General features: G+C 70.5%; 56 protein-coding genes, 3 tRNA genes and 1 pseudogene (2 of these 60 running past the window's edge). 27 read left to right on the top strand and 33 right to left on the bottom strand.

The annotated features are described in order from the left end of the window. Together AC6F7H_RS16455 and AC6F7H_RS16450 are read right to left on the bottom strand one after the other, a co-directional pair. Window positions 1–215, bottom strand: partial view of an SDR family oxidoreductase gene (locus AC6F7H_RS16455; RefSeq protein WP_500757713.1) — the 5' end (the start) only. 670 nt of this gene lie to the left of the window's left edge; 215 of the gene's 885 nt are visible here — the first part of the coding sequence; it begins with the start codon at window positions 213–215; the stop codon falls past the left edge of the window. Next, on the bottom strand, window positions 212–1,729 hold the full coding sequence (locus AC6F7H_RS16450) for a flavin-containing monooxygenase (RefSeq protein ID WP_500757712.1): 1,518 nt from the start codon (window positions 1,727–1,729) through the stop codon (window positions 212–214). Before AC6F7H_RS16450 ends, AC6F7H_RS16455 begins: the two co-directional genes overlap by 4 nt. A 184-nt stretch (window positions 1,730–1,913) precedes the next feature. On the opposite strand from AC6F7H_RS16450, the gene AC6F7H_RS16445 reads away from it, so the two are divergent. Further along, a complete protein-coding gene (locus AC6F7H_RS16445) occupies window positions 1,914–2,534 on the top strand; it encodes a MerR family transcriptional regulator (RefSeq protein WP_500761868.1) in 621 nt (206 codons plus the stop codon). 10 nt (window positions 2,535–2,544) lie between these two features. Here the strand turns inward: AC6F7H_RS16445 and AC6F7H_RS16440 are convergent, their stop codons facing one another. Then, window positions 2,545–3,348 carry an exodeoxyribonuclease III gene (locus tag AC6F7H_RS16440; RefSeq protein WP_500757711.1) on the bottom strand — a complete coding sequence of 268 codons (804 nt, stop codon included), beginning with the start codon at window positions 3,346–3,348 and terminating at the stop codon, window positions 2,545–2,547. A gap of 89 nt (window positions 3,349–3,437) precedes the next feature. Here AC6F7H_RS16440 and AC6F7H_RS16435 point away from each other — a divergent pair, with 89 nt between their 5' ends. Then, entirely contained in the window at window positions 3,438–3,914 is a 477-nt protein-coding gene (locus AC6F7H_RS16435) for a GNAT family N-acetyltransferase (protein WP_363039338.1), read from the top strand. A gap of 26 nt (window positions 3,915–3,940) precedes the next feature. Here AC6F7H_RS16435 and AC6F7H_RS16430 read toward each other — a convergent pair whose 3' ends face one another. Next, on the bottom strand, window positions 3,941–4,279 hold the full coding sequence (locus AC6F7H_RS16430) for a hypothetical protein (protein ID WP_500757710.1): 339 nt from the start codon (window positions 4,277–4,279) through the stop codon (window positions 3,941–3,943). Beyond that, on the bottom strand, window positions 4,276–4,596 hold the full coding sequence (locus AC6F7H_RS16425; protein WP_500757709.1) for a hypothetical protein: 321 nt from the start codon (window positions 4,594–4,596) through the stop codon (window positions 4,276–4,278). The genes AC6F7H_RS16430 and AC6F7H_RS16425 overlap by 4 nt, the downstream gene beginning before the upstream one ends. A gap of 183 nt (window positions 4,597–4,779) precedes the next feature. Between AC6F7H_RS16425 and AC6F7H_RS16420 the strand changes: the two genes are divergently transcribed. After that, the gene (locus tag AC6F7H_RS16420; protein ID WP_500757708.1) at window positions 4,780–5,055 is read left to right on the top strand and encodes a winged helix-turn-helix domain-containing protein; all 276 of its coding nucleotides are present in this window, start codon (window positions 4,780–4,782) and stop codon (window positions 5,053–5,055) included. Window positions 5,056–5,290: 235 nt separating this feature from the next. Here the strand turns inward: AC6F7H_RS16420 and AC6F7H_RS16415 are convergent, their stop codons facing one another. After that, window positions 5,291–6,250 (bottom strand): D-2-hydroxyacid dehydrogenase family protein, encoded by a 960-nt coding sequence (locus AC6F7H_RS16415; RefSeq protein ID WP_500757707.1) that lies wholly within the window; start codon window positions 6,248–6,250, stop codon window positions 5,291–5,293. A 477-nt stretch (window positions 6,251–6,727) separates the two neighbouring features. Between AC6F7H_RS16415 and AC6F7H_RS16410 the strand changes: the two genes are divergently transcribed. The 3 genes from AC6F7H_RS16410 to AC6F7H_RS16400 all read left to right on the top strand — a co-directional run bounded on the left by AC6F7H_RS16410 (window position 6,728) and on the right by AC6F7H_RS16400 (window position 8,010). Further along, window positions 6,728–7,075 (top strand): DUF1330 domain-containing protein, encoded by a 348-nt coding sequence (locus AC6F7H_RS16410; protein ID WP_500757706.1) that lies wholly within the window; start codon window positions 6,728–6,730, stop codon window positions 7,073–7,075. A 102-nt stretch (window positions 7,076–7,177) separates the two neighbouring features. Further along, complete coding sequence (locus AC6F7H_RS16405; RefSeq protein WP_500757705.1) at window positions 7,178–7,657, top strand: hypothetical protein; 480 nt, start codon at window positions 7,178–7,180, stop codon at window positions 7,655–7,657. Then, on the top strand, window positions 7,654–8,010 hold the full coding sequence (locus AC6F7H_RS16400) for a hypothetical protein (RefSeq protein ID WP_500757704.1): 357 nt from the start codon (window positions 7,654–7,656) through the stop codon (window positions 8,008–8,010). The genes AC6F7H_RS16405 and AC6F7H_RS16400 overlap by 4 nt, the downstream gene beginning before the upstream one ends. Before the next feature lie 90 nt (window positions 8,011–8,100). Here the strand turns inward: AC6F7H_RS16400 and AC6F7H_RS16395 are convergent. From AC6F7H_RS16395 to galU, 7 genes are all read right to left on the bottom strand, one after another. After that, window positions 8,101–8,174: transfer RNA gene (locus tag AC6F7H_RS16395), tRNA-Ala, on the bottom strand. An 84-nt stretch (window positions 8,175–8,258) separates the two neighbouring features. Further along, window positions 8,259–9,593 (bottom strand): divisome protein SepX/GlpR, encoded by a 1,335-nt coding sequence (gene sepX / locus AC6F7H_RS16390; RefSeq protein ID WP_500757703.1) that lies wholly within the window; start codon window positions 9,591–9,593, stop codon window positions 8,259–8,261. A 173-nt stretch (window positions 9,594–9,766) separates the two neighbouring features. Beyond that, window positions 9,767–10,441, bottom strand: coding sequence for a GNAT family N-acetyltransferase (locus AC6F7H_RS16385; RefSeq protein ID WP_500761866.1), 675 nt, complete (start codon window positions 10,439–10,441; stop codon window positions 9,767–9,769). A 26-nt stretch (window positions 10,442–10,467) separates the two neighbouring features. Continuing rightward, on the bottom strand, window positions 10,468–10,974 hold the full coding sequence (locus AC6F7H_RS16380; RefSeq protein ID WP_500757702.1) for a MogA/MoaB family molybdenum cofactor biosynthesis protein: 507 nt from the start codon (window positions 10,972–10,974) through the stop codon (window positions 10,468–10,470). Next, entirely contained in the window at window positions 10,971–11,483 is a 513-nt protein-coding gene (gene moaC / locus AC6F7H_RS16375) for a cyclic pyranopterin monophosphate synthase MoaC (protein WP_500757701.1), read from the bottom strand. The genes AC6F7H_RS16380 and moaC overlap by 4 nt, the downstream gene beginning before the upstream one ends. Before the next feature lie 86 nt (window positions 11,484–11,569). Then, window positions 11,570–12,892 carry a molybdotransferase-like divisome protein Glp gene (gene glp / locus AC6F7H_RS16370; RefSeq protein ID WP_500757700.1) on the bottom strand — a complete coding sequence of 441 codons (1,323 nt, stop codon included), beginning with the start codon at window positions 12,890–12,892 and terminating at the stop codon, window positions 11,570–11,572. Further along, window positions 12,889–13,800, bottom strand: coding sequence for a UTP--glucose-1-phosphate uridylyltransferase GalU (galU, locus tag AC6F7H_RS16365; RefSeq protein WP_500757699.1), 912 nt, complete (start codon window positions 13,798–13,800; stop codon window positions 12,889–12,891). The genes glp and galU overlap by 4 nt, the downstream gene beginning before the upstream one ends. Before the next feature lie 92 nt (window positions 13,801–13,892). Between galU and AC6F7H_RS16360 the strand changes: the two genes are divergently transcribed. Then, complete coding sequence (locus tag AC6F7H_RS16360; protein WP_500757698.1) at window positions 13,893–14,507, top strand: 5-formyltetrahydrofolate cyclo-ligase; 615 nt, start codon at window positions 13,893–13,895, stop codon at window positions 14,505–14,507. A 116-nt stretch (window positions 14,508–14,623) separates the two neighbouring features. Here the strand turns inward: AC6F7H_RS16360 and AC6F7H_RS16355 are convergent, their stop codons facing one another. Continuing rightward, the gene (locus AC6F7H_RS16355; RefSeq protein WP_500757697.1) at window positions 14,624–17,443 is read right to left on the bottom strand and encodes a penicillin acylase family protein; all 2,820 of its coding nucleotides are present in this window, start codon (window positions 17,441–17,443) and stop codon (window positions 14,624–14,626) included. Window positions 17,444–17,687: 244 nt separating this feature from the next. On the opposite strand from AC6F7H_RS16355, the gene AC6F7H_RS16350 reads away from it, so the two are divergent. The 6 genes from AC6F7H_RS16350 (at window position 17,688) to mscL (ending at window position 23,506) form a co-directional block, all read left to right on the top strand. Further along, the gene (locus tag AC6F7H_RS16350) at window positions 17,688–19,217 is read left to right on the top strand and encodes a potassium/proton antiporter (RefSeq protein WP_500757696.1); all 1,530 of its coding nucleotides are present in this window, start codon (window positions 17,688–17,690) and stop codon (window positions 19,215–19,217) included. A 294-nt stretch (window positions 19,218–19,511) separates the two neighbouring features. Continuing rightward, window positions 19,512–20,798, top strand: a complete 1,287-nt coding sequence (locus AC6F7H_RS16345; RefSeq protein ID WP_500757695.1) for an MFS transporter — start codon at window positions 19,512–19,514, stop codon at window positions 20,796–20,798. A gap of 68 nt (window positions 20,799–20,866) precedes the next feature. After that, the gene (locus AC6F7H_RS16340; protein ID WP_109380315.1) at window positions 20,867–21,178 is read left to right on the top strand and encodes an FmdB family zinc ribbon protein; all 312 of its coding nucleotides are present in this window, start codon (window positions 20,867–20,869) and stop codon (window positions 21,176–21,178) included. 109 nt (window positions 21,179–21,287) lie between these two features. Next, window positions 21,288–22,130 (top strand): S-methyl-5'-thioadenosine phosphorylase, encoded by an 843-nt coding sequence (locus AC6F7H_RS16335; RefSeq protein ID WP_500761864.1) that lies wholly within the window; start codon window positions 21,288–21,290, stop codon window positions 22,128–22,130. 231 nt (window positions 22,131–22,361) lie between these two features. Next, a complete protein-coding gene (locus AC6F7H_RS16330; RefSeq protein ID WP_500757694.1) occupies window positions 22,362–22,898 on the top strand; it encodes a hypothetical protein in 537 nt (178 codons plus the stop codon). A 137-nt stretch (window positions 22,899–23,035) separates the two neighbouring features. Beyond that, window positions 23,036–23,506 (top strand): large conductance mechanosensitive channel protein MscL, encoded by a 471-nt coding sequence (gene mscL, locus AC6F7H_RS16325; RefSeq protein WP_500757693.1) that lies wholly within the window; start codon window positions 23,036–23,038, stop codon window positions 23,504–23,506. 48 nt (window positions 23,507–23,554) lie between these two features. Here mscL and AC6F7H_RS16320 read toward each other — a convergent pair whose 3' ends face one another. Beyond that, entirely contained in the window at window positions 23,555–23,731 is a 177-nt protein-coding gene (locus AC6F7H_RS16320) for a hypothetical protein (RefSeq protein WP_109380318.1), read from the bottom strand. A 79-nt stretch (window positions 23,732–23,810) separates the two neighbouring features. Between AC6F7H_RS16320 and AC6F7H_RS16315 the strand changes: the two genes are divergently transcribed. Further along, window positions 23,811–24,848 (top strand): P1 family peptidase, encoded by a 1,038-nt coding sequence (locus tag AC6F7H_RS16315; RefSeq protein ID WP_500757692.1) that lies wholly within the window; start codon window positions 23,811–23,813, stop codon window positions 24,846–24,848. Window positions 24,849–25,125: 277 nt separating this feature from the next. Next, a complete protein-coding gene (locus AC6F7H_RS16310) occupies window positions 25,126–25,881 on the top strand; it encodes a DUF6227 family protein (protein WP_500757691.1) in 756 nt (251 codons plus the stop codon). Window positions 25,882–25,919: 38 nt separating this feature from the next. Here the strand turns inward: AC6F7H_RS16310 and AC6F7H_RS16305 are convergent, their stop codons facing one another. The 4 genes from AC6F7H_RS16305 to AC6F7H_RS16290 form a co-directional block, all read right to left on the bottom strand. After that, on the bottom strand, window positions 25,920–26,273 hold the full coding sequence (locus AC6F7H_RS16305; protein WP_500757690.1) for a hypothetical protein: 354 nt from the start codon (window positions 26,271–26,273) through the stop codon (window positions 25,920–25,922). A gap of 171 nt (window positions 26,274–26,444) precedes the next feature. Next, window positions 26,445–28,604 (bottom strand): PTS fructose transporter subunit IIABC, encoded by a 2,160-nt coding sequence (locus tag AC6F7H_RS16300; protein ID WP_500757689.1) that lies wholly within the window; start codon window positions 28,602–28,604, stop codon window positions 26,445–26,447. A gap of 160 nt (window positions 28,605–28,764) precedes the next feature. Beyond that, window positions 28,765–29,712 carry a 1-phosphofructokinase gene (gene pfkB / locus AC6F7H_RS16295; RefSeq protein ID WP_500757688.1) on the bottom strand — a complete coding sequence of 316 codons (948 nt, stop codon included), beginning with the start codon at window positions 29,710–29,712 and terminating at the stop codon, window positions 28,765–28,767. Beyond that, the gene (locus AC6F7H_RS16290; RefSeq protein ID WP_500757686.1) at window positions 29,709–30,470 is read right to left on the bottom strand and encodes a DeoR/GlpR family DNA-binding transcription regulator; all 762 of its coding nucleotides are present in this window, start codon (window positions 30,468–30,470) and stop codon (window positions 29,709–29,711) included. Before AC6F7H_RS16290 ends, pfkB begins: the two co-directional genes overlap by 4 nt. Window positions 30,471–30,696: 226 nt before the next feature. Here AC6F7H_RS16290 and AC6F7H_RS16285 point away from each other — a divergent pair, with 226 nt between their 5' ends. Continuing rightward, window positions 30,697–31,665, top strand: coding sequence for a helix-turn-helix transcriptional regulator (locus AC6F7H_RS16285; RefSeq protein ID WP_500761862.1), 969 nt, complete (start codon window positions 30,697–30,699; stop codon window positions 31,663–31,665). Window positions 31,666–31,746: 81 nt separating this feature from the next. Here the strand turns inward: AC6F7H_RS16285 and AC6F7H_RS16280 are convergent, their stop codons facing one another. The 3 genes from AC6F7H_RS16280 to AC6F7H_RS16270 all read right to left on the bottom strand — a co-directional run bounded on the left by AC6F7H_RS16280 (window position 31,747) and on the right by AC6F7H_RS16270 (window position 35,174). After that, window positions 31,747–32,385 carry a TetR/AcrR family transcriptional regulator gene (locus tag AC6F7H_RS16280; protein WP_500761860.1) on the bottom strand — a complete coding sequence of 213 codons (639 nt, stop codon included), beginning with the start codon at window positions 32,383–32,385 and terminating at the stop codon, window positions 31,747–31,749. Between the two features lie 466 nt (window positions 32,386–32,851). Beyond that, the gene (locus tag AC6F7H_RS16275) at window positions 32,852–33,850 is read right to left on the bottom strand and encodes a sigma-70 family RNA polymerase sigma factor (protein WP_500757685.1); all 999 of its coding nucleotides are present in this window, start codon (window positions 33,848–33,850) and stop codon (window positions 32,852–32,854) included. Window positions 33,851–34,388: 538 nt separating this feature from the next. Then, window positions 34,389–35,174: a dioxygenase family protein gene (locus tag AC6F7H_RS16270; RefSeq protein ID WP_500757684.1), complete on the bottom strand. Its 786-nt coding sequence runs from the start codon at window positions 35,172–35,174 to the stop codon at window positions 34,389–34,391. Window positions 35,175–35,320: 146 nt separating this feature from the next. On the opposite strand from AC6F7H_RS16270, the gene AC6F7H_RS16265 reads away from it, so the two are divergent. Then, a complete protein-coding gene (locus AC6F7H_RS16265) occupies window positions 35,321–35,866 on the top strand; it encodes a MarR family winged helix-turn-helix transcriptional regulator (protein ID WP_363043364.1) in 546 nt (181 codons plus the stop codon). An 84-nt stretch (window positions 35,867–35,950) separates the two neighbouring features. Here the strand turns inward: AC6F7H_RS16265 and AC6F7H_RS16260 are convergent, their stop codons facing one another. Beyond that, window positions 35,951–37,561 carry an MFS transporter gene (locus tag AC6F7H_RS16260; protein WP_500757683.1) on the bottom strand — a complete coding sequence of 537 codons (1,611 nt, stop codon included), beginning with the start codon at window positions 37,559–37,561 and terminating at the stop codon, window positions 35,951–35,953. A gap of 191 nt (window positions 37,562–37,752) precedes the next feature. Continuing rightward, complete coding sequence (locus AC6F7H_RS16255; protein WP_500757682.1) at window positions 37,753–38,397, bottom strand: TetR/AcrR family transcriptional regulator; 645 nt, start codon at window positions 38,395–38,397, stop codon at window positions 37,753–37,755. Between the two features lie 341 nt (window positions 38,398–38,738). Between AC6F7H_RS16255 and AC6F7H_RS16250 the strand changes: the two genes are divergently transcribed. From AC6F7H_RS16250 to AC6F7H_RS16215, 8 genes are all read left to right on the top strand, one after another. Further along, window positions 38,739–40,097: a M6 family metalloprotease domain-containing protein gene (locus tag AC6F7H_RS16250; protein ID WP_500757681.1), complete on the top strand. Its 1,359-nt coding sequence runs from the start codon at window positions 38,739–38,741 to the stop codon at window positions 40,095–40,097. A gap of 356 nt (window positions 40,098–40,453) precedes the next feature. Further along, the gene (locus tag AC6F7H_RS16245) at window positions 40,454–41,215 is read left to right on the top strand and encodes a DeoR/GlpR family DNA-binding transcription regulator (RefSeq protein ID WP_500757680.1); all 762 of its coding nucleotides are present in this window, start codon (window positions 40,454–40,456) and stop codon (window positions 41,213–41,215) included. 148 nt (window positions 41,216–41,363) lie between these two features. Then, window positions 41,364–42,734: an ABC transporter substrate-binding protein gene (locus tag AC6F7H_RS16240; protein ID WP_500757678.1), complete on the top strand. Its 1,371-nt coding sequence runs from the start codon at window positions 41,364–41,366 to the stop codon at window positions 42,732–42,734. Between the two features lie 197 nt (window positions 42,735–42,931). Next, the gene (locus tag AC6F7H_RS16235) at window positions 42,932–43,897 is read left to right on the top strand and encodes a carbohydrate ABC transporter permease (protein ID WP_500757677.1); all 966 of its coding nucleotides are present in this window, start codon (window positions 42,932–42,934) and stop codon (window positions 43,895–43,897) included. A gap of 116 nt (window positions 43,898–44,013) precedes the next feature. Continuing rightward, window positions 44,014–44,814, top strand: coding sequence for a carbohydrate ABC transporter permease (locus tag AC6F7H_RS16230; protein WP_500761858.1), 801 nt, complete (start codon window positions 44,014–44,016; stop codon window positions 44,812–44,814). Further along, window positions 44,811–45,800 carry a zinc-dependent alcohol dehydrogenase family protein gene (locus AC6F7H_RS16225; RefSeq protein WP_500757676.1) on the top strand — a complete coding sequence of 330 codons (990 nt, stop codon included), beginning with the start codon at window positions 44,811–44,813 and terminating at the stop codon, window positions 45,798–45,800. Before AC6F7H_RS16230 ends, AC6F7H_RS16225 begins: the two co-directional genes overlap by 4 nt. Window positions 45,801–46,026: 226 nt before the next feature. Next, window positions 46,027–46,102 (top strand) — tRNA-Arg (locus AC6F7H_RS16220). 89 nt (window positions 46,103–46,191) lie between these two features. Beyond that, the gene (locus AC6F7H_RS16215) at window positions 46,192–46,866 is read left to right on the top strand and encodes a hypothetical protein (protein WP_500757675.1); all 675 of its coding nucleotides are present in this window, start codon (window positions 46,192–46,194) and stop codon (window positions 46,864–46,866) included. Window positions 46,867–47,337: 471 nt separating this feature from the next. Here the strand turns inward: AC6F7H_RS16215 and AC6F7H_RS16210 are convergent, their stop codons facing one another. The 8 genes and pseudogenes from AC6F7H_RS16210 to AC6F7H_RS16175 all read right to left on the bottom strand — a co-directional run bounded on the left by AC6F7H_RS16210 (window position 47,338) and on the right by AC6F7H_RS16175 (window position 52,850). After that, complete coding sequence (locus tag AC6F7H_RS16210) at window positions 47,338–47,652, bottom strand: hypothetical protein (protein WP_500757674.1); 315 nt, start codon at window positions 47,650–47,652, stop codon at window positions 47,338–47,340. Between the two features lie 269 nt (window positions 47,653–47,921). Next, on the bottom strand, window positions 47,922–48,206 hold the full coding sequence (locus AC6F7H_RS16205) for a hypothetical protein (protein WP_500757673.1): 285 nt from the start codon (window positions 48,204–48,206) through the stop codon (window positions 47,922–47,924). 40 nt (window positions 48,207–48,246) lie between these two features. Further along, window positions 48,247–48,396 (bottom strand): annotated as a pseudogene (locus AC6F7H_RS16200) (site-specific integrase); the annotation flags it as partial. A 377-nt stretch (window positions 48,397–48,773) separates the two neighbouring features. Next, on the bottom strand, window positions 48,774–49,778 hold the full coding sequence (locus AC6F7H_RS16195; protein ID WP_109382741.1) for an IS3 family transposase: 1,005 nt from the start codon (window positions 49,776–49,778) through the stop codon (window positions 48,774–48,776). A 20-nt stretch (window positions 49,779–49,798) separates the two neighbouring features. Further along, a complete protein-coding gene (locus AC6F7H_RS16190) occupies window positions 49,799–50,179 on the bottom strand; it encodes a transposase (protein ID WP_500754603.1) in 381 nt (126 codons plus the stop codon). 226 nt (window positions 50,180–50,405) lie between these two features. Then, on the bottom strand, window positions 50,406–50,672 hold the full coding sequence (locus AC6F7H_RS16185) for a hypothetical protein (protein WP_500757672.1): 267 nt from the start codon (window positions 50,670–50,672) through the stop codon (window positions 50,406–50,408). Window positions 50,673–51,104: 432 nt separating this feature from the next. Beyond that, entirely contained in the window at window positions 51,105–51,419 is a 315-nt protein-coding gene (locus AC6F7H_RS16180) for a hypothetical protein (protein WP_500757671.1), read from the bottom strand. 1,107 nt (window positions 51,420–52,526) lie between these two features. Beyond that, window positions 52,527–52,850, bottom strand: coding sequence for a helix-turn-helix domain-containing protein (locus AC6F7H_RS16175; RefSeq protein ID WP_500757670.1), 324 nt, complete (start codon window positions 52,848–52,850; stop codon window positions 52,527–52,529). Between the two features lie 283 nt (window positions 52,851–53,133). On the opposite strand from AC6F7H_RS16175, the gene AC6F7H_RS16170 reads away from it, so the two are divergent. After that, on the top strand, window positions 53,134–53,979 hold the full coding sequence (locus AC6F7H_RS16170) for an IS5 family transposase (RefSeq protein WP_500757669.1): 846 nt from the start codon (window positions 53,134–53,136) through the stop codon (window positions 53,977–53,979). Here the strand turns inward: AC6F7H_RS16170 and AC6F7H_RS16165 are convergent. Then, the gene (locus tag AC6F7H_RS16165; RefSeq protein ID WP_500761856.1) at window positions 53,936–54,478 is read right to left on the bottom strand and encodes a hypothetical protein; all 543 of its coding nucleotides are present in this window, start codon (window positions 54,476–54,478) and stop codon (window positions 53,936–53,938) included. The two genes, AC6F7H_RS16170 and AC6F7H_RS16165, sit on opposite strands and share 44 nt — an antisense overlap. Before the next feature lie 144 nt (window positions 54,479–54,622). On the opposite strand from AC6F7H_RS16165, the gene AC6F7H_RS16160 reads away from it, so the two are divergent. Then, window positions 54,623–54,672, top strand: a tRNA-OTHER gene (locus tag AC6F7H_RS16160) (it continues 31 nt past the right edge of the window).

The following is a 54,672-nucleotide window of genomic DNA, read 5'->3' as shown; positions in this document are numbered from 1 at the left end:
ACCCGGGCCATCGACTCGTGGTCGGTGACGTCCGCGTGCCAGTGACCGCTCTCGCCGTGCAGCCGCGCCGAGACCTGCTCGATCACGTCCGGCTCCAGTCCGACCAGCGCCACCTTCGCCCCGCGCGCGGAGAGCTTGCGTGCGAGCAACTCCCCCACCCCACGGGCCGCTCCGGTGACGACGGCGACCTTCCCTTCGAGACCGCCCCTGCTCATGCGGCCGCCTCGGCGTTCTCGTGGGGCGCGGCAGTCTTCTTCCCGGGTGCGCGCAGGACGGCGTACTCGGACAGGTCCACGCGCCGGGTCTCGCGCCGGAACTCACCGGTCGTGCCCGGCCAGACGGTGGTGTTGCGGCCGCCGGCGTCCAGGTACCAGCTGGTGCAGCCACCGGTGTTCCACACCGTGCGCTTCATCCGCTGCTGCACCCGGTGGTTCCAGACGCGGACGGCGCTCCTGCGGGCATCGAGGGCCACCCGGCCGCCCAGGAGGTCGAGTTGGCGGAGGTAGTCGGCGAGGTAGTTCAGCTGGGACTCGATCATGAGGATCATCGACGAGTTCCCGAGGCCGGTGTTCGGGCCGATGAGCGTCATCCAGTTGGGGAACCCGGCGGCCGAGGCGCCGCGCAGGGCCTCCATCCCGCCCGTCCACGTCTCGGCGAGGGTCCTGCCCTCCGCGCCGACGACCCGCTCGGCGATGGGCATGTCGGTCACGTGGAACCCGGTGCCGAACACGATCGCGTCGACCTCGGCCCCGGTCCCGTCGGCGGCGACGACGGTCGACCCGCGGACCTCGCTCAACCCACTGGCGACGACATCGACGTTGGGCCGCACGATCGCCGGATAGTACGTACTGGAGAGCAGGATCCGCTTGCATCCGATGCGGTAGTCGGGGACCAGTTTGGCGCGCAGGGCCGGGTCCTTGACGGCACGGGCCATGTTGCGCCTGGCCAACTGCTCGACGAGACCGAGCTCGCCCGGGTGCCTGGTGAACGCCTGCACCTGCAACTCCCTGACCCCCCACAGCAGTCCGCGGCGCAGCCGGGTGGTGAAGGGCAGCGCCCGGTGCAGGGCCCGTTCGGCGCCGCTGACGGCCCGGTCCAGGCGGGGCAGGACCCAGGGCGGGGTGCGCTGGAAGAGGGTGAGCCGGGAGACGAGCGGCTGGATCGACGGCACGATCTGGATCGCCGAGGCCCCCGTGCCGACCATGGCGACCCGCTTGCCGCGCAGGTCGTAGTCGTGGTCCCAGCGGGCGGAGTGGAAGACCTTGCCGGGGAAGGTGTCGAGCCCGGGAATGGCGGGGACCTTGGGGTCGGACAGCGGCCCGGTGGCGGAGACCACGACATCGGCGGTGAGGGTGCCGCTGCTGGTCTCGATCTCCCACCACAGCCGCTCCGTGTCCCACACCATCCGCTTCACCTCCGAGTCGAAGCGGAGGTGCGGGCGCAGGCCGAAGGTGTCGGTGACGTGCTCCAGGTAGGCGCGTATGTGCTCCTGCCCGGAGAAGGAGCGCGGCCAGTCGGGGTTGGGCGCGAAGGAGAACGAGTACAGATGGGACGGCACATCGCACGCGCACCCGGGATAGCTGTTGTCCCGCCAGGTGCCGCCGACACTGCCGGCCCGCTCCAGGACGACGAAGTCGGTGACCCCCTCGCGCCGCAGCCGCACGGCGGCCCCCAGCCCGCCGAACCCGGACCCCACCACCGCGACCCGTACATGCTCGTGCTCGGCCATCCCGAAGCCTCCAGCCCTCGCGCACCACCGAAAACCACGCCAGTGAACACTGGCGCAATGGGGAGAGTAGGGCAGGGTCGTACTGATGGGTAGGGGGCACGCAAGGAAAGTTACCGCTGGTACGCCCTAGGCTGCTGCCGTGGCAGAGGAGAACGCGGGATTCGGTGAGCGGCGCGAGTACCGCATGGAGGAGCTGGCCCGACGGGCCGGCATCACCGTGCGCACGCTGCGGTTCTACCGCGAACGCAAGCTGATCCCGCCGCCCCGCCGCGAGGGCCGCATCGCCTGGTACGACGACCACCACCTGGCCCGGCTGCGCACGATCACGGCGCTCCTGGAGCGCGGTCACACCCTGAACGGCATAGCGGAACTCGCCGAGGCCTTCGACCACGGCCGCGACGTCGGCGAACTCCTCGGCATGGACACCCCCACCGAGGAGACCCCGGTCCGCCTCACCCCCGAGGAGCTCGCCGACCATTTCACCGGCGAGGTCACCCCGGAGAACCTGGCCGCGGCGATGGACCTCGGCTACCTCGGCACCGACGGCGAGGAGATCGTCCACATCAGCCGCCGCCTGCTGGACGTCTCCTCAGCCCTGGTCCGCGAGGGCATCCCGCTCGCCGAGGTGCTGCGCGCGGGCCGGGAGGTCCGCGCGCACGCCGAGGCCATGGCCGACCTCTTCGCCGAGCTGATCCTCCGCCACGCCCCCGAGGACGCCGTCCACCGCCTGCGCCCCCTGGCCCGCAGCGTGGTCGACGCCGAACTCTCCCTGGCGATGGACCGCCGCCTGCGCGAGCGGGACTGACGCACGGCTCCTAGCGGTCGTAGACCACGGTCACCGGAGCATGGTCCGACCACCGCTCGGTGTGAGCGGCGGCCCGCTCGACGTACGCCTTGACCGCCCGCTCGGCGAGCCCGGGGGTCGCGTTGTGGTAGTCGATCCTCCACCCTGCGTCGTTGTCGAAAGCCCGCCCCCGGTACGACCACCACGAGTACGGCCCGTCGACATCGGGGTGCAGCGCCCGTACGACGTCCACGTACCCGCCCTCGGCAGGATCGAGAACGCGGGAGAGCCATTCCCGTTCCTCCGGCAGGAACCCGGAGTTCTTGGTGTTGCCGCGCCAGTTCTTCAGGTCGGCCTGCTGGTGCGCGATGTTCCAGTCCCCGCACACCACGACCTCCCTGCCGTCGGCGGCGGCCCGCTCCCGCAGGCCCTTCAGGTAGGCGAGGAACTCCCCCATGAAGCGGATCTTCTCGTCCTGCCGCTCGGTACCGACCTCGCCGGAAGGCAGGTAGAGCGAGGCGACGGTGATTCCGGGCAGGTCCGCCTCCACGTACCGCCCGCTGCCGTCGAACTCGGCCGACCCGAAGCCGACCTGAACCCGATCGGGCGCACGCCGCGTGTACAGCGAGACCCCCGCGCGCCCCTTCGCCGCGGCGGGCGCGTGCACCACATGCCACCCCTCGGGCTCCCGGACGTGCTCGGGCAGCTGCTGCGGCTCCGCGCGCACCTCCTGCAGACACACCACATCGGCGGAGGTCTGCTCCAGCCACTCCACGAAGCCCTTCTTCGCGGCGGCACGCAGTCCGTTGACGTTGACGGAGGTCACAGTGAACATCAGGGCACGATACCGGCACACTGGACGGGGCCCGTTCCCGGCCCGAAAACGGATCCCCACCCCACTCGGATTGATATACCTTACTGCGCATGAATATCCGCCGCGTCTCCTACGACCACCCCGACGCCGTCAAGCTGAACGACGAGGTCCAGGCCGAGTACCACGTCCGCTACGGCGACGGCGGCGACGCCACCCCCATGGACCCCGCGGACTTCCGCCCGCCGAACGGCATCTACCTGCTCGCCTATGACGAGAACGACACCCCCGTCGCCTCCGGCGGCTGGCGCGTCCAGAACACCAACGGCGAGGGCAACCGCGACGGGGACGCCGAGCTGAAGCGGATGTACGTGACCGAGGGGATGCGCGGCCGGGGCCTGGCCCGCCGCATACTGGCCGCCCTGGAGGACGACGCCCGCGCGGCCGGCCGCCTCCGCATGGTCCTGGAGACGGGCACCCAGCAGCCGGAGGCCGTCGCCCTCTACACCTCCAGCGGCTACGAGCCCTGCGAGAAGTTCGGCTACTACCGCTTCCACGAAAGCAGCCTCTGCTACGCCAAGCCGCTGTAGCGGCACTCGGCACCGCCGTTCACCGACTACTCGTCCGCCCCTCCGCCTTCCGGGCTTTCCGGGCTTTCCGGGCTTTCCGGCGAGGGCAGGCGTCGGCCTCGGGACTCCGCGACGCGCAGCGCGTCGGCGAGGCACTCGGTCAGCCGGAGCGCGGTGTAGCGGACCTCGACGTTCGGGGTCAGGGGGTCGTCCAAGACCCGGCGGGCGGCGCGGAGGACATCCAGCCCGTCCGCGAGTTGCCGACCCTCCGTCGCGTCGGCGAATCGGGACACGATCCCGCCCTCCTCGCCGGGGACGAGGAAGCAGGGCTTGCCTTCCGGCGACAGCCAGGGCAGCAGCCGGAGCGCGGTGAGCGAGTTCGTCATGCGGCCGCCCTCCGGGCGCCGCTGGTGTGCTGGTCGAGGTCGGCACCGAAGCCTGCGGCGAGCACGAGGACCCGGCGACGGTGCCGCCGACGCGCCTGCGCCTGCTCGTGAGCGGTGAGGTAGGGCCGGACGAGACGGGAGGCGGCGCCGTCGAGGGGGAGGTGACGGCAGTACGGGGAGCGGAGGAGGGGGAGGCGACCTCCGGAGGCAGGGAGGTGTGGGGCGTGGTCACGGGAGGTGCCTGCGCGGTGGGTTCCGGTGCCGGGGCCGAAGAGAAGGCTCAGCCAATGGGCGATGCGGTGGATAAGGTCTTGCATGTCGACGCTCCTGTTAAGCGTTGGCCGTGCCCCGGGAGGTCTGGCCACCTCGCCGGGGTTTCGTCGTTTCCGACCATACCCGCAACCGCGTCCCCCTACACCCTTCTTCGTCCCACCGCGTCCCGGCGCGGTGGGCAGCGTCCCAACTCTCCACGGCGCACAAGGGTGCATCACCGTGGAGGGATGACTGACCTCCCGCGCTACGAGTACGTGAAACTCGCGGACGCCATCGCTGCCGAAATCGCCTCGGGCAAGCTGCCGCAGGGAGCAGCGCTGCCCGGCGAGCGCGCCATGACAGACCTGTACGGCGTGAGCATCGGCACCGTGCGGCGCGCGATCGTCGAACTGCGGAAACGGGGCCTCGTCGCGACGCTGCCCGCGAAGGGGACATACGTCATCGGCCAACCCGGCACACCCGGGAACGAGGAGGGGACCTCCGAGGAGGAGGCCTCCGACTGACGGCTCCGCCCCGGCCCCTGCTCAGCCGACTCCGTGCTTCGTTGCCGGGCACCGTGTGATGACGCCGGGCGCGCAGGCGGCGACCGGAAACTCGCGAACCCGGAACCGAGAGGCCGGGGGCGGGTACCTTGCTGAAAACCGTGAGCAGTCGGCGAGCAAGTGTCCCTTTCGCGCTCAAACGAGCGGCATATGGACAGTGATGGCCGAAGTGCTCACGGATTTACGACCGCATGGCTCAGCCGAGGCGTCGTACGGGCTCGCCCGCCAGGAATGCCTCGATGTCCTCGACGGCCTGGCCGTAATAGGTGCGGTAGTTGTTCTGCGAGACGTAGCCGAGGTGGGGGGTGGCCAGGAGCCGGGGCGCGGTGCGCAGGGGGTGGTCGGCGGGCAGGGGCTCGACGTCGAACACGTCGACTCCGGCTCCGGCGATCCGTCCCTCCCGCAGCACGGTGAGGAGTGCGTCCTGGTCGACGAGGGCCGCCCGCGAGGTGTTCACCAGGTAGGCGGTCGGCTTGAGCAGGGCCAGTTCGGGCGCGCCGAGCAGCCCGCGGGTCCGGTCGCTCAGGACGAGGTGGAGCGAGACGAAGTCGCTGGTGGTGAGGAGTTCCTCCTTGGAGCCGGCCAGTTGGACGCCGACCTCGTCCGTGCGTTCCTCGGTGAGGTTCTGGCTCCACGCGACCACCTCCATACCGAAAGCGAGGCCCACCTGGGCCACCCGGCTGCCGATCTTCCCCAGGCCGAGCAGGCCGAGACGGCGGCCGTGCAGGTCGGCGCCGACCGTGGACTGCCAGGGGCCGTTCGCGCGCAGCGCGTCGTTCTCGGTGACGATGCCGCGGGCGAGGCCGAGCAGCAGCGCCCACGTCAGCTCGACCGGCGGGGTCGACGTGCTCTCCGTACCGCACACGGTCACCCCGTTGCGCTCGGCGGCCGTGTAGTCGATCACCGAGTTGCGCATGCCGGAGGCGATGAGCAGCTTGAGCCGGGGAAGCCGGTCGAGCAGGGAGGCGGGGAAGGGCACCCGCTCCCGAAGGGTCACCACGATGTCGAAGTCCTCAAGCGCGAGGGCCAGTTCGTCCTCGGTGGCGATGTGCTCGGTGAAGCTGACGACCTCCACACGTCCCTGGACGGGGCCCCAGTCGGCCACGGTGGTGGCGACGCCCTGGAAGTCGTCGAGCACGGCACAGCGAAGCCGCATGTCGGTCCTTTCCGTGGATCTCACAGTGCGAGCGCCCGTCGGCGGCGGCCCGACGAAGGCCGGGCCGGTCGGGGATGTACGCCCCGAGGACACGCCCAGCCGCGCCCCGGGCAACAGCAGGGGCAGGGTACCCATCGGGGCGGACCGGGTGTCCGTGAAGGCTCGTCCCCGGCGTGCACCGACGTACAGGCCGCGCGGCAGGTCGTCACGGTCCTCCCCGACCCCGCCGGTGCGGTGGTCGACGACGGACTCGCCGCGGACGAGGGGGCGCAGCCGCCGGGCAGCAGGTGCCCGACTGCTGAACTTGTTCGATGCGCCCTCGACTTGGGCGGGACGTAACCGCACCCGGGCAGCCGGGGCCTGTGCGCCACCGGTCCGCACTGCGCGCGGAGTTCGCTTACCTGTCAGGTCATCGTCCCCGGCGCCTCGGCGTGCCAAGCTCCCGGCGTACGGAGTTCGACCGACCGGAAGGACACCATGCCCGCCTACGTCATAGCCCACCTGCAAAAGGCCGCTCCGCACCCGGAGGTCGTCGAGTACATCGAGCGCACCCCCGCCACCTTCGAGCCGTACGGCGGACGCTTCCTCGTGCACGCCACGCAGCACGAGGTGAAGGAGGGCAGCTGGCCCGGGCACGTCGTGATGATCGGCTTCCCGGGGATCGCCGAGGCGCGGGCCTGGTGGGACTCGCCCGCATACCGGGAGATCGCCCCGCTGCGCTCGCGGCACATCGAGGGCGACATCATCCTGGTCGAAGGCGTACCCGAGGGCTACGAACCGACCGGCGTCACCAAGGCGATGCGGGAAGCCCTTCCCGCCGATTAGCCCCGCAAGCTTCAGACAGGGCGGGATCGTCCACTCGGACAGGCCGTGCGCCCCTCTTTCGGGTGATGGAACCAAGAGTAGTTTCGAAGTAATTTCAAAGTCATGGGTACCGAGAACGCCGCCGTGAACTTCTCCGAGCTGGTGAACAAGAACAAGCAGACACTTGCCCGGCTCCAGGAATCACCGAGACTGCTCCTGCACCGCAGAGACGGCGAGGATCTGGTCCTCACCACTGCGGTGCGGGCCGAGCAGGACCAGACCGTGGTGTCGGCGGCCACCCGGATGCTGGCCGCAATGGCGCGCCGGGAGCCCGGCAGCATGGAGCTGCTCCTGGACATACTGCCGGACGCCTTCCCCTGGGTCCATTTCCTTCCCGAGACCGACTTGCACGCTTTCGCCATCGAACTGGTCGACACCATGCGTGCCGCCGACTCGCTCGGCAACAGCGCGTCCGTCGCCCAACTGCTCACCGCCTGGCAGCACACCGCGGAAATCCACTCCGACCCTGAACTGCTGGCCGCGCTGACCGCAGACCACGGCGAGGACTACGGGCCCGTGCCCGACCCGAGGGATACCGCGTGACAGCGGGCCGCGGCGACCGAGCCGCCCCTCCGGCGCCGGAGGGACACTGGGAAGTCCGCTTCGCCGACGCCGCCTCGGCCAAGGGCTGGGAGAGCCTCACCCGGCAGGCCCGCGAGGACACTTACCGCGCCTGGATCACCATGCGTACCGCGCCCAAGCCGACCACAGAGACGCCCCGGCACCACCGACTCAAGGGCAGCCTGGCGCATGGCACCCACCGCGGGCAGACCTGCGAACAGTGGCAGATCGAAGTCACCGGTGGAGGCCGCATCTGGTACCTCGTCGACACCGCGCGGGCGACCTGCTGGATCACCTTCGCAAGCACTGGACATCCGCAGGCCACGGACCGCTGACGAGGGCGGCGTGATGCCGGAACAGGAGGGTTGCTCGCGTCGACACGAAGAAGCCCCCGCCGGTTTCCCGGCGAGGGCTTTCAGCTGCGGTGGACCTGTGGGGATTTGAACCCCAGACCCCCTCGATGCGAACGAGGTGCGCTACCAGACTGCGCCACAGGCCCTTGCAACGAGTGAAACCTTAGCACCCCGATCGGGGTGCTCGGAAATCCGTTGCCGGTGAGGGGTCAGCCGCGGGTTTTCCAAGGTCATTCGTTGACGGCCCGGGGGCGGTCGCCGTCCTCGTACTGGTCGAACAGCGGGGTGCGGCCGCGCTCGCGGGCGCGGCGGGCCGAGGCCGCGCGGAGGGCGTCGTTGCGCCCGTCGGCGTCGGCCTGCTCCTCCGTGCCGGCCCGGTCCCCTTCCGGAGCCGTGTCGTCGGCGGAGCCGGCCGTCTCCTCCGGAACCGGGGTCACGGCGCTCGAACGCGCCGAGCTCCAGGTGTCCGCGGCGCCGAGGTCCACGTCGCTGGTGGCGCGCGGGGCGACCGGGGCGGTCACGTACGTGGGCAGCGGCACCGGGACCGGGTCCCAGCTGTCGCCGCCCTGGCCGGGCCGTCGCCGGCGCTCCCGCTGCTGGTCGACCCACTCGGCGTGGTCGGTCTGCTCGACGAGCGCGCGCCGGTCGGCGGCGAGCGCCAGGAGGCCGGGGTCGGTCTCCGGGTCCGGCTCGAGGTCGGGGTCGAGACCCGGCTCGTGTCCCTCCGGTTCGTCGGGGTCCACCTCGTCGACGGACGGGCGGCGGCGCGGCTGGCGTTCCCGCAACCGCTGTGCCGCGGCCTCGGCCTGACGGCGGTCCATCTGGTACGCGAAACGGCGGCGTTCCTGGGAGCGCAGGTAGGCGATGTAGACGCTCAGCAGCACCGCGGGCACTCCGGGCGCCCACAGGAAGGCGAGCCCGCCGACCGCGGCGACGACCGCGCCGAGCGTGAAGGCGAGGAAGAGCATCGTGGTGGTGCGCCGGCGCCGGGCGAGCACCCGCGAGCGCCGGGCCCGCGCCGCGGCGGCCTGCTCCGCCGGAGACGGCTGAGACGGCTGGGGCGGCTGGGGCGGCTGGGGCGGCTGGGAGGACTCGACGGACTGCGACGGCGGGGCCTGCTGGGCCGGGAGCGCCGGCTGCGCCCTTCGAGGGGGTGCTCCGCGCCGGGCGGAGGGGACGCGCTCGCGCGGGGGGCGTCCGGTCGGCTCGTCGGGGGCCGCTTCGGGTACCGCCCGTTCCGGCCGCTGCGCGGGGTGCGGCCGTACGGGCGCCTGCACCTGCTGCGGACGGGTCTGGGACACGGCGAAGGCCCGGACGTCCACCGAATCGGTGACCGCGTCCGGGTCGTGGACGCCCTGCTCCTCCTCCTCGGCGGAGCGCGCCCGCAGGTCCTTGGCGTACCGGCGCTCCATTCCCGCCCGTCCGGACAACAATCGGATGGCGGTGCTGAAGCGTTCCGTCGGACGGGCCTCGTTCAGCTCGTCCTGCCTACGGAGCCACATCGGCACCAAGTAGGCGGCCCAGGCCCCGACGATGACTGCGTAGATGAGGCCGCTGCTGCTCACGCCTCACACGGTAGAGGGGTTCAGGTGAGGCCATCCGCCAATTGAGCCGGTGTGTCGCACGATCCGGCTGATATTTCGAACTTTTTTTGCGAACGATGCGATCAGCCGACCACTTAAGCCGGGAATTTTCCCACCTTCAGGCGGTCATCACGCGATCAAATTCGAACATTTATTCAATTACTCGGGCGGTGCGGGATTCCGGGATTACGCCGCTCGTCACCGGACCGCTCCTCACCGGACTGCCCGTCCCCGGCCGGCTGCTCGTTCCGGGAGCGTGCCCGCTGCCAGCGCCTGAGCAAACCCTCGGGCAGTTCCTCCGCCGTGAGCGCGAAGACGAGATGGTCGCGCCAGGCGCCGTCGATGTGCAGATACCGCGGGCGCAGCCCCTCCTCGCGGAATCCGAGTTTCTCCACCACCCGGCGGCTGGGCCCGTTCTCGGGGCGAATGCACACCTCGACACGGTGCAGTCCGACGGTACGGAAACAGTGGTCCACGGCCATCGCCACGGCCGTCGGCATCACCCCGCGGCCGGCCACCGCCTCGTCGACCCAGTAGCCGACGTGCCCTGAGCACATCGAGCCCCAGGTGATCCCGGCGACCGTCAACTGGCCGACCAGACGCCCCTGGTACTCGATGACGAAGGGCAGCATCCGCCCCGCGTGCGCCTCCGCCCTCAGATGACGGACCATCTGGCGGTAGGTCGGCCGGTGCACGATCGGACCGGACGGGGTGGGCGGCGGGACCGTCGCCTCCCAGGGGCGCAGCCAGTCGCGGTTGCGCCGGTTGACCTCGCGCCAGACCCGCTGGTCGCGCAGCTTTATCGGCCGGAGGACGACGTCGCCGGCCACCAGCTCCACGGGCCAGGATGAACCGTTCAGCTCGCACCCCCGCCACTGGTACCGGTTCTGGAGTGGTCACCGCCGCGCAGTTGGTCGACCGCGTGCTTCAGCAGCGGCTCCAGGACGGCCAGACCGTCCTTCACCCCGCCGCTGGACCCGGGGAGGTTGACGATCAGCGTCCGGCCCGCGACGCCCGCGACGCCCCGGGAGAGGGCCGCCGTCGGCACCTTGTCCCGGCCGTACGCCCGGATGGCCTCCGCGATGCCGGGCACCTCGTGGCCGATCACCGCGCGGGTCGCCTCGGGGGTGCGGTCGGTGGGCGAGACGCCGGTGCCGCCGGTGGTCACGATGACGTCGTACCCGGCCTCGGCGCCCGCGCGCAGCGCGGCCTCCACGGGGTCGCCGTCCGGGACCACCTGCGGGCCGTCGACGGCGAAGCCGAAGCGCCGCAGGCCCTCGGCGATCAGGGGTCCGCCCGTGTCCCGGTAGACGCCGGCGGCAGCCCGGTTGGAAGCGGTGACCACCAGTGCGCGGTAGCTCATGCCCTGCTCCAGTCGCCCGACTTGCCGCCCGTCTTCTCCTCCACCCGCACGTCCGTGATGACCGCCTTCTTGTCGACCGCCTTGACCATGTCGATCACGGTGAGCGCGGCGACGGAGACCGCGGTGAGCGCCTCCATCTCCACGCCCGTGCGGTCCGTCGTCTTCACCGTGGCCGTGATCTCCACGGCGTCGTCCGCGACCGACAGGTCCAGTTTCACACCGGACACCGCCAAGGGGTGACACAGCGGAATCAGGTCGGGGGTGCGTTTGGCGCCCATGATGCCCGCGATCCGCGCGGTGGCGAGGGCGTCGCCCTTGGGGACGCCCTCGCCGCGCAGCAGCTCGATCACGCGGGGCGAGACCAGGACACGGCCGGTGGCGCGGGCGGTGCGCGCGGTCACGTCCTTGCCGGACACGTCGACCATCCGGGCGGCGCCCGCCTCGTCGATGTGCGTCAGACGGCGCTGGTCAGGGTGTCCGGGGGTCTCCCCCCGGGAAGGCACGGTCATGATCGTGTGACGCTCCCGGTCCGGGCCCGCCGCGGTGCGGCGCACGGGCCTGCTGTGCGCGACACGGTACCGCCAACCGGTCGGGCTCAGCCGAGCAGGACCACCTCGAGCTCGGTACCGGGTGCGACGGACTCGACGTCCTCGGGGACGACGATCAGCGCGTTCGCCTGTGCGAGGGCGGCCACCAGGTGGGATCCGGCGCCGCCGACCGGGGTCACCTCGCCGTCGGCGTACCGGCCGCGCAGGAACTGGCGGCGGCCCTTCGGCGAGGTCAGCGGCCCGCCCGCGGTCAGGGTCGCGCGGGTTCTCGGCCGGTGGACGTCCGTGAGGCCCATCAGGGTGCGGATGGCAGGGCGCACGAACAGCTCGAAGGAGACGTACGAGGAGACCGGGTTGCCGGGGAGGGCCAGCAGCGGGGTGTGGTCGGGACCGATGGAGCCGAAGCCCTGGGGCTTGCCGGGCTGCATCGCGAGCTTGCGGAAGTCGATGCCGCTGCCCGGTTCGTCCTCGTCGCCCACGGACGACAGCGCCTCCCTGACCACGTCGTACGCCCCGACGCTCACCCCGCCGGTGGTGACCATCAGGTCGGCGCGCACCAGCTGGTCCTCGATGGTGTCGCGGAGGGTGTCGGCGTCGTCCGCGACGGCGCCCACACGGTAGGCGATGGCGCCGGCGTCCCGGGCGCAGGCGGTAAGGGAGAAACTGTTGGAGTCGTAGATCTGACCGGCGCTCAGCTCCTCGTCGGGCTGGACGAGTTCGCTGCCGGTGGACATCACCACCACGCGCGGGCGCGGGTGCACGCGGACCGTGCCGCGGCCGATCGCGGCCAGCAGGGAGATCTGCGGCGGGCCGAGGACGGTCCCGGCCGTCAGGGCGCGGTCGCCGGCCCGTACGTCGCTGCCCTCGGCGCGCACATGCGCGCGTGCCCGGACCGGGCGGTGGACGAGCACCTGCCCGGTGGCGCCCTCGGGGGCCAGGCTGCGGGCCCGCATCTCGGTGACCGGGCCCTCGCCGAGCCCGCCGTCGGTCCACTCGACGGGGACGACGGCCTCGGCGCCGGGCGGGAGCGGGGCGCCGGTCATGATGCGCACCGCCTGGCCGGGTCCGACCCGGAGCGGGTCGGACTGGCCGGCCGCGACGTCGCCGACGACCTCGAGGGCGGCCGGGTACTGCTCACTCGCGCCCGCGACGTCCGCGACCCGTACCGCGTACCCGTCCATGGAGCTGTTGTCGAACGGCGGCAGCGACACCGGCACCGTGACGTCCTCGACCAGGACGCAGCCCTGGGCGTCGAGGAGGTTCAGCTCGATGGGTTCCAGGGGGCGGACGGTGGCGAGGATGTCGTCCAGGTGCTCGTCCACCGACCAGAGGTGGTCCGGGCCTGCGGTGCGGGGCGCGGCGGTGCTCAACGTTCCTGCATCTCCTCGGTGACGTAACGGCGGAGCCAGGTCCGGAAGTCCGGGCCCAGGTCTTCACGTTCGCACGCGAGTCGGACAATGGCACGCAGGTAGTCGCCTCGGTCGCCGGTGTCATAGCGGCGGCCCTCGAAGACCACGCCGTGCACCGGGCCGCCGAGCTTCTCGTCCGCGGCCAGCTGCTGGAGGGCGTCGGTGAGCTGGATCTCGCCGCCGCGGCCCGGCTCGGTCTTGCGCAGTACGTCGAAGACGGCCGGGTCGAGGACGTAGCGGCCGATGATGGCGTAGTTGGAGGGCGCTTCGGCCGGTTCGGGCTTCTCGACCAGGCCGCCGACCCGGACCACGTCGGAGTCGGCGGTGGTCTCGACGGCGGCGGAGCCGTAGAGGTGGATCTGCTCCGGGGCGACCTCCATGAGCGCGATGACGCTGCCGCCGTGCTGCTCCTGGACCTCGATCATGCGCTGGAGCAGGCAGTCGCGCGGGTCGATCAGGTCGTCGCCGAGAAGGACGGCGAAGGCTTCGTCGCCGACGTGCGGGGCGGCGCACAGGACGGCGTGGCCGAGCCCTTTGGGGTCGCCCTGGCGGACGTAGTGCATGGTCGCGAGGTCGCTGGATTCCTGGACCTTGGCGAGGCGCGCGGCGTCACCCTTTCGGTTGAGGGCCGACTCCAGTTCGTAATTGCGGTCGAAATGGTCCTCCAGGGGGCGCTTGTTGCGGCCCGTCACCATGAGGACGTCGTCGAGACCGGCGGCTGCGGCCTCTTCGACCACGTACTGGATCGCCGGCTTGTCGACGACCGGCAGCATCTCCTTGGGAGTGGCCTTGGTGGCCGGCAGGAACCGGGTGCCGAGGCCTGCTGCGGGGATGACAGCCTTGCTGATCCGAGGGTGCGACTGAATCATGCCCGCAACCATATCCGGTGCCTTTGCGAGGAATCTCCGACTCCGGATATCTGATACTCATATGAGCACAATGAGACGGCGCAGGGACAGAATTGAGACACGACGACCGCGCGAACGATCCTGACAAGCGGGTATTGCGACGGGAAATCCTCCTGGCGAGGAACAGGTTGACGGCGGATGACGTGCGGGAGTCCGCGATCGCGTCGGCCGACCGCGCGCTCGGGCTGCCCGAACTGGCACACGCGCGCACGGTGGCGGCGTACGTCTCCGTCGGAAGCGAACCCGGCACGATCGTGCTGCTCGACGCGCTGCGCGCGCGGGGCGTACGCGTTCTGCTGCCGGCCCTGCTCCCCGACAACGATCTGGACTGGGGCGCGTACACCGGCGAGGGCTCGCTCGCGCGTGTGCGCCACGGCGGGCGGATGGCCCTGCTCGAGCCGGCCGGGGAGCGCCTCGGGCCGGACGCCGTGACCGGAGCGGACGCCGTGCTGCTGCCGGGCCTGGCCGTGGACGCCCGCGGGATGCGGCTGGGGCGCGGCGGCGGCTCGTACGACCGGGTGCTGGCCCGGCTGGAGCGCGCGGGCGCGCACCCGGCCCTGGTGGTGCTGCTGTACGACACCGAGGTGGTCGAGCGGGTTCCCGAGGAACCCCACGACCGGCCGGTGCACGCGGTGGTGACCCCGTCGGGGGTGCGGCGGTTCGGCTGAGCGACGACACCGTTCCGGTGGCCTCGGCGGTCCCGGCATGAGGAAGGCGGCCGCCACGCGCGCGTGGCGGCCGCCTTCCTCATGCCTCATGCCTCATGCGTCGGGGACCGGGCCTGTCAGGGCTTGAGCAGCAGCGTGTCGCTGGTGCTGCCCCCGACCGCCTTGTCCGAGTACGCCCACTCGAGCAGTTCGCCCTCGGCCCACTTGTCCGTCTGGTCGACGTAGTGGGAGCTGTAGGCGTGGCCGGAGGCGCCGGTGAGGTTGATCCACCGCGACTTGTCGAGGTCACCGAGGTTGACCACCATCCGCATCGACGGCACCCACACCACCCCGTAGCCGCCCGCGGCGTTCCAGCCGGTCGCGTTGACCGTGGCCTCACCGCCGCCGAGCTTCCAGGGGCCGCGGTTGAGGACGTGCTGCAGGAAGTCGGGGCCGGAGGTGCCCAGGGTCTGGTTCTTCAGGAACAGGCGGTGCAGCCGGCCCCAGCTCCAGGTGTCGATGTCCTTGCCGAGCTTGGCGGTGAGCTCCCAGCGGGCGTCGATCATGGCGCGCCCGAACAGCTCGTCGCGGTTCTCCGCGCCGGGGCGGGTGCCCGCCTTCGGAGTCGTCCACCAGTCGCCGTCCTCCTTCTCCATCAGCGTGCGGACCACCTCGAACCAGCGGTCGCCGCCGTCGGGCTGGGCCTGGTCGGCCTCGCGCATGCCGCACTCGCGCACCTTGTCGCTCTCGTCGGCGGGCCCGGTGGGATTGACCGGGTCGACCCACAGGCACTGACCCTTGACCCGCAGCTCCTTGGGCAGCTTGTGACTGAAGGCGAGCTTGAGGACGTTGCGCCAGACGGAGTTGAAGTAGGCGGCGGCCGCGGAGTCGGCGTCCTGGGTGTAGTCCCAACCCTCCAGCAGCTTCTGCGCCTTGCGGACCTCCGGGTCCTCAATGTCGATCTTGAGCAGTTCGGGCACCAGCAGCTTGGCTATGCCGCTGCTGTTGTCGAGCTGCATCTGCCGCATGTCGTCGGTGGAGATCTTGCCGCCGTCCTTGATCTTCGACTGGATCAGGTCGTTGATCCGCTGGCTGCGGGCGCCGTAGCCCCAGTCGGTGGTCAGGGTGTACGGGTACGCGTCGGGATCGACCACGGCCTGGTTGGCGGTGACGATGTAGCCGCGGTCGGGGTCGAACTCGTAGGGCAGCGCGTCCTGGTCGACCCAGCCGGTCCAGCGGTACTTCGAGTTCCAGCCGGGCGCCGGGACGGAACCGTTGTGGTTCTTCGCACGGGTGGGGATCCTGCCCGGCAGGGTGTAGCCGATGTGGCCCTCGGTGTCCGCGTAGACGAGGTTCTGCGAGGGCACCTCGAAGAGGGTGGCCGCCTTGCGGAAGTCGTCCCAGTCCTTCGCGCGGTTCATCGCGAAGACGGCGTCCATGGTGCGGCCCGCCTCCAGCGCGGTCCAGCGCAGCGAGACGCCGTAGCCGTCGCCCCGGTCGGGCGCGGCGGAGTCGACGGTGGCCTTCTTCCCGGTCCGCACCAGGTCGGGGGAGCGGTCGGAGAGCAGCGGGCCGTTCTTGGTCTCCCTGACGACGATCTTCCGCGACGCGCCGCCGGCGACCTTGATGGTCTCCTCGCGCGCCTCGAAGGGCACCACCTTGCCGTCGTACTGGTAGCCCTCGCCGGTGATCTTCTCCAGGTAGAGGTCGGTGACGTCGACACCGGAGTTGGTCAGGCCCCAGGCGACGTCCGCGTTGTGTCCGATGACCACGCCGGGCATGCCCGCGAAGGTGAAGCCGGTGACGTCGTACTGGCACGTGGCGGAGACGCTGCGGCAGTGCAGGCCCATCTGGTACCAGACGGACGGCAGCGAGGCCGACAGGTGCGGGTCGTTGGCCAGCAGCGGCTCACCGGTGATGGTGTGCTCGCCGGAGACCACCCAGGAGTTGGAGCCGATGCCGTCGCCGTTGACGCCGACGGCCGTGGGCAGGTTCTGCAGGACCTCCTGGAGGCCCGACAGCTGGCCCTCCAGACCGTCCGCGGTACCGGCGGTCCCGGACGCGCCCTCCACACCGCCGGTGCCCGTGCCGACGTCCGTACCCGTGCCCGGGTCGGTGCCGTCGCCGATTCCGGTTCCGGTCCCGTCGCCCGTGCCGCTCTCGCCGCCGCCCGACTCGTAGGCTCCGGTCAGCTCGTTGTACTGGCCCTCCTGGACCACCGGCTTGTTCCGGCCGTACGGATACGCCGGGTACAGGTCGGCGATCTGCTCGGGGCCCAGGCGGCTGGTCATCAGGGCGCGGTCGATCTCGTCCTGCATGTTGCCGCGCAGGTCCCAGGCCATCGCCTTCAGCCAGGCCACGGAGTCCACCGGGGTCCACGGCCCGGGCGTGTAGTCGTTGGTGAAGCCCAGCGCCGCGTACTCCAGGGAGAGGTCCGCGCCCTCCTTGCCCTCCAGGTAGGCGTTGACCCCCTTGGCGTAGGCGTCGAGGTACTTCTTCGTGGCGGGGGAGAGCTTCTTCTCGTACTCCTGCTTCGCGACCCGGTCCCAGCCCAGGGTGCGCAGGAACTCGTCGTTCTTGATCTGGCTCTTGCCGAACATCTCCGACAGGCGCCCGGAGGTCATGTGCCGGCGCACGTCCATCTCGTAGAACCGGTCCTGCGCCTGGACGTAGCCCTGCGCCATGAACAGGTCCTCGTCGGAGGAGGCGTAGATCTGCGGGATGCCGTGGCCGTCACGTTTGACGTCGACGGGGCCCGACAGGCCCTTGAGCGTGATCGATCCCTTGGTCTGCGGGAAGGAGGCGCGCACGGTGCCGATCGACCAGTACGCCCCGTAGGCGACACCGCCGATCAGGGCCAGCACCAGGACGAACACGAGCAGACGGGCTTTGCGCCCCTTTTTCCTGCCGGACTTGCCGGGTTGCTGACCCGTGGAGGCGGTGGTGTCGGTGGGCATCGCTGTCCTTGCTGTCCTTACGCGAGCGGCAGGGCGGGCTGTGCTTTTAACTGAGCGCTGGGGCAACGATAGGCGCAGGGCTCCGCTCCGCTTGACGCGGAGTCGGGAACCAGCCCGGACGGACGTTCGATGATGCCAGGCGAACGCGTCAAGAACCCGTCAAGAGTTAGGTAAGGTAACGAAGCGGTTTGCCGCGAACGCGTCGGCTCCCCGCGCCCCGCAGCCGAGGTCGGGCGCGCCGCGCGTGAGCCAGGGAAGGGAACGGCCGCTGACTGTCCACCACCTCAACCAGCTCCTACTCCTCTGCTCGCTGGTCCTGCTCGTCGCCGTCGCAGCGGTCCGGATCTCCTCGCGCAGCGGGCTCCCCAGCCTGCTCGTCTATCTCGGCATCGGCATCGCCATGGGCCAGGACGGCATCGGCGACATCCAGTTCAACAGTGCCGAGCTGACGCAGGTCTTCGGGTACGCGGCCCTGGTGGTGATCCTGGCCGAGGGCGGTCTGGGCACCAAGTGGACCGAGATCAGACCGGTCCTGCCCGTCTCCGCCGCACTCGCGACCGCCGGCGTCGCGGTGAGCGTCGGGGTCACCGCGACGGCCGCGCACTTCCTGGTCGGGCTGGAGTGGCGGCAGGCGCTCATCATCGGCGCGGTGGTGTCCTCGACCGACGCGGCGGCCGTCTTCTCCGTGCTGCGGCGCATTCCGCTCCCCCCGCGCGTGACGGGCACACTGGAGGCCGAGTCCGGCTTCAACGACGCCCCGGTGGTCATCCTGGTGCTCGCCTTCTCCACGGCGGGCCCGATCGAGCACTGGTACGTCCTGCTCGGCGAGATCACCCTGGAGCTGGCCATCGGCGCCGTCATCGGACTCGCGGTGGGCTGGCTGGGCGCCTGGGGGCTCAGACATGTGGCGCTGCCCGCCTCCGGCCTCTACCCGATCGCCGTCATGGCCATCGCCGTCACCGCCTACGCGGCGGGCGCCATGGCCCACGGCAGCGGCTTCCTCGCCGTCTACCTCGCCTCGATGGTGCTGGGCAACGCCAGACTGCCGCACTGGCCCGCCACCCGCGGATTCGCCGAGGGGCTCGGCTGGATCGCCCAGATCGGCATGTTCGTCCTGCTCGGCCTGCTGGTCTCCCCGCACGAGCTGGGCGACGACATCGTGCCCGCGCTGGTCATCGGGCTGGCGCTGACCGTGGTGGCCCGTCCGCTGAGCGTCGTGCTGTGCCTGCTGCCGTTCCGGGTGCCCTGGCAGGAGCAGACGCTGATGTCGTGGGCGGGACTGCGCGGCGCCGTGCCCATCATCCTGGCGACGATTCCGATGGTGGAGGGCGTCGAGGGCAGCCGGAGGCTCTTCAGCATCGTCTTCGTCCTGGTCGTCGTCTACACCCTCGTCCAAGGGCCGACCCTGCCGTGGCTGGCCGGAAAGCTGCGTCTCGGCACGGGCGCGGAGGCCGCCGACCTGGGCATCGAGTCGGCGCCCCTGGAGCGGCTGCGCGGGCATCTGCTGTCGGTCGACATCCCGGAGGAGTCGAAGATGCACGGCGTGGAGATCGCCGAACTCCGGCTGCCGAAAGGGGCGGCCGTCACACTCGTCGTGCGCGGGGGCACCTCGTTCGTCCCGCTGCCGACGACGATGCTGCGGCACGGGGACGAACTCCTCGTCGTCGCCACCGACCCGGTCCGGGACGCCGCCGAACGCCGCCTGCGCGCGGTGGGCCAGGGCGGCAAACTGGCCGGCTGGCTGGGGACCGACGGCGGGGGTCCGGAGCGCTGACACTCCCGTCGTTCACCGGGGCGCGGTCCCGCAATGCCCGGTTTCACAGGATCACAAGCCCTTGCCACCTGCGGACACCCGCCCGCGCCAAGGCGACGCCTGTAACATGCACGGAGTACCCAGATCGAACCAACTCTGCCTGACGCAGAGCTGGCGCGACCGTATGGCGGCCGGCACGCCCCGAGCTGTGGCACCCGGCATCTACCGCAGTCAGCGCAAGAGGACAGCTCTCGGCGTGCCCGAAGCCCGACAGTGAAGGGCCGCGCGCCACCAGGCGGCAGAAAGGCACGGGCCGTGGCATCCACGGTCACCACGTCGAAGGGCCCCGCGGCCACCTCCCGTCCGGGATACGGCCGACTGCTGCGCACCCGCGGCGCCTGGACGTTCCTGCTCCCCGGTTTCGCGGCACGCCAGCCGTTCGCGATGCTCACCATCTCCATCGTGCTGCTGGTGCAGCACACCACCGGTTCGTACGGCGCGGCCGGCGGCGTCGCGGCGGTCACCGGTGTGTCCATGGCCCTGTTCGCGCCCTTCAGCGGCCGGCTCGCCGACCGCTACGGGCAGCGCGCCGTGCTCGTCCCCGGCGTTCTGCTGCACACCCTGTCCGCGCTGGCCCTGACCACGCTGGCGCTGACCGACGCCCCGCTGTGGGCGCTGTTCGCCGCGGCCGTGCCCACCGGTGCCTCGGTGCCCCAGATCGGGCCCATGGTGCGCGCCCGCTGGGGCGTGAAGCTCAAGGGCTCCCCGCTGATGACCACCGCGGCGGCCTTCGAGTCCGTCACCGACGAGCTGACCTTCGTCGTCGGACCACTGCTGGCCACCACCCTGTGCACGGCCGTGAACCCGGCCGCGGGCCTGGTGACCGAGGCCGCGCTGACCCTGGTCGGCGGCCTGCTGTTCGCCGCGCAGAAGGCCACGCAGCCCGAGGTCGCCACCGGCGGGCACGCGCGCGTGAAGCACGCTTCCGCCCTGCGCGTCCCCGGGGTGCGCGTCCTGGTCGTCACCTTCCTGGGCATCGGGTCCGTCTTCGGCGGCATGCAGGTGTCGCTGGCCGCGTACGCCGAGTCGATCGGCGAACCCGGCCTGAACGGCGTCCTGTACGGCGTCTTCGCCGCGGGCAACATGCTCTCCGGCATCGCCTGCGGCGCCATCGCCTGGAAGGTCGCCCCGCAGCGGCGCCTCCTCGTCGGGTACGTGGCACTCGCGGTGACCGCGTCCGCCCTGTGGACCGCCCAGTCGTCGCTGCTCCTCGCGGGGCTCGGGCTCCTGGTCGGCATGTGCATCGCGCCCGCCCTGATCACCGGCTTCACCATGGTCGACGACCTGGTCCCGGCGGGGGCCCGCACCGAGGCCTTCACCTGGCTGACCGGCGCGGTGGCACTCGGTCAGGCGGCCGCGGTCACGGTCTCCGGACAGTTCGAGGACCGCCTGTGGGCCGGCGCCGGTTTCCTGGTGCCGATGGGCGGCACGGTGCTCGCCCTGGTGACCCTGCTGGCGCTGCGGTCACGGCTGGTGCCGGCCCCGCACGGACGCACCGTCGCACGTGGCGTGGGTCACCGCTCGCCCGTCGCAGTGGACTGAGCACGAGGAATACGGCACTATGAATCGTCGTTTAGCACTCATCGAGTGAGAGTGCCAGGAGGAAGACAGTGCCCACCTATCAGTACCAGTGCACCGAGTGCGGCGAGGGCCTCGAGGCGGTGCAGAAGTTCACCGACGACGCTCTGACCGAGTGCCCGAACTGCCAGGGCCGCCTGAAGAAGGTGTTCTCGGCGGTCGGCATTGTCTTCAAGGGCTCCGGCTTCTACCGCAACGACAGCCGCGGCTCCTCGTCGAGCAGCACCCCGGCGGCGTCGAAGTCGTCCGACTCCTCGACGAGCTCGTCGTCCTCCTCGACATCGTCGGCTTCCTCGACGTCCTCGGGCTCGTCGACCGGCTCCACCAGCACCACCGCCGCGTAAGGCCGCCTTCCCGCGGGCCCCTGTCGTCGTCCGACGACGGGGTCCTCGGCGTTTTCCCGGGCGCTCCCGGGGCGTTTCCGGGGCGGTTAGGGTGCGGAGCATGGCGAACATGGCGCACAAGGCGAACGCCGAGATCGGCGTGATCGGCGGCTCCGGTTTCTACTCCTTCCTCGACGATGTGACCGAGGTCCGCGTGGACACCCCGTACGGGGCGCCCAGCGACTCCCTCTTCCTCGGCGAGCTGGCCGGTCGGCGGGTCGCCTTCCTCCCCCGGCACGGGCGCGGCCACCATCTGCCGCCGCACCGGATCAACTACCGGGCCAACCTGTGGGCGCTGAGGTCCGTCGGCGCCCGCCAGGTGCTCGGGCCGTGCGCGGTGGGCGGGCTGCGACCCGAGTACGGGCCGGGGACACTGCTGGTCCCGGACCAGCTCGTGGACCGTACGAAGTCCCGGGTCGGCACGTACTTCGACGGGCTGCCGCTGCCCGACGGCACGGTGCCGAACGTCGTGCACGTGTCGCTGGCCGACCCCTACTGCCCCGTCGGCCGGGCGGCCGCCCTGAAGTCGGCGCGCGGGCGGGACTGGGAGCCGGTGGACGGCGGCGCACTGGTCGTGGTCGAGGGGCCGCGCTTCTCCACCCGCGCCGAATCGTTGTGGCACCAGGCGCAAGGCTGGTCGGTGGTGGGCATGACCGGCCATCCCGAGGCGGTGCTCGCCCGTGAGCTGGAGCTCTGCTACACGTCCCTGACCCTGGTCACCGACCTCGACGCAGGCGCCGAGACCGGCGAGGGCGTCTCGCACGACGAGGTGTTGCGGGTGTTCGCGGCGAACGTGGACCGCCTGCGGAACGTGCTCTTCGACGCGGTGGCGGCGCTGCCCGCCACGGAGGAGCGGGACTGCCTGTGCACCTCGGCACTGGGCGGGATGGATCCGGGGTTCGCGCTGCCGTAGGGCCGCACGTTCGGGTGAGGGAGTTTTCCACAAGGCGCGGTGTGTCCACAGGGTCCGGCGGAGAACGGCGGGAAGCCTCATCGTGGGGTGCGCAAGCCGTTCCCTCGCCGCAGGTGGTGTCCCGTGTCGTTCCCTCCGCCCCGTGAGTCCTCACACCACTCCCCTTCCTCCTCTTCCTCCCCTTCCTTATCTTTCTCCTCCTTTACAGCCGGGGTCCCACCCCGGTGCGAGGTGCCGCACTTCGCACCGGTGCGGGTGCGTGGGGGTCTGCTGCGGTCCGGTCGGCTCGTCCGGCACCGGCGGCGGGCCGCGGCGGTCGGCCTCGCCGTCACGGCGGTGGTGCTGGTGGCGGCGGGCCCACGGGAGACGGACCGGTCCCGCGGGCATCCGGACGGCGCTTCTGGCACGCGCGCCGCGTCGGCGTCGGCCGCCTCGGCGGACGGGTCCGCAGGAGACCGTGTCGTAGGGGCTCGGCGTGCGGGAGCCCGCGTCACGGCGCCGGTGCGGATCGCCGACGCCGCCACGGTGCGGTTGTTGCGGCCGGGCGACCGGGTCGACGTCATCGCCGCCGAGGAGCGGGGCACGGGCGGTGCGGCGGGCGGTGGAGCCCGCGTGGTCGCGCGGGGAGCACGGGTCACGGAGGTGCCGGAGCCGCTGGAGGCCCCGGACGCGGGCGGGGCCCTGGTGGTGCTGTCGGTTCCACGTGCCACCGCTGCCGAGCTCGCGGGCGCGAGCGCCACGGCACGGCTGGCGGTGGCGCTGTGGTGAGGGTTCGTCGACCGCTGGCACCGCCTCCATATCGAGTACCTCGTTCGAGGAGCCCCACTGGGCAGTTGGACGGTGCCCTGTCGTAGGTTGCGGAGCGTTCGATTCCCGGCGTCACGCACACGAGATGGAGCTCCGAGGTGAGCGAGAAGAACGAACCGAGCATCTGGCAGGGCTTCAAGGCCTTCCTGATGCGCGGGAACGTCGTCGACCTGGCAGTGGCCGTGGTCATCGGCGCGGCCTTCACCAACATCGTCAACTCGGTGGTGAAGGGCGTGATCAATCCGCTGGTCGGCGCCTTCGGCACCCAGAACCTGGACAGCTACAGCTCGTGCCTGAAGGGCCCCTGCACGGGCACCGGCGACGCCGCGACGGGTGTCAGGATCCTGTGGGGCTCGGTCCTCGGCTCGACGCTCCAGTTCGTGATCACGGCCGCTGTCGTCTACTTCCTGATGGTGCTGCCGATGGCTCGCTACCTGGCCCGGGTGGAGGCCCGCAGGAAGGCGAGGGAGGGCACGCAGGAGGTCGTCGAGATCTCCGAGCTGGAGGTGCTCAAGGAGATCCGCGACGAACTGGTCGCACAGCGCGGCTCGAACAACGGCGCGCGATAGCGGGCACCGGCACGGCATCCGGTCGTCGGACCGCCGGGCAGCGCCCGGTCAGATGTGGTGGGGCGGCTTCTCGTCGAGGAAGCGCTTCAGGTCCGAGGCGCTGTCGCCGGACGGGCGCTCGCCCCACCCCCGGTCCGTGTCGTCCGAGGACTGCTGGTCCAGCGGATCGTCGAAGACCAGCGCGGGCTTCGGCTCGCGCGGCCGGGGTTCGGGGGCAGTGCTCATACCCCCAGGGTACGACCTCGCCGTTCCCCTCCTCCGTCGGTGACCGCGCGGGAGGAGCGCCCTGCACGAGACTGGCGCCATGACAGTTGACGCGCTCACAGATGTGGCCGGTGTCCGCGTGGGACACGCGACCCGCTCCGGCGGCGGCCTGCTCACCGGCACCACGGTCGTGCTCGCGCCCGAGGGCGGCGCCGTGGCCGCCGTGGACGTACGCGGCGGCGGTCCCGGCACGAAGGAGACCGACGCGCTCGATCCCCGCAACCTCGTGCAGAAGGTCGAGGCGGTCGTCCTGACCGGCGGCAGTGCCTACGGACTCGACGCGGCCTCCGGGGTGATGGCCTGGCTGGAGGAGCGGGGCCGCGGGGTCCGCGTCGGACCGGACCCCGCGCACGTGGTGCCGGTGGTGCCGGCCGCCTGTGTCTTCGACCTGGGCCGGGGCGGCGACTTCCGGGCCCGTCCGGACGCGGCCACCGGGCGTGCCGCGGTGGAGGCGGCAGCGGCGACCGCACCGGGGGCGCGGGTGCCGGAGGGATGCGTGGGCGCCGGCACGGGGGCCGTGGTCGGAGCGGTGAAGGGCGGGATCGGCACGGCGAGCAGGGTGCTGGATTCGGGGATCACGGTGGCCGCGCTGGTGGTGGCCAACGCGGCGGGGGCGGCGATGGATCCGGAAACAGGGGTGCTGTACGGGGAGTTGTTCCAGGGTGGCCGGATCCGTCATCCGGACCCGGAGGTGCACGGGGCGGCGCTCCGGCGGCTCGCCGGCCTCGCCGGGCGGAACGGCCCTCCCCCGCTCAACACCACACTCGCGGTGGTCGCCACCGACGCGGACCTGTCCAAGGCCCAGGCGCAGAAGCTGGCCGGTACCGCGCACGACGGCATCGCGCGGGCGGTGCGGCCGGTGCATCTGCTCAACGACGGGGACACGGTGTTCGCCCTCGCCACGGGCGCCCGCCCACTCGACGCCGCGAACCCCCTCGCCCTGAACGGGATCCTCGCGGCCGGCGCCGACTTGGTGACGCGCGCGATCGTACGGGCCGTGCGCGCGGCCGAGTCGGTGGACGGACCGGGCGGAGCCTGGCCGTCGTACCGGGAGTTGTACGGCGAGGCGGACGCGTAGATGTGCGGGGGCCGACGGGCGAACCGGCGCCGACCGGTGTGCGGAGCGCGGTGACCGCTGAGCGGAGTCCGGGCTCGACGGCCGACGGCCCGGCGACTCGCACCAGGGGTGGCGACTGAGCAGGGAGTATGGGAGGGCCGCCTGAGCGGGTGGGAATTTCTCGCGCCCCTCGTTCGTTCCCCCACCGTACCTTTTTCTCAGTTCACGGACATGATGTCCGCCCGAGGGGCTACGGTATGCACCCACTGGGTGACATGCAGCAACGCCGGGAGAAACCTTGAGCGTTCCGTACGAGACGGCAGCGTACGAACCAGCCGACTCGCCCGAGTCTCCTGAGGAGCATCTCGCGCGACTGCTCGGCCGTGCCCTGAACTCCTTCGAACTGCCCGACGAGGCGGTGCACCGGCTCGACTGCGCGCTGGCACACGACAGTTCGCTGCACTCCGCGCATCACAGCGCCGGCCTGCACCGGGAGACGTACCGGCACACCTGGCTGCTCGCCGACGGCTCGGCGCTCACGCTCTGGGAACTCGTCCACAACGCCACCCCGGGCAGCGAGCCCGAGCACGAGGTGTATGCGGACGAGGAGGAACTGCGGGTCGCGACCGCCCGGTTGCCGCTGCCGCCGGAGACCCCGGACTTCGAGCTGCCGGTGGTGGTGCAGCTGTCCCGGATCCCCACGCCCCGACCGGTCTACGTCCCCGACGGTTCGGCGGACCACGCGCGCCGCTTACTGCGCCGGGCGGAGAACACGGACCGTCCGGGCCCCGGGACGGCCGCGCTGCTGACCACGGCGTTCGCCCACCAGATCACCCAGGCCTTCGGCCGCCCGTACCGCGCGGGGCGCCCAAGGCGTTCAGGACTGAGCTTCTCCCTGTACGAGCACGCGTTCCTGCTGCGTGACGGCGTGGAGATGTCCCTCTGGGAAGTGGAACACACGGCCACACCCGACGGACGGCACATGTGCGAGGTGTACGGCACCGAGGACGCCGCCCGGGACGCGATGGAGCGCCGCGCCGCACAGGTTCCCTGACCCGGGCTCGACGGCCCCGGGTTTCGCCCCGACCCGGTTCAACAGTCGCCCGCGGTACCGTCGGCCAAGCGCCGCACCAGCACGGCGAACGCCTCGCGCTCCGCCGGCGTGAGCCGCACCTCCTCCGCCCGCGGACCCGTCCGCCGCTGGCGCGGAATCGCGCGCGACGCCCGAAGCGCCTGCCCCGCCGGGGCCGCGTACCCCGGCGCCGACCCGGAGCTCAGCCCCGGTCCCAGCTCCGGCTCCGGTCCCTGCCAGGGGTGAATGTCCCCGCCCCGCCCGCGTTCGCGTCCGCGCCGCAGGACACCGGCCAGGCCCACGGTGCAGGCCACGGCCACCACGGTGAGGACGGCGGTGCCCGCCATCCTCAAGATCGAGTCGTGCTCAGGCATGCGCCCCAGTACACACCACGGTCCGGGACTTTGGTCCCGGACCGTGGTGAACGTGATCTATATCGCAGTTGTCGCGAACGGCTGTGAATTACCTGGAGTGACATATATGCACCCAGGGATCACCTATGCGTACCTAAAGGGGCAATCCGCAGCCCGTTCCCGTCCGCCGCATCACGCGGCCACCGGCTGCTTCGCCTCGGCCGCCGAGGCCGCCGAACCCTTGTCCGTACTCGCGCCACCCGCTCCCGGAGCCGACTTGCGCAGGCTCTTCAGGACGATCACCAGAGCCGTCGTGACGCAGACACCCGCCGCGATGGCGACCAGGTAGAGGAACGGGTTGCCGATCAGCGGGACCACGAAGATACCGCCGTGGGGCGCGCGCAGGGTGGCGCCGAAGGCCATCGACAGGGCGCCGGTGACCGCGCCGCCCACCATCGAGGCGGGGATCACGCGCAGCGGGTCGGCCGCCGCGAACGGGATCGCACCCTCGGAGATGAAGGAGGCGCCCAGGACCCAGGCGGCCTTGCCGTTCTCCCGCTCGGTCTGGTTGAAGAGCTTGCCGCGCACCGTGGTGGCCAGGGCCATCGCCAGCGGCGGAACCATACCGGCCGCCATCACCGCAGCCATGATCTTCATCGCGGAGTCGCTGGGGCTCGCGACCGCGATACCGGCCGTGGCGAAGGTGTACGCGACCTTGTTGACGGGGCCGCCGAGGTCGAAGCACATCATCAGGCCGAGCAGGGTGCCGAGCAGGATGGCGTTGGTGCCGGTGAGGCCGTTCAACCAGTCGGTCATGCCCTTCTGCGCCGAGGCGATCGGCTTGCCGATCACCACGAACATCAGGAAGCCGACCACCGCCGAGGAGATCAGCGGGATCACCACCACCGGCATGATGCCGCGCAGCGCCGCCGGGATGCGCACCCGCTGGATCGCCAGCACGACCGCACCGGCGATCAGACCGGACGCGAGGCCGCCGAGGAAGCCGGCGTTGATGGTGAGGGAGATCGCACCGCCGACGAAGCCGGGCACGAGTCCGGGCCGGTCGGCCATGCCGTAGGCGATGTACCCGGCCAGGACCGGGACGAGGAAGCCGAAGGCGACGCCGCCGATCTGGAAGAGCAGGGCGCCCCAACTGTCGGCCTGGGTCCACACGAAGTGTTCCATCACCGACGGCGCCTCGTTGATCTCATAGCCGCCGATCGCGAAGCCGAGGGCGATGAGGAGACCACCCGCCGCGACGAACGGGACCATGTAACTGACGCCGGACATGAGCCACTTGCGCAGCTTGGTGCCGTAGCCCTCGCCGGGTTCACCGGCGCGGTCCACGGGCGTACCGGTGGATGCGGCGGCCGCGGTGACCTCACCGCGCTCGGCCTTGCCGCGGACCTCGTCGATCAGCTCGGCGGGGCGGTTGATGCCTGCCTTGACGCCGGTGTCGACGGTCGGCTTGCCCGCGAAGCGCTCCTTCTCCCGGACGGGCACGTCGTGGGCGAAGATCACACCGTCCGCCGCCGCGATCACGGCCGGGTCGAGCCGCTCGAAGCCCGCCGAGCCCTGGGGCTCGACGGCGATCTCGATGCCCGCCTCCCGGCCGGCGTTCTCCAGCGCCTCGGCCGCCATGTACGTGTGGGCGATACCGGTGGGGCAGGAGGTGACGGCGACGATCCGGAAGGGACGCGCGTCCCCGCCCGCACCGGGCGTGCCCGCCGCGTCGGTGGTGCCCGTGGCAGCACCGGTGGAGGCCGCCACCGGCGCCGCCACGGAGTCCGCGGTGTCCGTGACGTCTGCGGCACCGGCGGAGCCGTCAGAGCTGTCAGAGCTGTCAGAGCTGTCAGCCCCAGCCGTAACCGCCGTGGGTGCCGTGGATACCGACTCGTCCGCCGCCGGCCGCTCGTCCCCGCGGACGAGCGCCGCCGCGCCCTCCGCGTCGCCGACCGACCGGAGCGCGTCGGTGAACTCGGCGTTCATCAGCTTCCGGGCCAACGACGAAAGGATCGTCAGGTGAGCGTCGTCCGCACCCGCCGGCGCGGCGATCAGGAAGATCAGATCGGCGGGCCCGTCCGCGGCACCGAAGTCGATCCCGGCGGCGCTGCGCCCGAAGGCCAGCGTCGGCTCGGTGACATGCTCGCTGCGGCAGTGCGGGATGCCGATGCCGCCGTCGAGACCCGTCGGCATCTGAGCCTCACGGGCGGCCACGTCGGCGAGGAAACCCTCCAGGTCGGTCACCCGGCCGAGGGTCACCATCCGCTCGGCGAGGGCTCGCGCCGCCGCTTCCTTGGTGTCGGCGGACAGGTCGAGGTCGACCAGATCCGCGGTGATCATCTCGCTCATCGCGGGCTCCTTCGCACGCGTATCGCCCGGGGCGTGGGGTGGGCGAAAGGGACAACGGGGACGGTGATGCGGTGGGGGACGGTGGGGCTGCGGAGTTCGGCGCCTGGGCCGACGTTCGAGGCAGCGGAGGCGGGGTGCGCGGCACGGGAGGTGCGGGCGTTCACGACACCGGCTCCTTCAGTGCACGGTCGACCGGCACCGTTGCCGTGACCGTCACCGCGGCCGGGTCCAGGTCGCCCGGCGTGGGCATCACGCTGCCGGGTGTCTGGACGGCCGCCGCTCCGTGGGCGAGCGCCGAGGCGAGTGCCTCCGGCCCGTGCCCGCCGGCGATGAGGAAGCCGGAGAGCGAGGAGTCGCCCGCGCCCACGTTGCTGCGGACGACGTCCACCCGGGCGGTGCCGAACCAGGTGCCGTGCTCGTCGACGAGCACCTGCCCGTCGGCGCCCAGGCTGGCGAGCACGGCGCGGGCGCCCATCTCGCGCAGCTCCCCGGCCGCCTTCACCGCGTCGCCGACGGTGGCCAGGGGGCGTCCGACGGCCTCGGCGAGTTCCTCGGCGTTCGGCTTCACCACGTCGGGACGCTCGCGCAGCGCCGCGGCCAGCGCGGGCCCGGAGGTGTCCAGGGCGATGCGCACTCCGGAGGCGTGCGCCCGTGCGACCAGCTCGGCGTACCAGGAGGGCTCCAGGCCGCGCGGGAGACTGCCGCAGCAGGCGATCCAGTCGGCACCCCGCGACTGCAGGTGGACCGTCTCCAGGAGCAACTCCTGTTCGTCCGCCGTCAGTTCCGGACCGGGCGCGTTGATCTTCGTCAGGACGCCGTCCGCCTCGGCGAGCGCGATGTTGGAGCGGGTGGCACCGGCCACCGGAACCGGAGCGACCTCGATGCCCTGCGCGTCCAGCAGTTCGGCGACCAGGGCGCCCGGGGCGCCGCCCAGGGGCAGGACGGCCACGGTGCGCCGGCCGGCCGCGGCGACGGCGCGGGAGACGTTGACTCCCTTGCCGCCCGGGTCCACGCGTTCGCCGGTGGCCCTGATGACCCCGCCGCGGTCCAGCGCGGGGACCTCGTACGTACGGTCCAGGGACGGGTTGGGGGTGACGGTGAGGATCATGCACGCACTACTTCCGTGCCGCCGCGCTCGATCGCGAGGGCGTCTTCGGGGCTCAGCCCGCTGTCGGTGATCAGCAGGTCCACGTCGCTCATGCCGCCGAAGCGGGCGAAGTGCTCCTGGCCGTGCTTGGAGGAGTCGGCGAGCAGCACCACGCGACGGGCGGCCGCCATGGCCGCGCGCTTCACCGCGGCCTCGGCGAGGTCGGGGGTGGTCAGACCGTGTTCGACGGAGTAACCGTTGGCCGCGACGAACAGCACGTCCGCGCGGATCTCGCCGTACGCGCGCAGCGCCCAGGCGTCCACGGCGGCACGCGTGCGGTGCCGCACACGGCCGCCGATCAGGTGCAGTTGGATGCCGGGATGGTCGGCGAGGCGGGCCGCGACGGGCAGGCTGTGGGTGACGACGGTGAGCGAGAGCTCCACCGGCAGGGAGCCGGCGAACAACGCCACCGTCGAACCGGCGTCGACGATCATCGTGCCCTCGTTCGGGAGTTCCGCGAGGGCGGCCTTGGCGATGCGCTCCTTCTCGGCGGCGGCGGTCGTCTCACGCTCGGCGAGGTCCGGCTCGAGGTCGAGGCGCCCGACGGGGATGGCCCCGCCGTGCACCCTGCGGACCAGGCCCGCGCGATCGAGGGACTTCAGGTCCCGGCGGATCGTCTCCGCCGTCACCTGGAAGTGCTCAGCCAGCGAGATCACATCCACCCGGCCGCCGTCCCGGGCGAGCCGCAGGATCTCCTGCTGGCGCTCCGGTGCGTACATGCCCATTCACCTCCGACCAATGCCCGAACACGTGGTTTCTCTTCGAAGGCTACGGCGAGATGCCCGGAAAGTAAACAGAAACGGATCCAAGCGGGCGTGAACGGACTTCTGTTTGTGTCTGCTCTCTGCTGACACCCTCCGATGGCGGCACGGAAACGGGTGGACGGGTGGACGGGTGACCGAAACAGGTCAGATCGTGTCCTGGTTCTGCGGCACCCTCGAAACCATGACGACGGACACCCCCGCCCGGCTGCTCCAGCTCCTCTCCCTCCTCCAGACGCCCCGCGAATGGCCCGGCGGCGAACTCGCCGACCGTCTCGGGGTGTCCCGCCGCACGATCCGGCGGGACATCGACCGGCTGCGCGACATCGGCTACCCGGTGCGGGCGACGCTGGGCTCGGGCGGCGGCTACCGGCTGGTCGCGGGCAAGGCGATGCCACCGCTGGTGCTCGACGACGAGGAGGCGGTGGCCATCGCGGTCGGACTGCGCGCCGGTGCCGGGCACGCCCTGGAAGGCGTGGAGGAGGCCTCCGTGCGGGCGCTGGCCAAGCTGGAGCAGGTGCTGCCCAGCAGGCTGCGCCACCGGGTGACCACCCTCCAGGCCGCCACCACCCCGCTGATCAGCGGGGACGGCCCGACCATCGCACCCGAGACGCTGACCGTCATGGCCGCCACCGTGGCCGGGCGGGAACGGCTGCGGTTCGCCTACCGGGCGGCCGACGGCACCGAGTCCCGGCGCGTGACGGAGCCGTACCGGCTGGTGTCGACCGAGCGGCGCTGGTACCTCGTGGCGTACGACCTCGACCGCGCCGACTGGCGCACGTTCCGCGTCGACCGGGTGAGCGAGCCGTTCGCGACCGGGGCGAGGTTCACGCCGCGTGAGCTGCCGACCGGGAGCGCGGCGGAGTACCTGCGGCAGTCCATGCACCGCGCGCAGGAGTCGTACGACCTCGACGTCACCTTCGCCGCACCGGCCGAGGCCGTCGCGGCGCGGCTGCCGGGCCGGCTGGGCACGCCGGAGCCGCTGGACGAGCAAAGCTGCCGGCTGCGCACGACGATGAGCGGCCCCGAGGACTGGACGGCGGTACGCCTGGCCATGCTCGGCTACGACTTCACGGTGCGGGAACCCGCGGAACTGGTGGAGAGCGTAAGGAAGTTGGGGGCGCGGATGACGAGGGCTGCGGCAGGGCGGTGAAGGAAGGACACGCGGACTTCCACCGCAGGGGCATCGCCGGCAAGACGTCACCGCCAGGACATCGCCGTCAGGACATCGCCGTCAGGACATCGCCGTCAGATCGCCCCAAGGGAAATCCCGTAGCACCGCGAGGTTGGCCAGGGCCAGTTCCGCCGGCCCCTGCGGGCCCTCGGCGGGGGCGTCGCTTGCCGCCCAGCCTTCCGTCGCCGTGCGCACGGCGGCACTGGCGACGGCGGCGGCGAAGCGCAGCCGCGTGTCCACGGCAACGCTGTCGCACGGGAGTTGACCACCCGTCACCCGGTTCTCCCCCGACCCGCCGACCGGCAGCCGCGACGCCAGCGCCTCCGCCAGCGCACGCTCCGACGCCTGGCACACCTCCGCCCACACCCGGCGCAGGGAGGGGTCGGTGTGTGCCAGCCGGATCAGGATGCGCATCCACCCCCAGGAGGCCTCCGACACCCCGACACCCGGCGTCAGGGTGTACCGCACGGCGTCCTCCAGGGCCTGCGGCACGGATGTCCCGGGCGGCGCCGTCCGCACCGCCTCCACCCAGCGCCGGGCCCCGGCCTCGTAGAGGGGGGCGATGGCCTCCTCCTTGGCGGCGAAGTACCGGTAGAAGGTGCGCGGGGCGATGCCCGCCGCCTGGGCGATGTCCTCGGCACGGGTGGCCCGCAGGCCCTCACGGACGAAGAGGCCGGCCGCCGCGCGGGCGATCTCCATACGGGTCTCGGCCTTGCGCCGCTCGGTCAGTGAGGCCCGCGGAGCCGACGACGGTGTCGAAGGCGTGGGGGTGCTGCTCACGCCCAGCAGGCTATGCCCATGTGGCACAATCTGCCATCTGGCGGGCCACCCCGGGGTTCAGGTTCGGGGTGGCCCGCTTTCCTGTCCGTCCGTCCGGCCGTCCGGCGGGGGCTCCGGTGGGGATGGGGAAAGCCGGGCCCGGCACCCGGGGGGAGGGCGCCGAACCCGGCTCGGGAAGTCCCGGCGCCGGGGGGGTGGTGCGACGGGACGTGGTTCACAAGACCCAGGAGGCCGAGACCTCGAGAACCGAACTCCCGGGCCTTGCCTTCTTGTTCCCTGGGCTCAGGGGGTTGAAGCAGTGTCACGGCGTCAGGTTTGCGCCGTCTTTCACCACCCGACACTCACGGCGGCGCCACAGCAGTCCTGCTCCGGCGCCGCGCCGGCACTACGCCACCGCGTCGAAACCGGTGTCGCGGGCCAGCTTCTTCAGCTCCAGCAGCGCGTGCTTCTCGATCTGGCGGATGCGCTCACGGGTCAGGCCGTGCTGCTTGCCGACCTCGGTCAGCGTGCGCTCCCGGCCGTCCTCGATGCCGTACCGCATCTTGATGATGGAGGCCGTGCGCTGGTCGAGGCGGCCTATGAGGTCGTCCAGCTCCTCGCTGCGCAGCAGCGTCATCACCGACTGCTCCGGCGACACCGCCGACGTGTCCTCCAGGAGGTCGCCGAACTGGGTCTCACCCTCGTCGTCCACCGACATGTTCAGCGAGACCGGGTCGCGGGCCCAGTCAAGCACGTCCGTCACCCGCTCCGGGGTGGAGCCGAGCTCGGCGGCGATCTCCGCGGGCTCGGGGTCCCGGCCGTGCTCGCGGTTGAACTCGCGCTGCACGCGCCGGATCCGGCCCAGCTCCTCCACCAGGTGGACGGGCAGGCGGATGGTGCGGGACTGGTCGGCGATCGACCGCGTGATGGCCTGACGGATCCACCAGGTGGCGTAGGTGGAGAACTTGAAGCCCTTGCGGTAGTCGAACTTCTCGACCGCGCGCACCAGGCCGGCGTTGCCCTCCTGGATCAGGTCCAGGAGCGGCAGACCACTGCGGGGGTAACGACGGGCGACCGCGACGACCAGACGCAGGTTGGAACGGATGAAGACGTCCTTGGCCCGCTCACTCGCGTCGTACAGCGCCTGGAGCTCCTCGGTGGTGGCCCCCACCGTGTTCTCCTCGGTGCCGTCGAGGATCTGCCGTGCGAACACACCCGCTTCGATGATCTGGGACAGCTCGACTTCCTTGGCTGCGTCGAGCAGCGGCGTGCGCGCGATCTCGTCGAGGTACATCCCGACCAGGTCACGGTCGGCTATCTCGCCGCGATGGGCGCGAACACTGCTTGCCGAGTCGGCCGTCTCGCCGGAGGCGGACTTACGACGGGCGACGGCACGGGTTGCCATGCTTGCTCCCTTACGATGATGAGTCAGCGGGTGGTTCCTGCGGATACTCGGCACGTACGGTCAGGTCTGCGTCTCGGTCTCATGCGGACTCTGCTCGAGTGCCCGGCATCTGCTGGAAACAACGACTGGAATCCGGACAGAATTCCCAACCCGCCCCCCGAATTTTGTGATCATGCAGTACCCTGTCGGGCCACAGGGGACGCGGACGCCGTCGCCCTGCACGAAAGCCCAGGTCAGGCCGGGAGCCGAGGGTGATCTGACACCGCTCACCGATCTGCAGGACCAGTGCGCGCGTGAGACGACAATCACGCTCGACACCGCGGTCCTCACCCGGGAGGAGCACCGCCCCGCCCCTGACCGCTTCTTCTTTTGTAGACGGCCCGTACCGCCCGATGGTTGTCACGGAGTCGCCCCGGGCGGCACCGGGTGGCGGGCACCGGGCGCTCCGGCCGCCCGCCACCGCCACCCGTCGCCTGTCACCCGTGCACCCGTGCACCCGTCACCGCAACTGCAGCCCTCAGGCCTCAGACCTCAGGCCTCAGCCGAACTGGACCGACCGCTTCGCCAGCCCCAGCCAGAACCCGTCGATCACCGACTTCTGCGTGTCCAGGTCGCCGGCGGCGTCCGCGGCGCCCATGGTCACGAAGAGCGGTGCGAAGTGCTCGGTGCGCGGGTGGGCGAGCGCGCCCGCCGGGGACTTGCGGGTGAAGTCGAGCAGCCCGTCCACGTCACCGGCGTCCAGGGCCCGGTTCCCCCAGTCGTCGAACTCCGTCGACCACCTGGGGATGCCGCCCTGCCGCAGCGCGGCCAGGTTGTGGGTGAAGAACCCGGAACCGATGATCAGCACGCCCTCGTCACGCAGCGGCGCGAGCTTCCGCCCGATGTCCATGAGCTTCACCGGGTCCAGCGTCGGCATGGAGACCTGGAGCACCGGGATGTCGGCCCCGGGGAACATCTCGACCAGCGGGACGTAGGCGCCGTGGTCCAGCCCGCGGTCGGGAACGTCCTGCACGGGAGTGCCGGGGGCGCGCAGCAGCTTGCGCACGGACTCGGCGAGCGCCGGAGCGCCGGGGGCGCCGTACTTCACCTGGTAGTAGTGCTCGGGGAAGCCCCAGAAGTCGTAGACGAGGGGGACCGTCTCGGTGGCGCCGAGGGCGAGCGGGGCCTCCTCCCAGTGGGCGGAGACGACGAGGATCGCCTTCGGGCGGGGCAGTTCGGCGGACCAGGCAGCCAGCTGACCGGGCCAGATGGGGTCGTCGGCCAGTGGCGGTGCGCCGTGGCTGAGGTACAGCGCGGGCATGCGTTCCTGAGTGGCGGCGGTCATGGCTGCGACTCCTTCCGGTGATCGGTGCAGATCTGTCCTGAGTTCGCGTGGACAGTGGCGTTTTTTACTTGAACTCTCAACCTCTACCCCAAACCCTATCGCAATTTTGTTTAACCTTCAAGCAGAAGCGTCGTACAGTGGAGTGCATGACGACGGCACCCACATCCGCATCGGCCCCGGGTTCGGCCCCCGACCCGGCGCGCACCGACGAACCACGCTGGCTCAGCGACGAGGAACAGCGCGTCTGGCGCTCGTACATCGAGGCCAGCACCCTCCTGGAGGACCACCTCGACCGCCAGCTCCAGCGGGACGCGGGCATGCCGCACCTCTACTACAGTCTGCTGGTCAAACTCGCCGAGGCACCGCGGCGGCGGCTGCGGATGACCGAGCTGGCGATGCTGGCGAAGATCACCCGCTCCCGGCTCTCGCACGCCGTGGCCCGCCTGGAGAAGAACGGCTGGGTGCGCCGCGAGGACTGCCCCTCCGACAAGCGCGGCCAGTTCGCCGTACTGACCGACGAGGGCTTCGAGGTGCTGCGCCGGCACGCGCCCGGTCACGTGAACGCCGTACGGCAGGCGCTCCTCGACCGGCTCACCCCCGAACAGCAGAAGTCCCTCGGCGAGATCATGGAGATCATCGCCGAGGGACTCCAGCCCAGCGAAGCGGGTGCGGACCTGCCCTGGCTCCGCTGAGCGCGGGAGCCGGGGCAGGTCCTGGGAGCCGTACGGACGAGGCGTCCCCTCCTCATCCGTACGGGTGGCCCGGAGGGACGGCGGTCAGTGGGCGACGACCGGCACCGCCGCTTCCTCCTGAGCGCCCTCGGTGCCCCCCGCGCCCCGGCCGGCCCCGTCGGAGGACCCGGTGACCGTGGTTCCCGGGCGGCCCGCGTCGACGAGGGTCAGGGCGATGACCGCGGCCAGGACGAGGATGCCGACGGCGAACCAGATCGCGCTGGTGTAGCCCTGCACCATGCCCTCGAGCCGCACCAGCTGCTGCTGGGACCGGCTCGCGGCGCCGCCGACGCGGTCGGCGATGTAGGACGTGGTGGCCGAGGCCGCGATCGTGTTCAGCAGGGCCGTGCCGATCGCGCCGCCCACCTGCTGCGAGGTGTTGACCATCGCGGAGGCGACGCCCGCGTCCCGGGGCTCGACGCCCTGGGTGGCCAGCGACATGGCCGGCATGAACGCCGTACCCATGCCGAGACCGAGCAGCAGCATGCCGGGCAGCAGTACGGCGGCGTAGGAGGAGCCGATCTCCATCCGGGTCAGCAGCAGCATGCCGACGGCGGCGACCAGGAAGCCGGGTCCCATCAGCAGCCGGGGCGCGACCCGGGTCATCAGCCGTGCGCCGATCTGGGTGGAGCCCGTGATCATGCCCGCGACCATCGGCAGGAAGGCGAAACCAGTCCTGACCGGCGAGTAGCCCTTCACGACCTGCAGGTAGTAGGTCAGGAAGAGGAACAGGCCGAACATCGCGATGACCGCCAGGCCGAGTGAGAGGTAGACCCCGCCGCGGTTGCGCTCGGTGATCACCCGCAGCGGCAGCAGCGGCGCCCTGACCCGGGACTCGACCAGGACGAACGCCAGGAGCAGGACGGCCGACGCGACGAACATGCCGACGGTCAGCGAGTCGCTCCAGCCCTCGGACTCGGCGCGGGTGAAGCCGTAGACGAGCGCGACCAGGCCCAGGGTGGACAGCACCACGCCGGGGATGTCCAGCGACGAGCGGTTGCGGCCGCCCTTCGGCTCACGGATGACGAAGTACGCGCCGGTCGCGGCGACGACGGCGAACGGGATGTTCACGAAGAACGTCCAGCGCCAGTTCAGGTACTCGGTGAGGAAACCGCCGAGGATCAGGCCGACGGCGCCACCGCCACCCGCGATCGCACCGTAGATGCCGAACGCCTTGGCGCGCTCCCTGCCGTCGGTGAACATCACCGCGAGCAGGGACAGCGCGGCCGGCGCGAGCAGCGCGCCGAACACGCCCTGCAGCGCGCGGGCGCCGAACATCATGGCCTCGTTGGTCGCCGCTCCGCCCAGCGCGGAGGCCGCGGCGAAGCCGCCCAGGCCGAGCACGAAGGCCCGCTTGCGGCCCCACAGGTCGGCTGTCCGCCCGCCGAAGAGGAGCAGTCCGCCGAAGGCGAGGGAGTAGGCCGTGACGACCCACTGCCGGTTGCCGTCGGAGATGCCCAGGTCCTGCTGGGCGGAGGGCAGGGCGATGTTCACGATGGTGGCGTCCAGGACGACCATCAGCTGGGCGAGCGCGATAAAAACGAGCGCTTTCCAGCGGTTGGCGTCCGGCGCGTTCCGTGCGTCCGGCGCGTTCCGTGCTCCTGGTGTGTTCCGTGCTCCCGGTACGCCGGGGGACTTTGACGCTGTTTCAGGCATGGGGGTACCCACTTCGGGACTTCGTGACGGAAAATTCAGAGCTTGAGACGAAAAAACGATGTCGTCAGGGAACGACTCGCCCACGGGGGACGGCCGTCGAGACAGCTCTACGGGTCTTGGTCTGGAGGTCGGCCTGGAATTCGGTCTGAAGGTCGGACTGGAACTCGGACTGGAACTCGGTCAAGGAGCGCTCAGTGCGCGCGCAGGTCCTCCACTGTCACCGCCGCACCCGGCAGGACACCGCGGGCCGGGGCCCGCATCCCGTCCAGGAACAGCTGGAGATGGCGGTGGACGAACCGGTCGGCGTCGAGGCACCCCGTACCGGCCGGCGGCCGGCTGAGCTGGGCGATGCCGACCAGCAGATCACCGAAGTCCACATCGGCACGGAGCTGACCCGCCGCCTTGGCGCGGTCCATGATCTGTGCGACGAGCCCCTCGGCACGTACACGCGCGGCCCCCAGATCGGGGTGGTTCTGGTCGAAGGTGCCGGCGATCATCGGGCACAACGCGCTGATCCGCTCATCGGCGGCGGTGTGCGCGAAGCGCTCCAGCGCCTCGAAGGCATCCCCGGTCTCGGCGAGTGCACGCTCGGCCGCCTCCGCCGTACGGTCCATCACGGCGCACACGACCTCGCGCACCAGCGCGTCGCGGTCGGGGAAGTTGCGGTACACCGTGGCATTGCCCACGCCGGCCCGGCGGGCGATGTCGTCGAACGGCACGTCGGGGCCGAACTCGACGAACATCTCCCGGGCGGCGGTGACGATCCGCTCCCGGTTGCGCAGGGCGTCGGCACGGGGCCGGGACACCTTGCGCGATGCGGAAGGGGCGGTCTGCACGATGCACTCCTGTCGCTCTGCTCACTGAACGTTCTGCTCGCTCCCGCGATCCGGGGAAGAAATCCCCGCTTCACGCGAACACAGGTCCAAACGGGGAAGCGGTCCCCGCTTATTTCCCACCCGGGAAACTCTTCGCGTGACCTGCGTCACATTCGCGCGGGCGGGCGTCACCGCCCCTCCCACCCCGTCCCACCCCCTTCCTCCCACCCCGTCCCACCCCGTTTCCCCGGAAACCGCACGATCGGCCCCTCCAGCGCGCGCCCACGCACCCCGCGACAGAGGGTGATCGAAAGGGTGCAGTCGGAGACCGGCGGCTGCCGTGTGGAGCGGAGGTCCCCCGCATGCAGGCGCAGCCGACCAGCAGCCGGATATCCCCGCGCCGACTGGCCGCCCTGGCGTCCGTGACCGCATTGACCCTCGCCGCCATACCCTCGGCCGGCAACGGCCACCTCTCCCCGTACACCTCGGCCCCCGGCCCCAGCGCCCTGGCCCCCTCCTCCTCACACGGCCCGTGCATGATCAGCAGCGCCCGCCAGGTGCAGATGTCGGAGGGCATACCCACGGATGCCGGCTACACCCGCTCCACCGGCACCGTCCGCGCCCTCACCCTCCTGGTCGACTTCTCGGACGCCCCCGGCGAGGGCGATGCCCTCGACCGCTACAGGGAGTTCTTCCCGCAGACGCAGAAGTGGTTCCGGACCAGTTCGTACGGCCGCCTCGACTACCGCCCCGAGCTGCCGATCCCCGGCTGGCTGCGGATGCCCAAGTCGTTCCGGGACTACGGCATAGAGCGCGGCGCCCCCTTCGACCCCGACTACCGCAAACTGGTCCGGGACCTCGTGGCGGAGGCGGACCCGAAGGTGGACTTCGGTGCGTACGACCTGGTGAACGTACTGGTGACCCCGAACGCGGGGCCCTCCGCCCTGGACACGGTCCTGTCGGTGACCTTCGCGGGCAACGCGGAGGCCCCGACGGCGGACGGCGTGCCCATCGCCAACGCGTCGTTCGTCTACTCCCGTCAGGACGACGGCTCCGGCTCCCTGGACCGCACCGGTTACCGCGTCCTCCCCCACGAGAACGGCCACGTCTTCGGCCTGCCCGACCTCTACACGGCCGAGGGCGGCGGCGCCGTGGGCCACTGGGACATCATGAGCGAGGACTGGGGCGCCGACAACGACCTGCTCGGCTGGCACAAGTGGAAACTGGGCTGGCTGGACGCGCCCCAGGTGCACTGCGCGGCGGGCACGGGCACCAGTGTGTACACCCTGACGCCGCTGGCCGAGTCGGGCGGCCCGAAACTCGTCTTCCTCCCGCTGGACACCAGCTCCGGCTACGCCGTCGAGTTCCGCACCCGGGCCGGCAACGACGAGGCGGTGTGCCGCCCCGGCATCCTCATCTACAAGGTCGACGCGGACGTCGACACCGGAATGGGCCCCGTCACGGTCTACGACTCCCGCCGGAACAGCGGCGGCTGCACCCGTATCCCCAATGTCCACGCGGAACTCTCCGACGCCACCTTCACCCCCGGCGAGACCTTCATCGACCGCAGGGCGGGAATCCGCGTCAAGGTCCTGGAGCCGACCACCCCGAACACGGACTCGGCCTCGGACACGGGCTCCGACACGGGCTCCGGCACGGGCTCCGGCACGGGCTCCGGCTCAAGAACGCCGGAGTACCGAGTGCAGATCACCCGAGCCTGACCCCTCGTCCGAGGCCCGCGCGGATGCCCGGCCGGGCGGGTGGGGGCTCGCTTCCGCCGTCGAGAACAGGCAGCGCGGAAGGGAAGCGGGCAGCAAACGGGCACCGTTCCGAGCGGACCGGGTGGGGATCATGCTCCGTTCTTGGCCGAAGAAGGCCCCTGTCTGCGAGAACAGGAACTGCGAAACGGGCACATCCGGTCACGGAACGCATGACGTTTTGCCTGGTCATAACCCTGGGCGTAGCCATAAATAGTCCGCAAGAGTCCGAACGGACCGGACTCTGTGGGGCGCGATCGCGCCACACCGGAAACGGCCCGACCGGGTGTCGGCCCGAGTCGCGCAGGGGAGGTGCCGCCGTGGACGCCGAAGAACGCCGCCGCTCCATCCTGGAAGTGACGCGCCGGGCCGGCTCGGTGGACGTCGCCAGGACGGCCGCCGACCTGGGCATCTCCAAGGAGACCGTACGGCGCGACCTGAACCTGCTGGCGGCTCACGGGCTGGTGCGGCGAACCCACGGCGGCGCCTACCCCGTCGAGAGCGCCGGCTTCGAGACGACGCTCTCCTACCGCACCACCAGCCAGGTCAGGGAGAAGTCGCGGATCGCCGCCGCAGCCGTGGGCCTGCTCGGTGACGCGAAGACGGTGTACATCGACGAGGGCTACACCCCGCAGCTCATCGCCGCCGGCCTGCCTCGCGACCGGCCGCTGACCGTGATCACCTCCTCCCTCGCCGCGGCCGGCACCCTGGCCTCCGTCGAGAACATCACCGTGCTGCTGCTCGGTGGCCGCGTCCGCGGCGCCACGCTGGCGACCGTCGACCACTGGGTGACCCACACGCTGTCCGACCTCGTCATCGACCTGGCCTACGTCGGCGCGAACGGCATCTCCCGCCAATGGGGGCTCACCACTCCGAACCCCGCGGTGAGCGATGTGAAGACACAGGTCATGGCTGTTTCCCGACGCCGGGTGTTCTCGGGCGTCCACAGCAAGTTCGGAGCGGCCAGCTTCTGTCGTTTCGCCGGGATCGGGGACCTGGAGGCGATCGTCACCGACACCGGGCTCCCCGCCGCCGAAGCCCGTCGCTACGTCCTCCTGGGACCGCAGGTCATCCGGGTCTGACCCCACGGCTCTCCCCCACACACGCCACGCACCACACACCACCCATCACGTACCAGGCACCACACACCACGCATCACACACCACGCACTCACCACTCGCCCGGCCGGGCGCGGGCCTTCCACGCCCTCGAACACCTCTGGAGCCAACCATGCCCACCCACAAGACCACCCGAGTCCGGAGAACCACCCGCGCCGTGCTCGTCGCCGTCTCCGCCGGTTCGCTGCTGGCCGCGTGCAGCGGGGCCGGCGGGTCGAGTTCGGAAGCCGGGGGCGAGAGCATCAACGTCCTCATGGTCGGCAACCCGCAGATGGAGGACATCGCGAAGCTGACGAAGGACACCTTCACCAAGGACACCGGCATCAAGGTGAACTTCACGATCCTTCCCGAGAACGAACTGCGCGACAAGGTCACCCAGGACATCGCCACCCAGGCCGGCCAGTACGACGTCGCCACCATCGGCGCCTACGAGGTGCCCATCTGGAACGAGAACGGCTGGCTGCAGGAGCTGAGTTCCTACGCCGAGAAGGACTCCGCCTTCGACAAGGACGACCTGCTCAAGCCCATGGTCCAGTCCCTGTCCGGCGACGACGACAAGCTGTACGCGCTTCCGTTCTACGGCGAGTCGTCCTTCCTCATGTACAACAAGGAGGTCATGGCGGAGAAGGGCATCACCGTGCCCGAGAGGCCGACCTGGCAGCAGATCGCCGACATCGCCGCCAAGGCCGACGGCGCACGCCCCGGCATGAAGGGCATCTGTCTGCGCGGCCTGGCCGGCTGGGGCGAGCTCGGCGCGTCGCTGTCGACCGTGGTCAACACCTTCGGCGGCACCTGGTTCACCGAGGACTGGAAGGCCCGGGTCAACAGCGCCGAGTTCAAGAAGGCGACCGACTTCTACGTCGACCTGGTCAGGAAGCACGGTCAGTCGGGCGCCGCGCAGTCCGGGTTCACCGAGTGCCTCAACGCGATGAGCCAGGGCAAGGTCGCGATGTGGTACGACGCGACCAGTGCGGCGGGACCGCTGGAGGACCCCAGCTCCAGCAAGATCGCGGGCAAGGTCGGCTACGCCTACGCGCCGGTGGACAGGACGGACAGCTCCGGCTGGCTGTGGACCTGGGCCTGGGCGATGCCGAAGACCACCAAGAAGGCCGACGCCGCCTCGAAGTTCATGCTCTGGGCGTCCGGCAAGGAGTACGAGAAGCTCGTCGGCGAGAAGCTGGGCTGGTCGCGTGTTCCCGCCGGGAAGCGGGCCAGCACCTATGAGATCCCCCAGTACAAGAAGGCGGCGGCGGCCTTCGGTGACATCACCCTCAAGTCCATCGAGCAGGCGAACCCGACGAACCCCGGTGTGCAGCCGCGGCCCACGGTGGGCGTCCAGTTCGTGGCCGTCCCCGAGTTCCAGGACCTCGGCACCAAGGTGACGCAGGACATCTCCGCGGCCATCGCGGGCAAGACCAGCGTGGACAAGGCCCTGGACAACGGCCAGAAGCTCGCGGAGGAAGTCGCCAAGAACTACCGGTGACCCGCCCGGTCACCCTCCGGTGAATCCCGCTGCCCGTCGGACGCCGACGCCCTGACGGGCAGCGCCCCCGCCGCGGTGCCCGGTACGCCCTCCTCCGCATCGACGGACGCCACCCCGTCGGCGTCCGCCGACCGGGCACCGCTTCTTCCCCACCCCCGGCCGCGATCGGCTGCGACCGGCCGGCTCAAGGACCCCTCATGACCACGCTCACTCCCGCACCCCGATCGGTGCGCACGGACCCCCCGCACCGGCCGGGCAAACGCGAGACGCCGCACAAGTGGCGGCGGCGCATCCCACTGCTGCCGGCGCTGATCTTCACGATCGTCGTGACCCAGCTGCCGTTCGTGGCCACGCTCGTCATCTCGACCTTCCAGTGGAACATCCTCAAGCCGGGCGAACGGCACTTCACCGGCCTGTCCAACTACGGCTTCGTCTTCACCGACGAGAGGCTGCGCACGGCGGTACTGAACACCATCGTGCTCACCGCGTCGGTGGTGATCCTCAGTGTGGTTCTCGGGCTGGGGCTGGCGCTCCTCCTCGACCGCCGCTTCCCCGGCCGGGGCCTGGCCCGCACCCTGCTCATCACACCGTTCCTGGTCATGCCGGTCGCCGCCGCGCTGCTGTGGAAGCACGCCATCTACAACCCCGACTACGGCCTCCTCAACGGCACCCTCAACGCGGTGTACCGCCTCTTCGGAGCCGAGAGCGGCCCCACCGTCGACTGGGTGTCGAACTCCGCGATGCCGGCCGTCGTCGTCGCGCTGGTGTGGCAGTGGACCCCGTTCATGATGCTCATCCTGCTGGCCGGGCTCCAGGCCCAGCCCGGCGACGTGCTGGAGGCCGCCCGGGTCGACGGCGCCTCGGCCCGGCAGACCTTCCGCCACATCACCCTGCCCCACCTGCGGCAGTACATCGAACTGGGTGTCCTGCTCGGCACCATCTACGTCGTGCAGACCTTCGACGCGGTCTTCACCATCACCCAGGGCGGCCCCGGCTCGCAGACCACCAACCTCCCCTACGAGATCTACCTGACCATGTTCCGCAAGTACGAGTACGGCGAGGCGGCCGCCGCCGGCGTGGTCGTGGTGATCGGTTCCATCCTCATCGCCACGTTCGCCCTGCGCACCATCGCGTCGCTGTTCCGCGAGGAGGTCTCCCGGTGACCACCACCCAGGCGGCGCCGGCCGCCACTCCCGCGGCCGGGCGCAAGAAGTTCCTCCGCCGCAAGAACGACCGGAGCGGTCAGGGCAGTCAGGGCGGTCAGGGCGACTCACCGCGGCTGAGCCCGGTGTGGGCCTTCGTCGCCTGGCTCGCCACCCTGGTCTTCTTCGCCCCGGTGGCCTGGATGGTGCTGACCAGCTTCCACCAGGAGGCCGACGCCGCCACCAACCCGCCCAGCCTGCTCGCGCCCTTCACCCTGGACCAGTACGAACTGCTGCTGGGCCGGGACATCACCCCGTACCTTCTCAACTCGGCCATGGCGAGCGTCATTTCGACGCTCCTCGTCCTCGCCCTCTCGATTCCGGCGGCCTACGCGCTGTCCATCAAGCCGGTCGAGAAGTGGACCGACGTGATGTTCTTCTTCCTGTCGACGAAGTTCCTGCCCGTCATCGCGGCGCTGCTGCCGGTGTACCTGATCGTCAAGGACGCCGGGATGCTGGACAACGTCTGGACGCTGATCGTCCTCTACACCGCCATGAACCTGCCGATCGCGGTGTGGATGATGCGTTCCTTCCTCGCCGAGGTCCCCAAGGAGATCCTGGAGGCCGCCGAGGTCGACGGCGCCGGACTCCCCACCGTGCTGCTGCGCATCGTCGCCCCCGTCGCCATGCCCGGGGTCGCCGCCACCGCGCTGATCTGCTTCATCTTCAGCTGGAACGAGTTCTTGTTCGCCGTCAACCTCACCGCCACCAACGCCTCCACCGCCCCGGTGTTCCTCGTCGGGTTCATCACCAACGAGGGTCTCTTCCTCGCCCGTCTGTGCGCCGCCGCCACCCTGGTGTCCCTGCCCGTCCTCATCGCCGGCTGGGCCGCCCAGGACAAGCTGGTCCGCGGTCTGTCCCTAGGAGCAGTCAAGTGAAAGCCGCCCTCATCGAAGCCCCCGGCAAGGTCACCGTCACCACGGTCCCCGACCCCACCCCGGGACCGCGCGACGTCGTGGTGGACGTGGCCGCCTGCGGGCTGTGCGGCACGGACCTGCACATCCTCCAGGGCGAGTTCGCGCCCAAGCTGCCCATCGTCCCCGGCCACGAGTTCGCCGGGGAGGTCGTCGGCGTCGGCAGCGCGGTGACCGAACTCTCCGTCGGCGACCGGGTCGCCGTGGACCCCTCCCTGTACTGCAACGAGTGCCGCCACTGCCGCACCGGCCACAACAACATGTGCGAACGCTGGGCCGCGATCGGCGTCACCACGGCGGGCGGGGCGGCCCAGTACGCGGTGGCCCCGGTGGCGAACTGCGTCAAGCTGCCCGAGCACGTCCGCACCCAGGACGCCGCCCTGATCGAGCCGCTCTCCTGCGCGGTGCGCGGCTACGACGTCCTGCGGTCCCGCCTCGGCGCGCACGTCCTGATCTACGGCTCGGGGACGATGGGCCTGATGATGCTGGAGCTGGCCAAGCGGACCGGCGCGGCCCGCGTGGACATGGTGGACCTCAACCCCGACCGCCTCGCCACCGCCCACCAGCTCGGCGTCTCCGCCACGGCGACCGACGCGGACGAGCTGGACCGGCCGCAGGGCTGGGACCTCGTCGTCGACGCCACCGGCAACGCGGCGGCGATCCAGGACGGGCTGGAGCGGGTCGCCAAGGCCGGCACCTTCCTGCAGTTCGGCGTCGCCGACTACGCGACCCGCGTGACGATCGACCCGTACCGCATCTACAACCAGGAGATCACCATCACCGGCTCCATGGCCGTCCTGCACAGCTTCGAACGCGCCGCGGACCTCTTCGCCACCGGAGTACTCGACCCCCAGATCTTCATCAGCCACCGCCTCCCCCTGGCCGACTACCCCCAGGCCCTGTCCCAGTTCGCAGCGGGCCAGAGCCGAAAAATCCTCATCACACCCTGACGGGGACGAGCGGGACGGGCGGGGACCGAGCAAGCGCCCCGCCCGCCGCCCTCCCCGGGCGCCACCCCCACCCCCTGCCCTCATACCGACGACCTTCACCGGCACGTATCCGCTACGCTGTCCCTGGTCGGTCATCGGTACGCCGCGCCCCGCGACCGAGCAAGACCGCGGAGCACCGCGCACCATGTCCGACCAGTGGGCTCACCTCCTCACGGAGGGCGCCTTCGCCTTCGTAGCTCAGGGGATAGAGCACCGCTCTCCTAAAGCGGGTGTCGCAGGTTCGAATCCTGCCGGGGGCACCAGCCAAAAGGCCCCGGACCGATCATGGTCCGGGGCCTGATGAGCGCCCCAAGCTCCGGGCGCACCTAGCCCTCGCCATAGGGTCCGTCCCATGACGACGCATGCTTGGTTCGAGATCGATGATCCGGACGACGACTTCGAGTTCGACGACACTGAGAGGGCCTTCGTATCTGCGCTGAGCGGGCGTTGCATGGCCTGGGCGCCAGCTGATGTTGTCGGGGAGGTCGGACGCCCGGACAACTGGGAATCGCTCCTCGCTCATGTCAGCCTGTCCGACCGGGCGGAGCCCCGTCTGCACTTGATCGATCTGGGTGTGCACCTGGTCGGTAACCGCATCCGCGGGGACCGTCTGCACAATCAGCTGTACCTGCTGCCGGATCGTCCCAGTGACTGGGCACTTGATGCCACGGGCTCCACGGAACGGCTCGCCGAGCTTGCCGCCGAGTGGTTCCGCGCGGTTCTGGACAAGCCGATCGTGTTGTATGTCTGGCTCCACGAGGGCTACGCCTACGCTGCCCGCTACGTGTTCGCCGACAGCGGCGAGACGATCTGCCAAAGCTACGTGGAGAGCATCGCCCCACCGGGCCAAGCCGCGGAACTGACAGCCGCCGGCCACGTGCACAGCAAGGGCTGGATCCAGACCGTCGGCTTGCCAACGCCCTCCCTCTATCTGCACATCCGGGGCGACTTCGAGAGGGGCAGCACCATATCCGGGGTTCCGGCAACGACCAAGCGTGGACCGCTTCCCGGACTTTGGTACGAATGATCATCTGCCTCCCGTTGACCTACGCCGCACCACAATCGCACCAGATCGATCGGGGAACAGCGGGGAATCACGGTGCAAGAGGCCACGTCCAATGAGGCGCCAACCCAGCCATTCGCCTAGGTCAGAGCACGAACCAACAACCGAATGATCGCAGCTTCCCAAGCTGAGGGCTCAGGCACCACCAGTACGTGTCGGCCATCGTGGCTTGCTCCGGTCGACGGCACTGGCAACATGGTGGAGACCGGTGGAGGTGCAGCGAGGCATACGCGCGCCTGGTCGGTCGGCGCACCCGCCATCGTGGCTGACTGTCGGCGGTTGAGGTTCGTGCCACAACCGTGCCAGATGCAGGGGTCAGTCACGGTCAACACCGGTGCCCCGCGGTCGAGTAGCCGCCCGCTTCCTCGACTGACGAAGCCGCAGCTCAACCCGCAGATCACCCAGCCTCTCTCCTGAAGTGGTTGTCCAGTCCGCTTACCGAGTCCATACCCGCCGGAACTCCTCGGCCGGGATGGTCTCCAGCAGGTCCTCTTCAGGGGCGATCGCTTGGTCCGTCAGGAAGCCATGCTCGTCCTCCAGGTGCTCCCAGCTGTACCGGTGGAGTTGGCCGGCCGAAGTCAGCTCGGCCTGCTTGACGGCGATCAACTCGCCGCGGTCGGGTACGGCCTCGAAGTACCACAAGCCGCCCTCCTCGTCAGTGCCGCGGAAGTGGTGCCGCAGGGTGGCGTTCTCATCGAGTGCTCGGAAGTACGCCGCGGTCTCTGCTGTGATGCGCTCCAGGTCAACCACGGGACCATCGTGCCAGCGAGCGCGCGGGTTGCTCCGCTCTGACATCTACGAGTGACATCAACGGCGCCAGACGCCGGCACTCCTGGGCGGTCCGACACGGCTAGTGTGACCGGGTGGGTCCTCGGCAGTGCCGAGGAGCGATCGAACTCCTAAAGCGGGTGTCGCAGGTTCGAATCCTGCCGGGGGCACAGTAGAAAGGGCCAGCTCAGGAGGGGGTTCCTCCCAGGCTGGCCCTTCGTCGTTCCGGGTGCCGTGCCACACGCGTGCCACTACGTGGAGAAGTCCTGGTCCGGGTCAGGCACGGCCTTCGGCACGAAGAGGCTCAGCCGGAAGGTGGTCGGTTGCGTCAGGCGCCCACAGAGCCTGTCGACTCGCACCGCCGTCCAGTCGATCTGCGTGTCCGACGCTCGGAGACGGCGGATATGAGCATCCCATTCCGCCTCGTCCTGAGTCTCGAAGAACACCTCCCAGCGGCCCGCGTCAGGCGCGAAGCGAGCAGCAGACCGCTGCACCTCGTTCTGCTGCTGACGCCTTCTTTTGCGCTGCCCTGGCATCGGCCCAGCATCGCCAGCTTCGACCGTGACAGCAAGGCCATTACCCGTCCCCAAGCCCGGAGGCACCTCCCCCGCCGTCGCGGATCATGGCCCGGTCCCGGTCGCTGGTCATGTGCTGATAGATCAGCGCGGCCCGGGAGCTGCCGTGCCCCATCCGCGTCATCAGTTCCCGCGTGCTGGTGCCGGCCGTCAAGCACCCGTCGTCGCTTTGCTCCTCCGGGCGGGCGCACGGGCATGAGGTCAGAACACGTCGTGGCTGGGGCGGTCGGCTCCGCGACTTTAGCCAGCCACTTTGGCGCGAGCCTCGAAGATCATGGCCCCAACGTCGTGCTTTACCGGGCAGGTCCACAGACTGCCCGACGCGCCGGAAGCTTACGGGGCCATGATCACTCGCGCCAAAGCAGCTCCCGCCCAAAGTCACTACGCCGACCGCGTGCCTCACTGACCACCGCATGATGAACCGCAGTAAGGGACCCTCAACGGTTCGACTGAGCATGGCCGGACCAAACCCGACCCCCGGCCCTCCTCGGTCCGGAAGATTTCAAGTCCAGTGAGACAGTTGTGATGCTATGAGGTTTGTGGTGCTGATTCGCGGCGCTTGGCGGGATCGTTGATCCAGGCTGTCCGGGGTATCTCGGGTGGCCGGGGGCGGCGTCCGAAGCGTTCGGGGTGGTGTGTGTAGGCCTGGGCGAGGGTGGCGGCCCGCTGGTCGCGGACCTCTTCGGCGGTGCCGAAATGGACGCTGGCCGGGGTGTGCCAGGCGATACCGGAGTGGCGGTGCTCGTGGTTGTAGTACGCGATGAACGCGTCGAACCACTCACGGGCATGGGCCAGCGAATCGAACCTTTCCGGGAAGTCCGCCATGTATTTCGTGGTCTTGAACTGAGCCTCGCTGTAGGGGTTGTCGTTGGAGACCTTCGGCCGCGAGTGCGACCGGGTGACGCCCAGGTCGATCAGCAGCTGGGACACCTTCTTGGAAGTCATGGACGTGCCGCGGTCGGCGTGCACGGTCCCGGGCACGATGCCGTTGCGGGCGATGGTCTCGCGGATCAGTTCCTCGGCCCGTAGGGCGGACTCGGCGCGCTCGACGGTGTGGCCGACGATGTACCGGCTGAAGATGTCGATGATGACGTAGGCGTGGTACCAGACGCCCTTGGCGGGCCCGGCCACCTTGGTGATGTCCCAGGAGAAGACCTGAGACGGGCCGGTGGCGACCAGTTCCGGCACCACCCGCGCCGGGTGGGTCGCCTGGCGGCGGCGCTCACCGCTCTGGCCCTGTTCCCGAAGGATCCGGTACATCGTGGAGACCGAACAGTGGTAGCGCCCGGCGTCCAGCTCACGGGCCCAGATCTGCGCGGGCGGCAGTTCCGCGTACTCGGCGCTGTTCATCAACTCCAGCACCGTCAGGCGCTCTTCGGCGCTCAGGGCGGACGGTTGGACGCCGACCGCGCGGGGCCCGGGCCGGGCCGGTGGCCGTAGCCGACGGTAGTGGGTGGCACGGGAACGGCCGGTCAGCCGGCACGCGGCAACGACACCGAGCTCGGTCTCGACGCCGTGGAAGGCGTCGTCCACGACCGGGGCGGCGGCAGACTTCAGTCCGCGCTCCTGGAGATCATTTCCAAGAGCGCAGAAGCTTTTCCCATGACCTCCAGAGCGGCCTTGTTCTGGGCCAGCTCCTTCTCGAGCCGCTCCACCTGGCGCCGCAGTCTCTCGTTCTCCGCCTCGGCGGCCGACTTCTTCGGCCTCGCGGGACTGGTCCGGCGGTCGACCAGCTTCTCCAGGGCGCCGGCGTCCCGCGCGGCCCGCCATTCCTTGACGTGCGAGTGGTAGAGACGCTCGCGGCGCAGGATCGCACCCTTCTCGTTCTTCGGGGCCGCGTCGTACTCGGCGACGATCCGCAGCTTGTACTCCGGACTGAAGGAGCGGCGCTTCGGCCGGGGAGCGGGATCGGACGCGGGGTTCTTGCTGGTCATGAGGGAGGTGGTTCTCCTGTCGGTGCCCTCTCAGGCTAACCCGGCAGAGCCGGGTGTCTCACTCAAGGCTGACAGAGAGGGGTCTGACGTGATCAAAAACGCGAGGCCGAACCATGCCGAAGCCCTGGGAGCCCACCCGACACAACAGCCGGATCACTCGCCTGCCTGCCAACGCCCCGACAAGCTAAACGGCCCGACGGGCGAACCGCCGGACCGTTATGGAAGATCAGGACCCGAAGGTGACGATGTAGACGGGGCTGTTAGAGCTGCCCTCGTTGTGCACTACCGGACAGGACGTCTTCTGCTCGCTGTCCTTGGTCTTGACCTGAATTCCGCAGAAGGGCGAATCGTCCCAGTTGAGCGTGTTGATGTTGCTGAGCACGGGGATGTTGTCCCCCCCGTTACCGGTGGCAGCGCTGGCCCCGCCGATGCCGGCGAAGAGGATTCCGCAGGTGGCTACGGCCACCGCTGCAATCTTCTGGACGTTCCTCATGTGTTCTCCTCCGCTTCTCTGCCCCAGATCGGGCAGATACCTGGAGAAAGCTACACAAAAGGGATCAGAGCGTAACGTCCTTCATGCTTTGATCACTCCTACGGCCGTACAAATTCCCAAGCTGAGGGCTCGGCCGGCCGCCGTCGTCAGGCGCTGGCCGTCGGCACTTGCTCTGGTCGACGGCACAGGCAGCATGGCTGAGGACGGTGGGGTGCAACGAGGCACACGCATGCGTGATCGGTTGGCGTACCCGCCATCGTGGCTGACTGTCGCCGGTTGAGGTTCGTGCCACAACCGTGCCAGATGCACGGGTCAGCCACGGTCAACACCGGTGCCTTACGGTCGAGTAGCCGCCCGCTTCCTCGGCCGGTGAAGCCGCAGCTCAGGCCCGAGATCACCCAGCCTCTCTCCTAAAGTGGTTGTCCAGCCCGCTCACCGAGTCCATACCCGCTGGAACTCTTCGGCCGGGATGGCCTCCAGCGGATCCTCTTCAGGATCGATCGCTTGGTCTGTCAGGCCGCCGTGCTCGTCCTCCAGGTGTTCCCAGCTGTACCGGTGGAGTTGGCCGGCCGAAGTCAGCTCGGCCTGCTTGATGACGATCAACTCGCCACGCTCGGGTACGGCCTCGATGTACCACAAGCCGCCCTCCTCAGAGGCGTGGCGGAAGTGGTGCCGCAGGGTGGTGTTCTCGTCGAGTGCTCGGAAGTAGGCCACGCTCTCTGCTTTGATGCGCTCCAGGTCAGCCACGGGACCATCGTGCCAGCGAGCGCGCGGTTGCACCGTTCTGACATCCACGAGTGACATCCACGGCGCTGGACGCCGGCGCTCCTGGGCGGTCCGGCAGAACCAGCGTGGCCGGATGGTTCCCCGGCAGTGCCGAGGAGCGATCGAACTCCTGATGCGGTGGTCTGCGAGGGGCGCTGTCGTTCGGCTGGCAGACTGGCCGCTTGCCGTGGGGACTTCGGACAAGGACGTGATGAGCAGGCACACGAAAGGGTGGCTGATCGGCGGTTGGCTCGTGCTGGTTGTCGGCAGCTGGTCATTCACGGAGTCGATCAACGATGGGATCGAGCCAACGTCGGGTCCCCAGCCGAAGCCGTCGTCGTCTAGTCCTTCTTCGGGATGTTCGGCGCCGACACCGTCGTCCGACGCGGAGCGCGACGTTATTGCCTACGCCGACGCGGAGCCCGGTGTTGTTGTCACAGCGGTCATCTGCAAGACGTCAGGCTGACGTCATAACCCCAGTGAGACGTCCACGGCCCTTGCCCGCGACAGAGGTGAGTGTCTAAATGCGTGACAACGCCGACGCACAGCGGCGGACAAGCACAAACGCTTGCGGACCGCCGCCGCAGGCCAGGAGCAAAGTAGGTCCAGGTCGAGCGCCCAACCAAGTTGCTTCGAGACGGAGGTCGCTCCGTTAGGGTGCGCCGCATGACCGACGACGCCCCGGCCTGTCCTGAGTGCAGCCTGCCCCTGAAGTCCGGCGGTCTCGTGCTGTCCAAACGAGACGACGACGGCCGGAGGATCTGCCGCTCTCTGTGGCGGTGTGCTGGTCGGCACACCTGGTGGCAGTGGGCGGACCGGCCGGACGAACCGCTGGAGGTCTGCCCAGTTCCGAAGCTGTTCCGTTGACATCCAACGCTGACATCAACGAACCCGGACGACGACACACATCTGCGCTACTGGACGGCCACCTGCCCAGCCGACGAAGGCACCAGGGGCGGGCGTAGATCGAACTTCCTCAAGCGGGTGTCGCAGGTTCGAATCCTGCCGGGGACACAGAAGGGAAGGGCGCCTGCGAACTTTCGCAGGCGCCCTTCGGCATCCATGGCTGACGACCTGCCCGCCAGGCACTCATGCGGCGTGCGGGGTGAAGGTGACGCGGGAGTCGCCCTCGTCGATGGCCAGGTTCAGGGTGCCGTCCAGGGCCTTGGCCAGGCGTCGCAGCAGCGGGAGCGGCGGCACGGTGTCGCCGCCCTCCATCCGGGAGACCTGAGGCTGCGTCATCCCGGCCCGCTCGGCCAGCTCGGCCTGGGACAGGCCGAGTTCGGTTCGACGGTCGTAGACCGCCTGCCCGAGGTCGCCGGCCAGCCGCGCGTCGACGTACTCCTGGTCGTACTCCACCGCCTCACCCGCAAGCTGCCGGGCCTGGCGCGTCCTCCACGTGCTGTGGTTCATCAGCTCTCCTTGCGCCGCTCGTAGGTGTGCTCGGCCTCGCAGACCTCCTAAGGGCGTGCAGATCTTTAAGAAGCTGTTGTCTTTTCGATCTTGAGCGGTGGCGGTCGAACGCGGGTTCCCGGTCGGGTGATCCTGCCGAGGCCAGGGCATGAAGACGGGGCCTCCTGAACAACTCGTGGGTGTCGAATCCATAGAGCAACAGGAGGCCCCGGTGCCGCAGTCTTCCGTGTCAACGGGCGGGCAGTCCAACCCGGCTGCTCCATCGTGTGAGTGCCTCGCGCACGTGTACGGCAACGCGGCCGACCGGCCCGAGCGGCAGCGCCGGTACCCGACCGACCTGACGGACGCGGAGTGGGCCGAGGTCCGGCCGCTGCTGCCGGTGCCCGCCTGGCTGGGCGGCCGGGGCGGCCGGCCCGAGGGCTACTGCCACCGCGCGATACTGGACGCGATCCGCTACCTCGTCGACAACGGAATCAAGTGGCGGGCGATGCCCGCCGACTTCCCGCCGTGGGACCGGGTGTACGCGTTCTTCCGCCGCTGGCTCGAGAACGCCCTGATCCAGGAGTTCCACGACCGGCTGCGCGCGCAGGTCCGCAAGAAGCTGGGCCGGGACGCGGAGCCGACGGCCGGGGTGATCGACTCCCAGTCCATCAAGGCGGACGCCGTGGTCGGCGCCGACAGCCGCGGCTTCGACGGCGGCAAGCTGATCAACGGCCGTAAGCGGCACGTCGTGGTCGACACCCTCGGCCTGCTGCTGGGCGTGCTGGTCACCGCCGCGGATGTCGGCGACCGCGCCGCCGCCCAGGTCCTGCTGGCGCGGGTGGCCGCCGCCCACCACCGGCTGGAGCTGGTGTGGGCCGACGGCGGCTACACCGGCAGCCTCATCGAGCACTGCCTGGCCACGTTCGCCCTGGTCCTGGCGATCGTCAAGCGCAGCGACGACAGGCGCGGCTTCGTGGTGCTGCCCAAACGGTGGATCGTCGAGCGGTGTTTCGCCCACCTGATGCAAAGCCGCCGCCTGGTCCGCGACGTCGAGCGCCGCACCAGCAGCGCCGAGGCGATGGTCTACTGGTCGATGACCCTGCTCATGACCCGCCGCCTGGCCCGGCCACCCCGCGGGCAGGCGTGAACCGGCCCGGCTGCTGCTCGGCCAGCCAGCCGCGGGCCACCAGGCGCTTGGCCTTCGACCGCAGCGCCTCCACCCGCGCCGGTACCACGTCCATGCCGAACCCTGCGGCCAGTTCCTGACAGGTCACCGGCCCCTGCCCGAGCCGGGCCCGGTCGGCTGCCACCTGCAGGATGCGCTGGTAGTCCACCGGCAGCGCCGACCGGGCAAGTCCCTCGCGCCACAGGGGCACCTGCGACTTCGGCCTCGCCGCCTGCGGCGTCCTTCCGGTCTGCTCCTCGGCGGCCGGCGCGGTCCGGTCGGCCGCCGCGTGGTCCTGCCCGGTCTCGTCCGCCGGGGCCAGCACTTCGCCGACCTTCGAGCGGGCGATGGCCCATTCCTTCCATTCCCGCTCGGCCACGGCCAGCTCGGCCTGAATACGGTCGGCCTCCTCCCGCAGTTCGTCCACCCGACGGCGAGCACCCAGCTCGCGCTGTTCCAGCAGTCCGACCACCGACGGCATCCACGACTCCCACAGCAGCGACGACATGACAGCCCGTCACTCCCACCAGATCGCCGCCCCTATGCCCCACCAGCGAAAACGCAGCCCTCACGTCCGGAAAGACAACAGCTTCTGAGTGGTCCTTCCCCGGTCAGACCCCCTGTGGCCCACGTCTCCGCAGGCCACAGACCCGCCCCGGGAAAACTCCTGAAGCG

This window comes from Streptomyces sp. MMS24-W38 (assembly GCF_059889265.1).
This window is presented reverse-complemented; position numbering and strand designations above follow the sequence as displayed.

What these genes read in the sequence shown, in the direction of transcription:
- AC6F7H_RS16450 (WP_500757712.1), bottom strand. Translation starts at nt 1,729, where the DNA reads ATGGCCGAGCACGAGCATGTACGGGTCGCGGTGGTGGGGTCCGGGTTC.
- AC6F7H_RS16445 (WP_500761868.1), top strand. Translation starts at nt 1,914, where the DNA reads ATGGAGGAGCTGGCCCGACGGGCCGGCATCACCGTGCGCACGCTGCGG.
- AC6F7H_RS16440 (WP_500757711.1), bottom strand. Translation starts at nt 3,348, where the DNA reads ATGTTCACTGTGACCTCCGTCAACGTCAACGGACTGCGTGCCGCCGCG.
- AC6F7H_RS16435 (WP_363039338.1), top strand. Translation starts at nt 3,438, where the DNA reads ATGAATATCCGCCGCGTCTCCTACGACCACCCCGACGCCGTCAAGCTG.
- AC6F7H_RS16430 (WP_500757710.1), bottom strand. Translation starts at nt 4,279, where the DNA reads ATGACGAACTCGCTCACCGCGCTCCGGCTGCTGCCCTGGCTGTCGCCG.
- AC6F7H_RS16425 (WP_500757709.1), bottom strand. Translation starts at nt 4,596, where the DNA reads ATGCAAGACCTTATCCACCGCATCGCCCATTGGCTGAGCCTTCTCTTC.
- AC6F7H_RS16420 (WP_500757708.1), top strand. Translation starts at nt 4,780, where the DNA reads ATGACTGACCTCCCGCGCTACGAGTACGTGAAACTCGCGGACGCCATC.
- AC6F7H_RS16415 (WP_500757707.1), bottom strand. Translation starts at nt 6,250, where the DNA reads ATGCGGCTTCGCTGTGCCGTGCTCGACGACTTCCAGGGCGTCGCCACC.
- AC6F7H_RS16410 (WP_500757706.1), top strand. Translation starts at nt 6,728, where the DNA reads ATGCCCGCCTACGTCATAGCCCACCTGCAAAAGGCCGCTCCGCACCCG.
- AC6F7H_RS16405 (WP_500757705.1), top strand. Translation starts at nt 7,178, where the DNA reads ATGGGTACCGAGAACGCCGCCGTGAACTTCTCCGAGCTGGTGAACAAG.
- AC6F7H_RS16380 (WP_500757702.1), bottom strand. Translation starts at nt 10,974, where the DNA reads ATGAGCTACCGCGCACTGGTGGTCACCGCTTCCAACCGGGCTGCCGCC.
- moaC (WP_500757701.1), bottom strand. Translation starts at nt 11,483, where the DNA reads ATGACCGTGCCTTCCCGGGGGGAGACCCCCGGACACCCTGACCAGCGC.
- galU (WP_500757699.1), bottom strand. Translation starts at nt 13,800, where the DNA reads ATGATTCAGTCGCACCCTCGGATCAGCAAGGCTGTCATCCCCGCAGCA.
- AC6F7H_RS16355 (WP_500757697.1), bottom strand. Translation starts at nt 17,443, where the DNA reads ATGCCCACCGACACCACCGCCTCCACGGGTCAGCAACCCGGCAAGTCC.
- AC6F7H_RS16335 (WP_500761864.1), top strand. Translation starts at nt 21,288, where the DNA reads ATGGCGCACAAGGCGAACGCCGAGATCGGCGTGATCGGCGGCTCCGGT.
- AC6F7H_RS16320 (WP_109380318.1), bottom strand. Translation starts at nt 23,731, where the DNA reads ATGAGCACTGCCCCCGAACCCCGGCCGCGCGAGCCGAAGCCCGCGCTG.
- AC6F7H_RS16315 (WP_500757692.1), top strand. Translation starts at nt 23,811, where the DNA reads ATGACAGTTGACGCGCTCACAGATGTGGCCGGTGTCCGCGTGGGACAC.
- AC6F7H_RS16305 (WP_500757690.1), bottom strand. Translation starts at nt 26,273, where the DNA reads ATGCCTGAGCACGACTCGATCTTGAGGATGGCGGGCACCGCCGTCCTC.
- AC6F7H_RS16300 (WP_500757689.1), bottom strand. Translation starts at nt 28,604, where the DNA reads ATGAGCGAGATGATCACCGCGGATCTGGTCGACCTCGACCTGTCCGCC.
- pfkB (WP_500757688.1), bottom strand. Translation starts at nt 29,712, where the DNA reads ATGATCCTCACCGTCACCCCCAACCCGTCCCTGGACCGTACGTACGAG.
- AC6F7H_RS16290 (WP_500757686.1), bottom strand. Translation starts at nt 30,470, where the DNA reads ATGTACGCACCGGAGCGCCAGCAGGAGATCCTGCGGCTCGCCCGGGAC.
- AC6F7H_RS16285 (WP_500761862.1), top strand. Translation starts at nt 30,697, where the DNA reads ATGACGACGGACACCCCCGCCCGGCTGCTCCAGCTCCTCTCCCTCCTC.
- AC6F7H_RS16280 (WP_500761860.1), bottom strand. Translation starts at nt 32,385, where the DNA reads ATGGAGATCGCCCGCGCGGCGGCCGGCCTCTTCGTCCGTGAGGGCCTG.
- AC6F7H_RS16275 (WP_500757685.1), bottom strand. Translation starts at nt 33,850, where the DNA reads ATGGCAACCCGTGCCGTCGCCCGTCGTAAGTCCGCCTCCGGCGAGACG.
- AC6F7H_RS16270 (WP_500757684.1), bottom strand. Translation starts at nt 35,174, where the DNA reads ATGACCGCCGCCACTCAGGAACGCATGCCCGCGCTGTACCTCAGCCAC.
- AC6F7H_RS16265 (WP_363043364.1), top strand. Translation starts at nt 35,321, where the DNA reads ATGACGACGGCACCCACATCCGCATCGGCCCCGGGTTCGGCCCCCGAC.
- AC6F7H_RS16260 (WP_500757683.1), bottom strand. Translation starts at nt 37,561, where the DNA reads ATGCCTGAAACAGCGTCAAAGTCCCCCGGCGTACCGGGAGCACGGAAC.
- AC6F7H_RS16250 (WP_500757681.1), top strand. Translation starts at nt 38,739, where the DNA reads ATGCAGGCGCAGCCGACCAGCAGCCGGATATCCCCGCGCCGACTGGCC.
- AC6F7H_RS16240 (WP_500757678.1), top strand. Translation starts at nt 41,364, where the DNA reads ATGCCCACCCACAAGACCACCCGAGTCCGGAGAACCACCCGCGCCGTG.
- AC6F7H_RS16235 (WP_500757677.1), top strand. Translation starts at nt 42,932, where the DNA reads ATGACCACGCTCACTCCCGCACCCCGATCGGTGCGCACGGACCCCCCG.
- AC6F7H_RS16215 (WP_500757675.1), top strand. Translation starts at nt 46,192, where the DNA reads ATGACGACGCATGCTTGGTTCGAGATCGATGATCCGGACGACGACTTC.
- AC6F7H_RS16205 (WP_500757673.1), bottom strand. Translation starts at nt 48,206, where the DNA reads ATGCCAGGGCAGCGCAAAAGAAGGCGTCAGCAGCAGAACGAGGTGCAG.
- AC6F7H_RS16190 (WP_500754603.1), bottom strand. Translation starts at nt 50,179, where the DNA reads ATGACCAGCAAGAACCCCGCGTCCGATCCCGCTCCCCGGCCGAAGCGC.
- AC6F7H_RS16185 (WP_500757672.1), bottom strand. Translation starts at nt 50,672, where the DNA reads ATGAGGAACGTCCAGAAGATTGCAGCGGTGGCCGTAGCCACCTGCGGA.
- AC6F7H_RS16175 (WP_500757670.1), bottom strand. Translation starts at nt 52,850, where the DNA reads ATGAACCACAGCACGTGGAGGACGCGCCAGGCCCGGCAGCTTGCGGGT.
- AC6F7H_RS16165 (WP_500761856.1), bottom strand. Translation starts at nt 54,478, where the DNA reads ATGCCGTCGGTGGTCGGACTGCTGGAACAGCGCGAGCTGGGTGCTCGC.